Source organism: Pseudonocardia sp. (assembly GCF_025465255.1).
GTDB lineage: Bacteria > Actinomycetota > Actinomycetes > Mycobacteriales > Pseudonocardiaceae > Pseudonocardia.
Map to the genome: position 1 here is coordinate 1 of NZ_JAODNI010000078.1, position 54,912 is coordinate 54,912.

Sequence of the window (54,912 nt, forward strand, 5' to 3'; positions counted from 1 at the left end):
CGCGGGAGCGGGCCGCCGCGGAGGCACGTGCGGCACGGGAGCGTGCCGCGGCGCCCGCACCCGTCGGGCCCGCCCCGGAGCGTCCCGTCGCCGACGACGAGCACGCGGCTCCGCTCCCCGAGCGGGCGGCCCGGCCTCCCCGTGTGCGCTCCCTGCTGCTGGAGATGTGCGCGGACGAGACCCTGCCCGCGTCCTTCTGCCGCCGCGCGGACTGACCGGCTGCGCGTTCGCGTCCGATTTCCGCCAGAGCGGGCCGCGGGGCGGTGGCAGAGTCGTCCCCGTGCCGCTCGATCCCGAACGCTGCTACCGCGCCGTCGCCTCCCGCGACCCGCGGTTCGACGGGCTGTTCATCACCGCCGTGCGTACCACCGGCATCTACTGCCGGCCCTCCTGCCCCGCCACCACGCCCAAGCGCGTCAACGTCGAGTTCTTCGCGACGGCCGGCGCCGCCCAGCAGCACGGCTACCGCGCCTGCCGCCGGTGCCTGCCGGACGCCGTCCCCGGTTCGCCGGAGTGGAACGGCCGCGCGGACCTCGCGGCCCGCGCCGTCCGGCTCATCGCGGACGGGGTCGTCGAACGCCAGGGGGTCGCGGGGCTCGCCGCGGGCCTGGGCTACTCCGAGCGGCACCTGACCCGCGTCGTCACCGCCGAGCTGGGCGCGGGGCCGCTCGCCCTGGCCCGCGCGCACCGCGCCCACACCGCCCGGCTGCTGATCGAGACCACCCCGATGTCGATGGCCGACATCGCGTTCGCCGCCGGGTTCGCCAGCGTCCGGCAGTTCAACGACACGGTCCGCGAGGTGTACGCGGTGCCGCCGACGACGCTGCGCACCGAGGCCGTGCGGCGGCGCGGGCCCTCGCCGGAGAGCGCGGCCGCGGCCGGCGCGATCACCCTGCGCCTGCCCTACCGGCCCCCGCTCGACGCCGACGGGCTCCTGGCCTTCTTCGCCACGCGGGCGTTCGCGGGCGTCGAGTCGGTCGACGGGAGCACCTACCGACGCACGCTGCGCCTTCCGCACGGACCCGCGACCGTCGCCCTCGACCTGCCGCGCGCCGCGAACCACGTGCAGGCGACGGTCCGGCTCACCGATCCGCGGGACCTCGGCCCGGCCGTCGCACGGCTGCGCCGGCTGCTCGACCTCGACGCCGATCCCGTCGCCGTCGACGAGCTGCTGGCCGCCGATCCGGCGCTCGCGCCGACCGTCGCCGCGGTCCCGGGCATCCGGCTGCCGGGGGCCGTCGACGGCACGGAGATCGCGGTCCGGGCCCTGCTCGGCCAGCAGATCTCCGTCGCCGCGGCCCGGACCACCGGCGCGGGCCTGGCGGCGGAGCTGGGCGAGCACCTCCCGGAATCCCTCGCCGCCGGCGGCCCGGACATCCTGTTCCCCACGGCCGAGCAGCTCGCGGAGCACGCCGCGGACGTCCTGACCGGGCCTGAACGCCGCCGGCGCTCAGTGGTCGCCCTGGCCACGGCCGTCGCGGACGGCTCGCTCGTCCTGGACCCCGGCCGGGACCCCGCCGAGCTGCGCGCCGCGCTGACCGCGCTGCCCGGCGTCGGCCCGTGGACCGCCGGCTACGTCGCTATGCGGCTGCTCGGCGACCCCGACGAGCTCCTGCCCACCGATCTCGCCGTCCGCCGCGGCGCGGCCGCGCTCGGACTCCCGTCCGACCAGGCCTCGCTCGCGCGCTACGCCGAGCGGTGGCGCCCCTGGCGGTCCTACGCCGCCACCCACCTCTGGCGGACGTCCGCCCCGGAAAGGACACGACCATGAGCACCTGGTCCACCCAGGACACGCCGATCGGCCCGTTCACCGCCGTCGTCGACGACGACGGCGCCGTCCTCGCCTCCGGCTGGACGTCCACCACGGACGACCTCCTGCCGCTGATCCACCCGACGCTCCGGCCCACGTCGCTCGACCGCGCCGCGAACCTCGGGGACGTCACCGACGCCGTGCGCGCCTACCACCGCGGGGACGTCCACGCGATCGACGACGTGCCGGTCCGGCAGCGGTCCGGCGAGTTCCTGCAGCACGCCTGGGACGTGCTGCGGACCGTCCCGGCGGGCGCGCCCGTGACCTACACCGAGTACGCGGCCAAGGCCGGCCGTCCCGCCGCCGTGCGGGCCGCCGCGACCGCCTGCGCCCGCAACGCCGCGGCCCTGTTCGTGCCGTGCCACCGGGTCCTGCGCCTGGACGGGTCGCTGGGCGGCTTCCGCTGGGGCCTGGCCGTGAAGCGGCAGCTGCTCGAGCTGGAGTCCGTTTCGGACTGAGGCAACCCGGACACCCCGGCCGACCTGGGGATCCCCGAAACTGTCGGGCCCCGGGTGCACGCTGCACGCGTGGATGTCGTGACCGCGCTCAACGTGCTGCTCATCGGGCTGCTCGTCGGCCTGGCCCTCGGGGCCGGGGCGATGTGGATGTTCGCCGTCTCCCGGGCCCGGGTCGCGTCGGCGGAGGCCGAGCGCGCCGCTGCCAACACCTCGGCCACGGCCCGAGCGGATGCCGCCGGGCTGCGCGCGGAGCGCACCGGGCTGCTGGAGCGGATCGAGGAGCTGCACGAGCAGGTGCAGAACACCACGGAGCGGTTGCGCCGGGCCGAGTCGGACGCGGCGGGCACCCTGGCCGCGCTGCGGAGCGAGCGCGAGGCGGGCGCGGAACGCGAGCGGATGCTCGTCAAGCGGGACGCCGAGCTCAAGGAGGCGTTCCGGGCGCTCTCCGCGGACGCGCTGGCGCGCAACAACGAACACTTCGTCACCCTCGCCGAGAGCCGGATCAAGGAGGCCGCCGCGGCCCTGCACGCGAAGGCGGAGGGGGACGAGGCGGCCCGCGCACACGCGATCAACAAGCTGCTGGACCCGATGGCGGCCACGTTGCAGCGCGTCGAGGGCCAGCTGCGCAGCGTGGAGAAGGAGCGCGAGTCCGCCTACGCGGGCCTGCGCGAGCAGGTCGCGGCGATGCACGTCAGCTCGGACCGGCTGCAGACCGAGACGAAGGCGCTGGTCACGGCGTTGCGGGCGCCACAGGTCCGCGGCCGGTGGGGCGAGCTGCAACTCGAGCGGATCGTGCAGCTCGCGGGAATGGTCGAACACTGCGACTTCTCCACCCAGGTGAGCGCGGCCAGCGGCACCGACGACGACAACGGCGTCCGGCCGGACATGATCGTGCGGCTCTCCGGCGGCAAGCAGATCGTCGTGGACGCGAAGGTGCCGTTCGCGGCCTACCTGGAGGCCGTCGAGACGCAGGACCCGGCGCGGCACACCGAGCGGCTCACCGCCCACGCCCGGCAGCTGCGCACCCACGTGGACCAGCTCTCGGCCAAGGCCTACTGGCAGGCGTTCGAACCCACGCCGGAGTTCGTGGTGCTGTTCGTCCCCGGGGACCCGTTCCTCGAGGCGGCGCTGCGCTCGGACCCGGCGCTGCTGGAGCACGCGTTCGCACACAACGTCGTGATCGCGACGCCCACCACGCTGATCGCCCTGCTGCGCACGGTCGCCTACGGCTGGCGGCAGGAGACGCTGGCGCACAACGCGGCGCAGGTGCACCAGCTCGGCCGGGAGCTGCACGGCCGGCTGGCGACGATGGGCACACACGTCGCGAAGCTCGGGCGCAGCCTGGACGGCGCGGTGGAGAGCTACAACCGGACGGTGTCCTCCCTGGAGGCCCGGGTGCTGGTCACCGCGCGGAAGCTCACCGAGCTCAAGGTCGCGGACGGCGAGCTGGAGAGCCCGGGGCAGGTCGAGCGCACGCCCCGCGCCGTCTCCGCCCCCGAGCTCGTCGCCTCCGCGGCGGACTCGCTGATCGCCCTGCACGAGCTGGTGCCCGAACGCCGCCAGGACGCGGGCGACCACGGCGGCGACGCCGAACACGGGGGTGACGGGCCCCGGGCTACGGTGAACGGGTGACGGGTCCCCGGGACACCACCGCTCCGAAGCGGCAGCAGACCAGCCGTCGGCAGCGCACCGCCGCCCAGCAACGCGCCGGCCGGTGGCCGGTGGCCGACCGTTCGATCATCGGCTCCGTGCTGGGCATCCCGCCGGTCGCCGCGATCGGCGTCGCGCTGGTGCTGACGGCCCTCGGGGTGTTCGTCGACATCCTCCGGCTCGGCACCCTCGGGACGATCTTCACGATCGCCTACTTCGTCGGCTGCGTGCTCGCCGTGGGCTGGGTGCGCCGCCGGAGCCTGTTCGGGCCCATGGTGCAGCCGCCGCTGTTGCTGGCCGTCGCGGTGCCGGCCGTCGTGCTGGTCATCGGCACGCCCGGGCCCGGCGCGGGCGCCACCGAGAAGATGCTGATGATCGGGGCACCGCTGGTCAACGGCTTCCCGACGATGGCCGTCACCACCGCCGTCGTGCTCGTCATCGGGGTGATCCGGCTGTTCGGCCAGCGCCTCGGCGCGGACGACGCCGTCGCCCGGCTACGCGGGCTGTTCGGCAGGGACCGCCGGGCCGAGGACGCCGAGCTCGACGAGCTGGAGTCCCTGGACCTGGACGAGAAGCCCAGGAGCCGGGCGCCGGCGGGGACACCGGTCAGCGGGAAGCGCGGCTCGGACGCAGCTCGCGGGGCAGGGCGAACGTCAGGGTCTCCTCGGCGGTCGTGACCTCCTCGACGCTCTCCCAGCCGCGCTCGGCCAGGTAGTCCAGGACGCCGCGCACCAGCACCTCGGGCACCGACGCACCGCTCGTCACCCCGACCGTCCGCACGCCCTCGAGCCACGCCTCGTCGATCTCGCGCGCGTAGTCGATCAGGTGGGAGGCGCCGGCGCCGGCGTTCAGCGCCACCTCCACCAGCCGCACAGAGTTGGACGAGTTCGGCGACCCGACCACGATCACCAGGTCACAGTGCTGGGCCATGGCCTTCACCGCGACCTGCCGGTTCTGGGTGTCGTAGCAGATGTCGTCGCTCGGCGGGTTCTGCAGCGTCGGGAACCGGTCCCGCAGCGCGTGCACGGTCTCCATGGTCTCGTCCACGCTCAGCGTGGTCTGGGACAACCAGACGACCTTCGCCGGATCCCGCACGGTGACCGTCGCGGCGTCCGCGGCGTTCTCCACGAGCTGGATGTTCGCCGGGGCCTCGCCCGAGGTGCCCTCGACCTCCTCGTGACCCTGGTGGCCGACGAGCAGGATGTCGTAGTCCTCGCGGGCGTAGCGCTTCGCCTCCTGGTGCACCTTGGTCACCAGCGGGCACGTCGCGTCGATGGTGCGCAGGGAGCGTTCCTTCGCCTGCTCCTTCACCGCCGGCGACACCCCGTGCGCGGAGAACACGACGAGCGCGCCCTCGGGCACCTCGTCGGTCTCGTCCACGAAGATCGCACCGCGCGCGCTCAACGTCTCGACGACGTGGCGGTTGTGCACGATCTGCTTGCGCACGTACACGGGGGCGCCGTGCTGCTCGAGGGCCTGTTCCACGGCCTCGACCGCACGGTCCACGCCGGCGCAGTACCCCCGCGGTGCGGCGAGGAGAACGCGCTTGCCTTCGGATCCGGCAGTGCCAACCATGAACGCCAGCGTACGGGCGAGCCGGCGAGGTGGCCGCCGGGAGTGAGCGGGGCGACCCGGCCGGGGGTCTTGAGCGGCGTTTCCGGCCGGGCCCGGTGAGCAACAGCACTATCGGGCGATCCCCGGTGTGCCGTTGCGGCGCCGACGAGGGAGGATGACCTCATGAAGCCGCTCCCGATGCCGGTGCGGATCGCCGCCGGCCTTGCCGCGACCGCCGTCGAGCAGGCTCGCGAGCTGCCCCGCCTCGCGATCGAGTTCCCCGTCACCGCCGTCAGCCAGGCCCTGCAGGTGTCGATGCGCCTGCAGCAGCGGGTCACCGAGCTGGCCATCAAGGGCGACCGGGTGCTCGGGTCCCTGAGCCCCGTCGAGGAGTCACCCTCGTGGGCCACCTTCGACGACGAGCTGGACGAGTCCCCCGACCCCGCCCGCAACGGCCGCCGCGTGACCGAGCTCCACCCGACGGCTACCGAACTGGACTCCGAGGAACTCCTGCCGGGGCCGCGGTCCGGACCCGAGCTGGAGTCCGAACCGGAGAAGCCGGACACCGCGGCCGCGACGGCCGCCGCCGTCACCGCGAGCGCCGCCGCCGGGGACCTCGCCGGCACGGACACCGCCGAGACGGGCACCTCCCCCGGGGGCCCGAACGTCATGCCGACCTACCCCTCGATGACGCTGCCCCAGCTCCGCGGCAAGCTCCGCACGCTGAGCCTGGACGACCTCACGTCGCTGCTGGCGTGGGAGACGACGCACGAGGACCGCCCGGCCTACGTCACGATGCTGAGCAACCGGATCACCACGGTCACCGAGGCGTGAGCGCGGGGCCCACGTCGGAGGAGACTCCCTGGCCGGTCCGGACGGTCGCCCGCAAGATCGCCGAGTGGGTCGACAAGCTGGGGGCCGTCTGGATCGAGGGCCAGCTCGCGCAGGTCACGGCCCGCGCCGGCACGGGTACCGCGTTCCTCGTGCTGCGGGACCCCGCGGCCGACGTGTCCGTGCAGCTCACGGTGCCGATGTCGCTCGTGCGGGAGCAGGGCCCGGTGGTCGCCGAGGGCAACCGGGTGATCGTGCACGGCAAGCCGTCGTTCTACCTGGGCCGCGGCACGCTGAGCATCCGGGTGGACGCGATCCGCGCCGTCGGGCTCGGTGAGCTGCTGGCGCGCGTCGAGCGGCTGCGCAAGCTCCTGGCGGCCGAGGGCCTGTTCGATCCGGCACGCAAGCGCCGCCCGCCGTTCCTCCCGCGCCGGATCGGGCTGATCACCGGGCGGTCGTCCGCGGCGGAGCACGACGTCGTCTCGAACGCGCAGGCCCGCTGGCCCGCGGTCCGGTTCCGGATCGAGAACACGGCGACCCAGGGTGGCCTGGCCGTCCCGCAGATCGTCTCCGCGCTCGAGGTGCTGGACCGCGACCCCGAGGTCGAGGTGATCGTGCTGGCCCGCGGCGGCGGAAGCGTCGAGGACCTGCTCCCCTTCTCCGACGAGACGCTCTGCCGCGCCGTCGCCGCGTGCCGGACCCCGGTGGTCTCGGCGATCGGGCACGAGCCGGACACTCCGCTCGTCGACCACGTGGCCGACCTCCGGTGTTCCACCCCCACCGAGGCCGGCCGGCGGCTGGTGCCGGACCTCGCCGAGGAGGTCGCCCGCGTCGGGGCCCTGCGGGACCGGGCGCGGCGGGCGCTGCACGGCTGGGTGGACCGGGAGCAGCGCGTCCTCGCCGCCCTGCGGGCCCGCCCGGTGCTGGCCGAGCCGCTGCGGAGCCTGGACCGGCGGCACGAGGAGCTCGAACGGCTGCGCGGGGGCACGCGGGCGGCCGTCGAGCGAAGGATCGACCGGGGCGAGACGGACATCGCGCACCTGCGCGCCCGGCTGACGGCGTTGGGCCCGTCCGCGACGCTGGCCCGCGGGTACGCGATCGTCCAACGCGTCCCGGCCGGGATCGCGCCCGCCGACGAGGCCGGCGCGGTACTGCCGATCCTGACGGCGGTCGGCGAGACCTCCGCCGGGGAGCGGCTGCGGATCCGGGTCGGGGACGGGGCCGTGCACGCGGTCGTCGCGCCCGAGGAGAATGGAACGCCGCAGAATGGAACGCCGCGGAATCAGGCAACCAGGAAGGCCGTCGAGTGAGCAGCCCGGAACACGCGCCTGTCGAGGAGCTGGACTACGAGCGGGCTCGGGACGAGCTCGCCGAGGTCGTCCGCGCCCTCGAGGTGGGCGGCCTCGGCCTCGACGAGTCCGTGGCCCTCTGGGAGCGGGGCGAGCAGCTGGCGCGGCGCTGCGAGCAGCAGCTCGCCGGCGCCCGGGAGCGGGTCGAGAAGGCCCTGGCAGAGGCGGACGAGGACGCCTGACCCCGGCAGCTAGTTCTGCTCGGCTCCGGGCGCGAGCGGGGTCGACTTCACCGTCGCCTCCGCGAGAGCGCGGAACTCGTCGTCGGTTCCGCTGCCCGTGATCAGCAGCCGCACCGTGGGCGTGCCGGGGAGCGTCGCGATCCGGAAGGGCTCGCGGTCCGGGGCGCTGTACTCCACCCAGGTCAGGCCCGCGGCGTCGATCGTGCCGCGGCCCCCCACCGGCCCGCCGGCCTCCGTGGCCAGCAGGTTCTCCTCGGTGGCGTCGCTCTGCACGAGGCGCAGGTAGCGCCCGTCCGGCGTCACGTACCCGGCCCGGACGGCGGACCCGCCGCCGGTCACGGCGCCGCGGTCCGTCGAGTTGGGCTTCCAGCCCGCCGGGACTGCCGGGACGCGCAGCGGGAACGCCGACGCCTTCGCGAAGTCCGTGAACGCCGCGCCGACATCCGTCACCGGCACGGCATTCGGGTCCACCTCGGGGCCGCCGGGGGCGAAGGAGCACGACCGCAGCCCGCCGACGCCCACCAGCGCGATCACCAGGAGCACGCCGAGCGCGACGAGCATGCCGCGCACGTCGGGTGCCCCGCCGCGGGCGGGCTTCTGCGGGGGCGGCGGCTCGGAGGGGGAACTCACGCCCTCCATCGTCCCCCCACGTGCCGGGTGCGCACCTCCCGGTACCGGCGTCGGGACACGTCGGGCGGGGTGCGCCAATGGCGTGGCTCTCGGAGCACCCCGTTCGGCGCGGCGATCTGGGAGGATCCCGGGGACTCCCCGCCGCAGGCTCACCGCCGTGCCGCGGGACGCCGGAGCACGACCCGGCGCCCCACCGATGCAGAAGGAGACCCGATGACCGGCCCCAGCGAGACCACCGGGACATCCAAGCCGGAACGACGCCGCGAGGCACCGGACCGCAACCTCGCGATGGAGCTGGTCCGGGTCACCGAGGCCGCGGCCATGGCGGCCGGCCGCTGGAACGGCCGCGGGGACAAGAACGGCGGGGACGGCGCGGCGGTCGACGCGATGCGCCAGCTGATCGGCACCGTCTCCATGCGCGGGGTCGTCGTGATCGGCGAGGGCGAGAAGGACGAGGCCCCGATGCTGTTCAACGGCGAGCAGGTAGGCAACGGCGAGGGCCCCTGGTGCGACGTCGCCGTGGACCCGATCGACGGCACCACCCTGATGGCCAAGGGCATGCCCAACGCGCTGGCCGTGCTGGCCGTCGCCGAGCGCGGCGCGATGTTCGACCCGTCGGCCGTCTTCTACATGGAGAAGATCGCGGTCGGGCCGGAGGCCGCGGGCGTCATCGACATCACCGCGCCGATCGCGGAGAACATCCGCAAGGTCGCGGCGGCCAAGGCCCTGGACGTCACCGACGTCACGGTCTGTGTGCTGGACCGGCCGCGGCACGAGTCGATCGTCAAGGAGATCCGGGCGACCGGCGCGCGCATCCGCTTCATCTCCGACGGCGACGTCGCCGGCGCCATCGCGGCGGCCCGCCCCAGCACCGGCGTCGACATGTTGATCGGCATCGGCGGCACGCCCGAGGGCATCATCGCCGCCGCCGCGCTGAAGTGCATGGGCGGCGAGATCCAGGGCCGGCTCTGGCCGAAGGACGACGAGGAGCGCGAGAAGGCGATCGCCGCCGGCCACGACCTGAGCCGTGTCCTCACCACGGAGGAGCTGGTGACCGGGGAGAACGTGTTCTTCTGCGCCACCGGCGTCACCGACGGGGACCTGCTGCGCGGGGTGCACTACCGCGCGGGCGGCTGCACCACGCAGTCGATCGTGATGCGGTCGAAGTCCGGCACGGTCCGGCTGATCGACGGCTACCACCGGTTGACCAAGCTGCGCGAGTACGCGTCGGTGGACTTCGACCCCGCGGTGTTCGTCGAGAACGAGAACACCCCGCCGCTGCCGTAGACCGCACACGCCGACAGGCCCCGCCGGAGTCCGGCGGGGCCTGTGGTGTGTTCGGGTCCTCGTGGAGGGGAGGAGGAGCGTCCGGCGCGGAGCCGTGCCCTGCGCCGCGCCGGACTTGACGCCCTCTCGAGCGCCGCCCCTGTAGCCGCCGCCCCTCCGGCGGCCTGGCCCCATTCTCGCTCCCCGCGGGCGGCCGGTCATCGACAAACCTGATGAACCGGGGGCCGTTTCTCAGGTTGCGCGTCCGCGACCGAGGTCCCCGCGGAGCTGTGTCCGCCCGCGGCGCCGTGGGCATACGCAGAACTGCGCAGTCGACAGGGACGAAACGGGGTTACGCCGCGCCGACCAGGCCCAGCCGCTGCGCGTGCAGCACCGCGGAGAGCCGATCCGTCACCCCGAGCTTCGCATAGCAGCGCTCCAGGTGCTTGTGCACCGTGCGCTCGGCGATGTCCAGCCGGCGGGCGATCGCACCCGCCGTCAGCCCCTGGGACAGCAGGGCGAGCACGGACCGCTCCCGGGGCGTGAGCCGGACCGCGGACGCGACGTCCGCCGTCGCCGCGTCGATGCTCCGCAGCGCCGCCGAGTACGCCCGAACCTGGCGGTCCAGGCCGCTCAGCAGCCGCCAGATCCGCCCGGCCAGTGCCATGTCCTCCCTGGTGAAGACGGCAGGCCGGGCGATGGTGAAGGAGCGGACCGCGCCCCCCGCCCGGAAGGGCATGGCGACCTGCGCCGTCATGCCCGAGACGCGGGCCAGCGCGTTCCCCTCGCCGTACCCGTCGCAATCGAGGAAGTCCTCGGGCACGTCCGCGATCTGCAGCGGGCCGAGGTCCCCGGTGACGATGTAGTAGCGCAGGACGGGGTGGCTGCGCGGGGCGGCCGCCACGCCCCACTCGATGATCTGGTCGCGGAAGCCGTCCATCGAGCCGTCGAGCGGATAGATCTCCCCCGCCAGCGGCCGGCCCGGCATGAACTCCGACGTGGCCACCCCGACCGCGTCGAACGTGTCCTGCAGCATCAGCACGATCCGGTCCTCCGGCAGCTCCGTCAACGGTTCCGCCATCAGCTCCGCGACGAACTCGAGCCATGCCCGGTCGTCGTACCCCGTCCTCATCGCATCCCACTCCGCCCCGTCGTCGGTCAACTCTGCCGACTCGAAGCTCCGAGTTGAGGACAACGGCGTTACCGATTTGCGGGAATCAACCGGGGAAAGCCCCCGAGCGGCCGTGTGTGTTGGTCCGCGGGGCGCCGGTGCGGCGCCCTTAGGACACCGCACCGAAGAGGCCCAGACGCTGGGCGCGGAGCACGGCCGAGAGCCGGTCCGCCACCCCGAGCTTCGAGTAGCAGCGCTCCAGATGTTTGTGCACCGTGCGCTCGGCGATGTCCAGCCGGCGACCGATCGCTCCCGCCGTCAGCCCCTGCGACAACAGTGTGAGGACCGCGGACTCGCGCGGGGTGAGCCGGATCGCGGACGCGACGTCGTGGCCGGCCGCGCCCATCTCCCGGCGCGCCCGGACGAACGCGGACACCTGGCGGTCGAGGCCGGTCAGCACCCGCCAGAGCACGCGGCCCAGGTCCAGCTCGGCGTCGGTGAACGGCTCGCCGCGGCCGAGGACGAACGCCCGGTGCACGCCCGGCTGCAACCGCAGCGGCAACGCCATCTGGTCCTGGCAGTGGCAGGAACGGGCGAGCGCCGTCCACTCACCGCAGACCCGGGGGTCCGAGTACGTGGCCGGCACGTCGTGGGTCCGGATCGGGACCCGCAGGCCGGTCCCGATGTAGAAGCGCAGCAGCGGGTGCTCCTCGGCGGCCCGCTCGATGCTCCATTCCTCGATCTGATCGCGATAACCCGAGAGGTTCTCCCGCAGCGGGTACAGCTCGATCGTCGGTGCCCGGCCCGGTGCGATGTCGTTGAAGGAGCAGCCCAGTCCGTCGAAGGTCTCCCCGAGCCGCAGTGCGATCCGCTGCGCGGGGAACTCGGTCAGCGGCTCCGCCATCAGCGCGGCGACGAACTCCATCCAGTCCCGTTCGTGCCGCGCCATCATGCCCCTCACCCCGAACCGGCGCTCCATGACCAGGTGCTCGCCCCCTGACGAGCCGTTCGTCAACGATCCACGTACATCGGCGCGGTGAAAGCCGCCGGGCGGCCCCGCGGCGATGGCCCGAATGGTCGCATTCGTCCGAAGGGCTACGGGACCCCGCCGCGCAGCGGGCACGAGGCCGAGCCGCTGGGCCCCGGATGACGGCGGAGAGCCGGTCGGCGACGTCGAGCTTCGCGTAGCAGCTCTCGAGGCGCTTGTGCACGGTCCGCTCGGCGTTCTGCAGCCGCCGGCCGATCGTTCCTGCGGTCAGGCCCTCGGCCAGCAGCCCGACGACGGCCAGCTCACGGGGGCAGCCGGACCACCTCCGCGAAGTCCCGTCCCTGGTCGGTCACGCCGCGCAGGACGTCCCGCTCGGTGAACGCGTCGCCGCGGCCGAGGACGAGCGTGACCGGGTGGGCGCCGCGGCCGACGGGGACGGCGAGCTGCTGATCCACCCGGCCCCGGCGGATCAGCGAGGCACCCTCGTCGAATGCCCGCGTGAAGTGGTTCGGCACGTCGGCCGCCGGATCGGAGCGATGTCGCGCGACGTGCGGTAGTAGCGCGCCGGTCGGCCCGCACACCCTCACCCCGACTCCGGTCTCCTGCCGTGATGCTCCCCCGCGTACGTGCGGCGCGTTAACCGGGAGCGCGAGGATCGCCCGGCCGGACGCGACCACTCGGTCGGCGGCTCACGAGGGCCGTCGCACGGACGGTGTAATCCCGCCCATCCGGACCTGCGCCCGGGGTGCCCCCGGGCGGAGGATGAGGCGCATGAGCGAGGGCGCTGCCGGCACCGACGGCAAGGACGACCAGGCGGAGTACCGCGTCGAGCACGACACGATGGGCGAGGTCCGGGTCCCGGCCGACGCCCTGTGGCGGGCCCAGACGCAGCGTGCCGTCGAGAACTTCCCCATCTCCGGACGAGGCCTGGAGCGGGCCCAGATCCGCGCGCTCGGCCTGGTCAAGGGCGCGGCCGCGCGGGTGAACGGCCGCATCGGGGTGCTGGACGAGAAGCTCGCCTCGGCGATCGCCGAGGCCGCGGACGAGGTCGCCGGGGGCCGGCACGACGCGCACTTCCCGGTGGACGTGTTCCAGACGGGCTCCGGGACGTCGTCGAACATGAACGCGAACGAGGTCATCGCGACCCTCGCGACGCGGGCGTCGGGCACGGACGTCCACCCGAACGACCACGTCAACGCCTCGCAGTCGTCGAACGACGTGTTCCCGACGACGATCCACCTGGCCGCCACCGAGGCGCTCGCGACCGACGTCGTCCCGGCGCTGGAGCACCTGTCCGCCTCGCTGCGCCGCCGCGCCGAGGACTGGAAGGACGTCGTCAAGTCCGGCCGCACGCACCTCATGGACGCCGTGCCGATCACCCTCGGCCAGGAGGCGGGCGGCTGGGCGAGCCAGGCGGAGTACGGCATCGAGCGGGTCCGCGACGTGCTCCCCCGCCTCGCGCAGCTGCCGATCGGCGGCACCGCGGTGGGCACGGGGCTCAACGCCCCCGAGGGCTTCGGCTCCGGTGTCGCCGAGGAGCTCCGCGCGGCCACCGGGCTCGACGTGCTGGCCGAGGCGAGCGACCACATCGAGGCCCAGGGCAGCCGAGACGGCCTGGTCGAGGCCTCGGGCGCGCTGCGCACCGTGGCCGTGTCCCTCTACAAGATCGCGAACGACCTGCGCTGGCTGAGCTCCGGACCGCGCACCGGGCTCGCCGAGATCCACCTGCCGGACCTGCAGCCCGGCTCGTCGATCATGCCGGGGAAGGTCAACCCGGTGATCTGCGAGGCGACGATGATGGTCGCGGCGCAGGTCATCGGGAACGACGCCACGGTCGCGTTCTCCGGCACCCAGGGCAACCTGGAGCTCAACGTGATGATGCCGGTCATGGCGCGCAACGTGCTGGAGTCCGCGCGGCTGCTCGCCAACGCGGCGCGGCTGCTGGCGGACAAGGTGGTCGACGGCGCCGAGGCGGACCTGGAGCGCACGCGGGAGTATGCCGAGTCCTCGCCCTCGATCGTCACGCCGCTCAACAAGTACCTCGGCTACGAGGAGGCGGCCTCGATCGCGAAGCAGTCCCTCAAGGAGCGCCGCACGATCCGCGAGGTCGTGCTCGAACGGGGCCATGTGGATTCCGGGAAGCTCACCCTGGAGCAGCTGGACACGGCCCTGGACGTCCTGAGGATGGCCCGTGGAGGCCGTTGAGTGATGCCTTGTGCGCGGTAAGTGATGCCGGAGACACATACGGTGCACGAGCGGGGGAGCGACACGTCACCCTTCGTAGTGTTCGAAGATCGTTCACTGCGCGTTCACGTCCGTTCGATCTAATCATTGCTGTGACAACTGCGGGAACGTTGCGGTGAGTGCCTCCGGGCGGTTCGCATTCGAGCCGCTGCTGAACCTGGTGACGGGCCGGCCGGTCGGGCTCGAGGTCCTGCGTCGGCAGACGCGGGACCGGACCGAGCACGTCGCGCAGACCTCGGTCTGGGGGCCGCGGCAGCTCGCCGAGTTCGACTCCGGGATTGCCGGCGCGGCCGTCCTGCACGGCGCGGACCACGACGCGAGCGTGCCCCTGCACGTCGACGTCCTGGCGGACACCGTCGTCGGGGCCCGGGGCCGGGTCGCGCAGTTCCGCACCACGCTGGAGCGCCGGAACCCGGACCGCCCGGCGCCGCCGCTCGTGCTGGAGATCAACCCGGCACTCGCCGCCGCGCCGCCGGAGGTGTTGCTGGAACGGCTCGCGGAGCTGCGGGCGGACGGCTTCGGGGTGGCCCTGGACCAGGTGGGACGCGGTTTCGGGCTCGAGTTCGTGTCCGCGCTGCGGCCGGATCTGGTCAAGATCGACGCCGAACTGGTCGCCCGGCTGCCCACGGACAGGACCGCGGCCGCCGTCGTCACCGCGATCTCCGAGGTGTGCCGGGTGGTCGGGGTGCGCACCGCGGCGGTCGGCGTCTCGACGCCGGACGAGCTCGCCGCCGTCCGCCACCACGGGATCCCCTGGGCGCAGGGACCGCTGCTCGCCGGGACCCGGCGGCGGGCGTCGACGGCCGGGGTCGGCCTGCCCCTCGAGCTGATGGAGAACGCGGCCGCCCGGCTGCGGCCCTCCCCCGTCCCGCGGTCGGCGAAGATCCCGGGCCGCCCGGGCGTCGCCGAACTGGTGCAGGCGGCCGTCAGCCTGCCGGCGAACGCGACCGCGGAGCAGGCGCGGCAGGCACTCGCGGACCATCCGCAGGCGGGGAGCGTCGTCCTGCTCGATGCGGCGCGCAGGCCGGTCGGCTTCCTGGACCGCAACCGCTTCATGCTGGCGATCTCCGGACCGTTCGGCCGGGCGCTGTGGGCGCAGCGGCCGGCCTCGGGGCTGACCGAGCCGCCCCGGACCCTGCCCGCGGACGTCGACATCCCGGTGGCGCTGAGGCACTGCCTGTCCGGTGACCGGACCCGGCACTACGACGACCTCGTCCTGCTCGACGACGCCGGGGCCTGCGCCGGGATCGTCCGGGTGACGGACCTCCTGCGCGGGGCCGGAGGAGATTCCAGCGCCGCGTGAGTGCTGCCGGTAGTGCTCCTCGGCCCCGTCCTGGTGCTCGCCGTCCACGTGCCGCCCTCCGGAACGTTCGTTCCGTGACCCGTGCGTGACCGAACTTGTCGCACCGCGCGGCTAGATTCCCCGATCAGGGGAGATCGACAGCTCCCGCACCTGCGCTCCCCAGCGCACCGTTCTCGAGGAGAACCGCACATGATCAGATCGCCGCACCGGAGTCGTCGGGTCCTCGTGACCGCCGCGGTCGGGGCAGTCGTGGCGCTGGGCGCCGCGGGCTGCGTGAGCTCCGGAGGCTCGTCCTCCTCGGCCTCGGGCGGCAACGCCTGGGCCACCGCCACGTCGGCCCAGGCCGGCGGCGGGACGGACGCGCTGGTCGCGGCGGCCAAGGCGGAGGGCACGCTGAACGTCATCGCGCTGCCCCCGGACTGGGCCAACTACGGGAACATCATCAAGGGCTTCTCGGACAAGTACGGCATCAAGGTCGACTCGGCGAACCCGGACGGCTCCAGCCAGGACGAGATCAACGCGGTCAAGCAGCTCGGTACCCAGGACCGCGCGCCGGACGTGCTGGACCTCGGCCAGTCCTTCGCCCTCGGCAACGTGGACCTCTACGCCCCCTACAAGGTCGCCACGTTCGACTCGATCCCGGCCGCCAACAAGGACGCGAACGGCGCCTGGGTGAACGACTACGGCGGCTACATCTCGATCGGCTGCAACTCCACGCTGGTCCCGGTCTGCCCGACGAGCTTCGCGGACCTGGCCAAGCCGGAGTACGCGGGCAAGGTCGCGCTCAACGGGGACCCGACCCAGGCCGCGTCGGCGTTCGCCTCGGTGTGGGCGGGTGCGCTGGCCAACGGCGGCTCGCTGGACGACATCACCCCCGGCGTGACCTTCTGGGGCTCCGTCGCGAAGAGCGGCAACCTGCTGAAGGTGGACCCGAACTCCGCCACGATCCAGAGCGGCCAGACGCCGATCGTGCTGGACTGGGACTACCTCAACGTCGCCGAGACCGAGAAGAACAAGGCCTCGTTCGACTGGAAGGTCGCGGTCCCGACGGACGGGCTGTTCGCCCAGTACTACGCGCAGGCGATCAACAAGAACGCTCCGCACCCGGCCGCCGCCCGGCTCTGGCAGGAGTTCCTCTACTCGGACGAGGGCCAGAACCTGTGGCTCGCCGGCAAGGCCCGGCCCATCCGGCTGGAGGCCATGACCGCCGGGGGCACCGCGGACAAGGCGCTGCTCGCGGCGCTTCCGCCCGTCTCCGGTGAGGCACGGTTCCCGACGCAGGCGCAGACGGACGCGGCGAACAAGGTGGTGGCCCAGAACTGGGCGACCGCGACGTCCTGACGCCGTGACCTCGCTCCTCGAGCAGCCGGCCGCACCGAAGGAGACCGTGCGGCCGGCCCGGAACTGGCGGGCCGGGCTGGGACTGTTGCCCTTCGCGGCCTATCTGCTGGTGTTCCTCGGCGGGCCGCTCTACTTCGTGATCACCGGGGCGCTCACGGACTCCGGCGGCCGACCGACGTTCGCGAACGTCCTGGCCTCGATCACCGAGCCGCAGTATCGCCTGGCCTTCGCGTCCAGCCTGCTGCTGTCCGCGGTGACCGCGCTGATCGGCGCCGTCTTCGGGGTCTTCCTCGCCCAGGCGGTGATCACCAGCCGGCCGGGCAGCCCGCTGCGCCGCATCGTGTCGACGGCGTCCGGGGTGCTCGCGTACTTCGGCGGGGTGCCGCTGGCGTTCGCGTTCATCGGCGCCCTCGGCCAGACCGGGCTCGCCACGCTCTTCCTGCGCGGCGTCGGGATCGACCTCTACGCGGCGGGCTTCCGGATCGACTCGCTCACCGGCCTGGGCCTGACCTACGTCTACTTCCAGATCCCGCTCATGGTCATCCTCATCACCCCGGCGCTGGAGGGCCTGCTGCCGCAGTGGCGGGAGGCCGCGGAGAACCTCGGCGCGTCCGCCTGGTCGTACTGGCGGCACATCGCGCTGCCGGTGCTCGCGCCCGCGCTCGGAGGAGCCACGCTGGTGCTCTTCGGCAACGCCTTCGCCGCGTACGCCACGGCGCTCGCCCTGACCAGCGGCTCCATCCCGCTGGTCACCACGTCGATCGCCTCGGCCCTGTCCGGCAACGTGCTGGCCGGCCAGCAGAACGTCGGGCTCGCGCTCGGCCTGGACATGGTCGTGGTGATCGGGATCGTGATGGTCGGGTACCTGCTGCTGCAGCGGCGCGCGGCGAAGTGGACGTCGCGATGACGCGGGGCAGGCGCTGGCGTGTCGTCGTCTTCGTGATCGCGGCGATCTACTTCCTGGTGCCGCTGGTCGCCGCGGGCGAGTTCAGCCTGCGCAAGCCCGGCGGCGGCTACGGGTTCGCCAACTACCTCGCGATCGCCACGGACCCGGTGCTGCTCAACGCGCTGCTGGTGTCCCTGGAGATCGCGGTGGTCACCGCGGTGCTCGTGCTGATCCTGGTGATCCCGACGGCGGTGTGGGTCCGGTTGCGCCTCCCCGCGGTCGCCGGGCTGCTGGAGAGCGCGACGATCCTGCCGATCGTGGTGCCGCCGGTCGTCATGGCGGCGGGCATCGCGTTCGTCCAGGCCAACCTGGACGCGCCGGTGTTCCGGTCGCTGTTCTCGTCGTCGATCACCGCGCTGACGCCGTTCTACGTGGTCCTGGCCCTGCCGTTCGCCTACCGCGCGATCGACAACGGGCTGGCCGCGATCCCGTTGCGCACGCTCGTCGAGGCGGCCCGCAACCTCGGGGCCGGGTGGGCGTCGGCGCTGCTGCGGGTGGTCCTCCCGGCCATCCGGAGCGCCGTGCTGGGCTCGGCGTTCCTCACGCTGGCGCTGGTCCTCGGTGAGATCGTGATCGCCCGGATCCTGCTCTACACGGACACCTTCCCGATCGCGGTCGTGGACGTCGGGCGCAGCGTCGCCGGCGTCTCGGTCGCCCTGACCCTGGCCAGCCTGCTGCTGACCTGGGTGCTGCTGCTGGCGGTCTCGTTCGCCGGCGGCCGCCGCACGAGCCGGACCTCATGACCGACGATCTCTCTCCCGCGGAGGCGGAATCATGACCGACGTGATCGCTGCCGACACCTCCAGCGAGACCGACCGCGGGACCACCGTCGAGTTCCGGGGCGTCCAGCGCGCCTACGGCTCCTCGCTGGCGCTCGACGGGCTGGACCTGACCCTGCACGCCGGGGAGCTGCTCGCGCTGCTCGGCCCGTCCGGCTGCGGGAAGACCACCGCGCTGCGGCTGCTCGCGGGTTTCGACACGCCCACCGCGGGCGAGATCCTGATCGGCGGCAAGGACGTCACCGGCGTCCCGGCGTCGAAGCGGGACGCCGGGATGGTGTTCCAGGCCTACTCGCTCTTCCCCACGATGACCGCCGCGGAGAACGTGGCGTTCGGGATGCGGATGCGGAAGGTCGGCGCGGCGGAGCGGAAGCGGCGTGCGGACGAGCTGCTCGAGCTGGTCGGGCTGGGCAGCCGGGGCGGGTCGTACCCGCACGAGATGTCCGGCGGCCAGCAGCAGCGGGTGGCACTGGCCCGGGCCCTGGCTATCAGGCCGTCGGTGCTGCTGCTGGACGAGCCCCTCTCGGCGCTCGACGCGCGGGTGCGCGTGCAGCTGCGGGACGAGATCCGGCGGCTGCAGCTCGCCGAGGGCATCACCACGCTGTTCGTGACGCACGACCAGTCCGAGGCGCTGGCCGTCGCGGACCGGGTGGCGGTGCTCAACGCCGGGCACATGGAGCAGATCGGTCCGCCGGAGGAGGTCTACTCGCGGCCCGCGACGCCGTTCGTCGCCGAGTTCGTCGGGGTGATGAACGAGGTCCCGGTCGACGGAGGCCGGATCGTGGCCGGCGCGTCGGAGACGAAGCAGGTCCGGCCGGAGGGCCTCGCCGTCGGCGGTTCGGCCGGCCTGCCGGGAACGGTGCTGACCAGCACGTTCCTCGGCCCCGTGACCCGGCTGGTCGTGAGCACGGAGGCCGGCGAGTTCACCGTGGACGTGGTCAGCCGGCCCGGCCTGCCCGGCATCGGGGAGCCCACCACCGTCTCGATCATCCGCGGTTGACGCCGCCCGTGCGCGAAAATCGTCGCCAGGGCGACGATTACCGCGCACGACCTGCGGTCGCGCGGCCGAACCGGTCGCCCCACTCCCGGATCCGGTCCACGAGCTCCGGCGGCGAGCGCACCTCGAACTCCGCGCCCACGCCGCCGAGGGCGAAGACCGGCCAGTCCAGGTCGTCCGCCTGCATCCGCAGCAGGCAACTCCTCTCGTCGACCTCCTCGATCGTGGCCCAGCGCCCGACCTGGGCGCGGACCGCCTCCGCGGGCGCGCGGACGAGCGCCTCGACGTCGTGCGTGGAGGTCACGTTCCGGATCCCGGCCCGGACGAACTCGGCGGCGTCCGAGGTCGGGAGCGTGCGGGGCAGGAAGCGGGCGCCGGTGCGGCGCGGGCCGGTGAGCCGGTCCAGCCGGAAGCTGCGCCAGTCGTGGCGCTGCAGGTCGTAGGCCACGAGGTACCAGCGGCGGCCGAGCGGGACCAGCCGGTGGGGTTCGACGAGGCGCTCCGCGGGGTCGCGGTCCCGGGCGGTGTAGCCGAACTCGAGGCGCTCGTCGTCCCGGCAGGCCTGGGCGACCGTGATCAGCACGTCCGGGTCCACCGCCGGCGCCGGGTTCGTCCCGGCCCAGGTCACGGGCACGGTGACGGCCCGCAGCGCGTCCACCCGGCGGTGCAGCCGCGGCGGCATCACCTGCACGACCTTCGTCAGCGCGCGGACCGCGGACTCCTCGATGCCGGCGATCGCGCCCTGCGTCGCAGCCTGCATCCCGACGGCGAGCGCGACGGCCTCCTCGTCGTCGACGACCAGCGGGGGCAGCGCGGCGCCCGCCGCCAGCTGGTATCCCCCGTCGACCCCGCGGGTGGCCTCGACGGGATAGCCGAGCTCACGGAGCCGGTCGACGTCGCGGCGCAGCGTACGGGTGGAGACCTCGAGCCTTCCCGCCAGCTCGCCACCGGGCCAGTACCGGTGGGTCTGCAGCAGGGACAGCAGCCGCAGCGTCCGGGAGCTCGTGTTCGCCATGTTCTTCATTCTGGCGGCAATTGAGGACAGGAACTGACCGGAGAGACTTCTATCGTTTCCTCATGACGACGACGGAGAACACCCCGACCCTCACCGGCGAGCGCGCGGACATCCTGGAGGCGCTGACCCAGCAGCGCTACTTCCTGCGTCACACCACCCAGGGCCTGACGGACGCGCAGGCCGCGGCGCGGACCACGGTCAGCGAGCTCTGCCTGGGCGGCCTGATCAAGCACGTCGCGCTGGTCGAGCGGGCGTGGGTGGACTTCATCCTCGAGGGGACGTCGGCGATGGAGGCCGACCAGAACTCGTCGACGGAGCACGCCCTCGGCTTCCGGATGTTGCCGGGGGAGACCCTGGCGGGGCTCCTCGCGGAGTACGAAGAGGTCGCGCGGCGCACGGACGAGGTGCTCGCGACCCTCCCCGACCTGGACGTGTCGCACGCGCTGCCCGAGGCCCCCTGGTTCGAGCCGGGCGCGCGGCGCTCCGCCCGCCGGGTGTTCCTCGGCATCCTCGCCGAGACGGCCCAGCACGCCGGGCACTCGGACATCCTGCGGGAGGCGATCGACGGGCAGAAGTCGATGGGCTGATCTCCGCGAGCTCGACGGGAAACTGTCGGGGCTCGCTGTCAGGATGGTTCCCGTGCTGCTCACCAGGGTCGTCGACACCTCCGCCGCGGTCGGCGCCACCCGCTCCCGCAAGGAGAAGACGACGGCGCTGGCCGCCCTGCTGCGGCTCGCCGAGCCGGACGAGGTGGAGCCCACCACCGCGTGGCTCGCGGGCGAACCCCGGCAGGGCCGGATCGGCGCCGGCTGGCGCACCCTCTCCGGCCTGGTCACGGACCCGGCGGACGAGCCGTCGCTGACCGTCGCCGGGGTGGATCAGACCCTCACCGAGCTGGCCGGGACATCCGGTGCGGGCTCCACGCGGCGGCGCAGGGAACTGCTGGGCGAGCTGTTCGGCGCCGCCACCGAGGCGGAGCAGACGTTCCTCGTCCGGCTGCTCACCGGCGAGCTGCGGCAGGGCGCGCTGGAGGGTGTGATGCTCGAGGCGATCGCCGCAGCGGCGGAGGTCCCGGCCGCCAGTGTGCGGCGGGCGTTCATGCTGTCCGGCCGGTTGCCCGGCACCGCGGTCATCGCGCTGAGCGGTGGGGTCGAGGCTCTCGACGCCGCGCGGCTGGAGGTCGGGCGGCCCCTGCGGCCCATGCTCGCCAGCCCCGGGTCGTCGCTCGACGCGTCGCTGGAGTCGCTGGGCACGGACGTCACCGTCGAGTTCAAGCTGGACGGCGCACGCATCCAGGTCCACCGGGACGGCGACGAGGTGCGGGTCTGGACGCGCACTCTGCGGGAGATCACGGACGGCGTACCCGAGCTCGTCGAGCAGGTGCGGAGCCTGCCCTGCCGCTCCGCGGTGCTCGACGGCGAGACCCTCGCGCTCGACGACGACGGCCGCCCGCGCCCCTTCCAGGACACCATGAGCAGGTTCGGCAGCGACGCCACGGAGGAGCAGGCCCTGTTGAGCCCGTTCTTCTTCGATCTCCTGCACCTCGACGGCACGGACCTGCTCGACGAACCGCTGCAGGTGCGCCTGGACGCCCTCGCCGGGCTGCTCGCCGCCCCCGAGCACGCGCCCCTTCGCATGCCGGGCGTCTGCAGGCCCACCTCCGAGCAGGCCGCGACCGTGCTGGACGACGCGCTGTCGGCCGGGCACGAGGGCGTCGTCGTCAAGGCGCTGGACGCCCCGTACGCGGCCGGGCGCCGCGGCAAGGCGTGGCAGAAGGTCAAGCCCGTGCACACCTTGGACCTGGTGGTCCTCGGCGCGGAGTGGGGCTACGGCCGGCGCACGGGCTCGCTGTCCAACATCCACCTCGGTGCCCGGGACCCGGACGGCGGCGAGCCGATCATGGTGGGCAAGACGTTCAAGGGCATGACGGACGAGCTGCTCGCGTGGCAGACCAGGACGTTCCCCGAGTACGCCAGCGAGGAGTCCCCGGGGGCGGTGATGCTGCGCCCCGAGCTCGTCGTCGAGATCGCGTTGGACGGCGCGCAACGCAGCGTCCGCTACCCCGGCGGCGTCGCGCTCCGGTTCGCCCGGGTCCTGCGCTACCGCCCGGACAAGACCCCGGGCGAGGCGGACACGATCGACGCGGTGCGGGCCCTCCTCGCCGAGTGAGCCGCGGGCTGCTGACCTGCGCACACGCCCCTGAGAGCGTCGTGGCGCCGCGAACGGGTGGGCTGCGCCGCGATCAGCGCGTACCCTCCACTCCTCGTGCGCTTCCTCGACGGCCAACGGCCCGCGACCGACCTCACCTACGACGACGTCTTCCTCGTCCCGGGACGGTCGACCGTCGCCTCCCGCTTCGACGTGGACCTCACGACCGCGGACGGCACGGTGCCGGTCGTCGCGGCCAACATGACCGCGGTCGCCGGGCGGCGGATGGCAGAGACCCTCGCCCGCCGTGGCGCCCTGACCGTCCTCCCCCAGGACGTCGCGCCGCAGGCCGTCGCGGAGATCGTCGCGTGGATCAAGTCCCGGCACGCCGTCTGGGACACCCCGCTCGTGCTGCGCACCGGGGACGCCGTCGCGGACGCGCTGAACCTGCTGCCGAAGCGCGCGCACGGCACGGTCGTGGTGGTCGACGACGGCGGGCGCCCGGTCGGCACGGTCGACGAGGCTGTCTGCTCGGGGGTCGACCGCTTCACCCGGCTCTCCGAGGTCCTCGACGGCGCGCCGGTCATGCTGCCGCTGGACACCGCGCCGCGGGACGTCTTCGAGGCGCTCGGCGGCCGCGGCGTCGCGCTCGGCCTCGGCTCCGACGGCCGGCTCGCCGGGCTGCTCACCGCGCTCGGCGCGATCCGCGCCGGGATCTACGCCCCCACCCTCGACGCCCATGGCCGGCTGCGGACCGCCGCGGCGATCGGGATCAACGGCGACGTGCCGACGAAGGCGAAGGCGCTGCTCGCCGCGGGGGTCGACGTGCTCGTCGTCGACACCGCACACGGGCACCAGGACAAGATGCTCGACGCCCTGCGCGCCGTCCGCGCGGTGGTGCGCGACGCCGGTTCCACCGTCCCGATCGCCGCGGGCAACGTCGTCACGGCGGAAGGTGTGCACGACCTGGCCGAGGCGGGCGCGGACGTGATCAAGGTCGGCGTCGGCCCCGGCGCCATGTGCACGACGCGGATGATGACCGGCGTCGGCCGCCCGCAGTTCTCCGCGGTGCTCGAGTGCGCCGCGGCCGGGCGCGAGCACGGCGTGCGCATCTGGGCCGACGGCGGGGTGCGGCATCCGCGGGACGTCGCGTTGGCACTGGCCGCGGGCGCGTCGTCCGTGATGATCGGGTCCTGGCTGGCCGGGACGTACGAGTCCCCGGGCGACCTGCTGCGCGACGAGAACGGCCGCGCCTACAAGGAGTCCTTCGGGATGGCGTCGAAGCGCGCCGTCAGCGCCCGTACCAGAGGCGACGGAGGCTTCGACCAGGCCCGCAAGGGCCTGTTCGAGGAGGGCATCTCCAGCTCGCGGCAGCTGCTGGACCCGGCCCGCCCGGGCGTCGAGGACGTGCTCGACGGCATCTGCGCCGGGGTCCGCTCCGCCGCCACCTACGCCGGCGCCCGCAACCTCGACGAGCTCCACGAGCGCGCGGTGGTGGGGGTGCAGACCATGGCGGGTTTCACCGAGGGCACGCCGCACGGCCTGTAGGGCCCGTTGATCTTCACGAACGGCACTTTCGCTCAGACCTGGCGAGCAAAGGTGCCGTTCGTGCAAGGGGAGGCGCACCCGACTCACAGCCGAGAGAGCGCCGTCCCCGACGGGCGGGGGCGGAGCGCGGCATGAGCGTGGGTCCGGCGCAGCTCTTCGACGACCTGCGCGCCCCTGCGCCGAAGCGTCTGCGGAAGGCCGTGCACCACGACGATCCCGTGCGCGGTCATCCGAGAGTGACGCTCGACCGTCGCCTCGTAGTCGGCCGGTCCCAGATGGAATTCCCGGGAGTCGATCTCCCACGCCATCCCGACGGCGTCGAACCAGGCGTCGGCCTCCGCCACCGAGCGCACGCCCACGGCGAGCTCTCGGAGCACGGACCGGGGTATCGCGGAACCACGGTCGCTGCCGTCCTCGAGCTCTCCCTGGAGCCAACGGTGCAACGTCCGGTCTGGACCACCTCGGCCAGCGCGGCCCGGACCTCGTTCCGGGCCCGGGATCGGCGGACGAAGTCGAGCACCGCGCGCTCGACGGGTGCCAGCCGCCTGCGTCCGGGCCGGTCAGGATTGAATCGGGCCCGGCATAGAGCAATGCCGCGCGACGCCGATCGTCACGGGTGGGCGGGCCGTTCCAGAGGCCGACGATCCCCGGGAGCAGCGATCGCCACGGGCCGCCGGGCCGGCAACGTTCGTGGGTCGTGCGCCGCGGGATGCGAGCACTTCGAGCGTCCGCACGTGCCCGATCGTCGCGCCGCACAGCGCGGCGACCTGGTCCGGAGCGAGAGCGCAGACTCGTCGAGGTATGCCTGGATGCTCCGCCGCCACAACCCCGCGACGGGGAAGGCGCCGCGGGCTGTGGACGGCGAAGCAGCGATGTGGACAACTCGCCGCTGCTGACGCGGCCCACCGCGAGGAAGTCGGCCCCGGTATGCACGAACGGCACTCTCGCTCACTAGGTCTGAGCGAAAGTGCCGATCGCGGGAGATCAACCAGGGACCACTACGCGTTCGGACCCTCCAGCATCTCCGTCACCAGGGCCGCGATCGGGCTGCGCTCGGACCGGGTCAGGGTGACGTGGGCGAAGAGCGGGTGGCCCTTCAGCTTCTCGATCACCGCGGCGATGCCGTCGTGCCGGCCCACCCGCAGGTTGTCCCGCTGCGCGACGTCGTGCGTCAGGACCACACGGCTCGCGGTGCCGAGCCGCGAGAGCACCGTGAGCAGGACGTTGCGCTCCAGGGACTGCGCCTCGTCGACGATCACGAACGTGTCGTGCAGGGAGCGCCCGCGGATGTGGGTCAGCGGGAGCACCTCGAGCATCCCGCGGGAGATGATCTCGTCCAGGATGTTCTGGCTGACCAGGGCGCCGAGGGTGTCGAAGACGGCCTGGGCCCAGGGGCCCATCTTCTCGCTCTCGCTACCCGGCAGGTAGCCGAGCTCCTGCCCGCCGACGGCGTAGAGCGGCCGGAACACCACGATCTTGCGGTGCTGCTGGCGCTCCATGACGGCCTCGAGGCCGGCCAGCAGCGCGAGCGCCGACTTCCCGGTACCGGCCCGGCCACCGAGGGAGACGATGCCGACGTCCGGATCCAGGAGCAGGTCCAGGGCGACCCGCTGCTCCGCGGAGCGGCCGTGCAGACCGAACGCCTCCCGGTCCCCGCGGACCAGCTTGACCTGCTTGTCCGCCGTAACCCGGCCGAGCGCGGCGGACGAGCCGCCGAGCAGCCTGATCCCGGTGTTGCAGGGGAGCTCGCGGGCTTCCTCGTGGTCCAGGACGCCGTCCTGGAAGAGCGTGTCGACGTCGTCGGCGCGCACCTCCAGGTCCACCATCCCGGTCCAGCCCGACGGGACCACGTCCTGGCCGTGGTACTCGTCGGCGGGGAGTCCGACCGCCGCGGCCTTCACCCGCAGCGGCATGTCCTTGGTGACAAGCACGACCTCCCGGGTGGGCCCGTAGTCCGCGCGCAGGTTGAGCGCGCAGGCGAGGATCCGGCTGTCGTTGCTGTCGGTCCGGAAACCGGCCGGCAGCACCATCGGGTCGCTGTGGTTCAGCTCGACGTGGAGCGTTCCGCCGGCGTCCCCGATCGGGACGGGCGCGTCGAGCCTGCCGTGCTTGATGCGCAGCTCGTCGAGCTGACGCAGCGCCGCGCGGGCGAACCACCCGAGTTCCGGGTGGTGCCGCTTGCCCTCGAGCTCAGAGATGACCACGAGCGGAAGGACGACCTGGTGCTCGTCGAACCGGGTCAGCGACCACGGGTCGGACAACAGCACGGAGGTGTCGAGCACGTAGCAGCAGGCGCCCTGGGAAACGGGTGCGGTGCTCTCCTGAACCGGGGCCGTACGACGATCGGTCACGGGTGCTCCCTCGTGAGCGCGGCACCACGCCCACTTCTCCGGTGGGCCGGCGGCCCTGGCGCAGGTGTGCCGACCGCGTCTCGCAACGCTGCCGGCACGCCCGCAAGGGCCGGATGCCGGCCCTCTCGGGTGCTTTGAAACACCACGTCCAGGGCCTCCCCGGGCGATGCGATCGGCACGCACCGCCACGGCGAACGCTACTAGCGGTTACCCGGGTGCGGTCAACTGTTACTTCGGCGCGCCCGACGGGGTGGCGCCGAGAATTAACAGAACGGCCTACCGTTCATCGTGTGATCGACACCGCCTGTCGTCGTCGCGGGGTCGAGGACGACCCGGTCGGCCGCCACCCGTCCGGCGGCGGCGGGTCCGGACGTCCGGAGATCCCGGCGCAGCCCCGAGGGGACGAGCGGCTCGTCGAGCAACCGGGCCAGGCGCGTGGCGGGATCCCCGGGGCCGCAACGGAGCCAGGCGCGGACGAGCGGGAAGCCCTCGACGTAGGTCGCGGTGTACGTGCGCCACTGCGGGTGGGTCAGGAAGGTGAGCATCCGGCGGGCCCGGGACTCGTCGACCAGCATCCACCGGCAGAGGTGCGCGAGGACGTCGTCCGGTCCCGCGCCGCGCTCGTGGATCATCGTGGCGGCGTCCAGCCGGACCCGGTGCAGCGGCACCATCGCCTCGTCGACGCGCCGGGCCAGCTCACCGTCCGTGCGCACCCCGACCCCGGCCAGCACGGACGCCGCCCAGCCGCCCCACTCCTCGCCGACCACCGCGGCGAGACCGGCGTCCGCCGCCCCCTCGACGACGAGCGCGCGCGGGCTGCGGGCGAGGCTCACCGCACGCTCGGGCCGGGCGGTGGCGACCGCGTCGCGCCGGCAGTGCTCCGTGTGGTGTCCCGGATAGATCTCGTGGGCGACCAGCAGGGCGAGCTGCCCGGCCCGCACCCGCACGTCGGCGGCGAAGCGGACCCGGGAACGGGCGTGGCCGAGGTAGCGGGTGAACCCGGTCCAGGGGCGCCCGGTGACCAGCTCGACGTCGGCGGCCTCGCCCTCCGGCAGCCCGATCCGCGCGGCGGTCCGCTCCCGCAACGCCGCCACCAGCGCTGCGACGGCCGGACCGAGCCGCTCCGGCGGCAGCTCGTCACCGTGGCGATAGGCGGCGACCCGGCCGGCCAGCGAACCCGGGCCGCGCAGCAGGCCGTCGAGGTCGCGGTGGGCGTCGCGGTAGACGTCCGGGTCGCCGGCGACGACCGGCACGCCGAACGTCTGCTCGACGGCCTCCCGGAACGAGACAGGCTCCCCGGCCAACGCGCGGGCGGCGTGCTCCAGCGCCCCGAGCTCCGCGGCGATGAACTCCTCCCGGGCGGGGGCGAGATGCACCTCGGGGAGCTCGGCCCGGAGCCTGCGCGCAGTTTCGACCAGCTCGGACGCCGAAGGTGCAGTTTCGACCAGGACGTGCCGTCGGAGCGCCGGGTCCCCGGTGAACGCCTCGACCGTGCCGGGGACCGCGCGATCGAGCCGCAACGCCAGGAGTGCGACGTCACGCAGGATCGGGGACGCGCGCCTCATCAGCGGACGATACCGCCCGAAACCCACGCCCGAAGGGCCGAACGGATACGGCCCCGGACGGGTGTTTTGTGACCACTCTCCGTCGAGGGCCTGCCAGGTTGATCACTCACCCGGATGGGTCAAATGCACTCGATAGGTGACGTATCCTTGCCTCTTGTAAGCGGTTCACACGATGGTGGTACGCGATTTGGTGTAAGCGGGAATAGCGGTCTAGCTTTCTCCTCAGTCAGCGCGGGCTCCCCGGTCGGACGCTGACTCGAAAGGTGCCGGCCCAGCCGGTTCCACATGACTTACAGGAGAGAACTGTGCTGAAGAAGGCTGGAATTGTCGTGGCCGCCGCTGCCGCGTCCCTGCTCGCGGTGAGCCCGCTCGCCTTCGCCGGTGAGAAGGGCCACGACGACAAGGGCCACCACGAGAGCAGCATCTCGGGCTCGGACTTCGCCTCGAAGGACGGCAAGGGCATCGTCAACGTCTCCGGCAACAACGCCAACGTGCCGGTGCAGGTCTGCAACAACAACGTCCCGGTCAACGTCCTGGGCGTCCAGGTGCCGGTCGAGGACGCCACCGCCGGCGTCACCGGTGCGCTGGGCCTGCTCGGCGACGCCAAGAACACCGGCAAGACCGCCACCGACAACTCGGACAACTGCGCCCAGAAGTCCGGCGCGGGCGACACCGTCGGCCAGTGACACCTCGCAGCTGACCCGCTCAGCTGAGTGAAGAAGGCGCCGGACATCATGTCCGGCGCCTTTTTCATGCTCGCGGACCGCACGCGACGCGTTCACAGATCAATTTCGGTAACCGCCGAAAATATCCGATCGGGTGCGTAACCTTTGTTCCGAAATTCTGGTCACACGATAGTGGTCAACGATTTTCGTCGAGGGCTTCGGTCCGATAAATTCAGCACCAGTCAGCGCGGGCTCCCCGCTAACAGCGCTGACCCGAAAGGTGCACCGGCTCGCCGGTCCCACATGACTTACAGGAGATCACTGTGCTGAAGAAGGCTGGAATCGTCTTCGCCGCCGCCGCTGCGACGCTCGTCGCCGTGTCCCCGCTCGCGTTCGCGAGCGAGGGTCACGGACACGGGGACACGAAGATCGAGCACTCCGACTTCGCCTCGAAGGACGGCAAGGGCCTCGTCAACGTCTCCGGCAACAACGCCAACGTGCCGGTTCAGGCCTGCAACAACAACGTCCCGGTCAACGTCCTGGGCGTCCAGGTGCCGGTCGAGGACCTCACCGCCGGCCTCACCGGTGCGCTGGGCCTGCTGGGCAACGCCGAGAACACCGGCAAGACCGTGACCGACAACTCGGACAACTGCGCCCAGGAGACGGGTGCGGGCGACGCGCTCGACCAGTGAGACTAGCTGGTTGGTGAGCTTCACGCTCTGAGGAGACGGCGTCGACCCTGCGGGGTCGGCGCCGTCTTCGTGTCGGAGGGCCGGCAGGGGAGCGCGTCTCCGCCGGGGCCCGTGCTCAGCCGCCGAAGCGGCGGTGGCGGGCCGCGTAGTCCCGCAGCGCTCGCAGGAAATCCACCTTGCGGAACTCGGGCCAGTAGGCCTCGGTGAACCAGAACTCCGAGTGCGCGGACTGCCAGAGCAGGAAGCCGGACAGCCGCTGCTCCCCCGACGTGCGGATCACCAGGTCGGGGTCCGGCTGGCCGGACGTGTAGAGGTGGGCGGCGATGTGGTCCACGTCCAGGACCTCCGCGAGCTCCTCGATCGACGTCCCGGACTCGGCGTGCTGCATCAGCAGCTTGCGCACCGCGTCCGCGATCTCCTGCCGGCCGCCGTAGCCGACCGCCACGTTGACCTGCAGCCCCGTGCGGCCGACCGTGCGCTCGACCGCGGCGGACAGCCGTTCGGCCATCGCCCGCGGGAGCAGTTCCAGCGCCCCGACGACGCGGAGCTGCCACGGCCGCGTCGGCCCGCTCAGCTCGTCGACGACCGTCGTGATGATCTCGAGCAGCGGCTCGAGCTCCTCGGCCGGACGGTCCAGGTTGTCCGTGGAGAGCAGGAACAGGGTCGCGACCTCCACGCCGGCCTCGCCGCACCACTCGAGCATGTCCGAGATCTTCGCGGCGCCGGCCCGGTGACCGTCGTTGACGTCGACGAGCCCGGCGTCGCGCGCCCAGCGGCGGTTCCCGTCGAGGATCAGAGCCACGTGCCGAGGCCGCTCGGCACCGGTCAGCCGACGGCCGAGCCTGCGCTCGTACGCCGCGTACAGCAGGTCACGCACGCCCACGGCGAAGGAGCCTACGCCCGCGCGTCCGGCTCGCCCCCGCGGAGGCGGCTGGTCACCCTGCGGAAGCGTGGCGTTCATCCCCGGACGCCGCCGCCGTCACTGCCGGTGCCGTACTCTCGGCGACGTGACCGCCCGGACTGTCGCGGCGCAGCCACCGGGCGCGCCCCTGAAGCCTCGCATGCGGGGCTGGATCCACTTCTGGTCGCTCGTCGCCTCCGTGGCCGCCTGCGCCGTGCTGATCACGCTGTCCGCCGCGCTGGTCGGCGGCTGGGCGGTGCTTGCGATCAGCATCTACAGCGTGTCGATACTCGGGCTGTTCGGGACGAGCGCGCTCTACCACCGGCGCACCTGGAAGTCCCCGCGCAGCAAGCTCGTCATGCGCCGTCTCGACCATTCGATGATCTTCGTGTTCATCGCCGGGACGTACACCCCGTTCGCCATGCTCGCGATGCCCGCGGCCACCGCACGCTGGGTCCTCGCCGTGGCCTGGGGCGGCGCTTTGGCCGGGGTGGTCCTGAAGGTCGCCTGGCCGCACGCCCCGCCGTGGGTCGGCGTGCCCATCTACATCGCGCTGGGCTGGATCGCGGTGTTCGTCCTGCCGGACCTGCTGCACAACGGCGGGGTGGCCGCGCTGGTCCTGCTGCTGGTCGGCGGGGCGCTCTACACGGTCGGCGCGGTGTTCTACGCCACGCGCTGGCCGAACCCGTGGCCGCGCACGTTCGGCTTCCACGAGTTCTTCCACGCCGCCACCGCGCTGGCCGCGATCTGCCACCAGCTCGCGATCTGGTTCGTCCTCTTCGGCTGAGCCCGTCCCGGACGGGTACGGCGCGGGCGCCCGGTGGCGCCCGCGTGCCTCACTCTCCGGTCGGGCCCTTCGCCCGCAGTTCGTCGACCTTCGCCATCGCCTCGCGCAGGTCCGCGAGCCACTCGTCGGCGTGCTCGCCGACCAGCCTCACCGCCCAGGCCAGCGCGTCCGACCGGGACCGCGCGACCCCCGAGTCCACGAGCGTGTCCAGCACGATCCGCTCCGGCTGCCGCAGGCGCGTCATCACCGGCACCGACGCGGTGGTGAACAGCTCCTCCGTGTCCCCGATCCGCGCGCCCCAGGCGACCTTGCGCTGGTAGCGGTGCTCCGCCTGGTTGGCGATGTCCATCCGCTCCTCACGGGTCTGCTCCCGGAAGCGGGAGATCCGGCCCGCGGCCGCGGCGGCCCGCTCGGCCCGGCCCGCGTCGGAGTCGGCGAACTCGCCCTCGACGGGCGGGAGCTCGCCGACGATCAGGATCTCCTCCCGGTCGACCGTCACGTCCGGCGCCCCGACGAACCAGCCTTCCGGCAGCCTGCCCTGCAGCCACGCCGCAGCGTCGTCCGCGCTGGGCAGGTCGGACTGCTGCCAGCCGCCCCGGCCCTGGCCACGACCGCCTCCACGCCCGCCCGCTCCAGGCCATCCCCTGTGCATCCGCCCCGACATCACGCCTCCTCGTTGCTCGTGATTACGAGATTACGCTGCAACAAGGCGATCGTGCCACGCGTTCGTACAGGGAAGATCCCTAGCGGGCGAGCTGGGCGGCGAGGTCGGTGGGGGTGGTGGCGGGGAGGTCGCAGACGAAGCCCCGGCAGACGTAAGCGGCCGGGCGGCTGCCGATCAGGGGACGACCGGCGAGCAGCGGGACTCCCGCCGCGTCCGGCTCCCCCGGCACGACGACGGCCCCGCCGGGCGCGAGCAGCCGGGCCTGGGCGAGCAGCGCCTCCCGCTCCGGATCCCCCACCGGCCCGACGAGCGCGACCTGCAGCGGTCCGGACACCATCGCCTCGGCGGCGGTCAGCCAGTGCCCCGCGAACCGCGGGTGCTTGCCCGCGATCCCGCCGACGGTCGCCAGCCCCGCCTCCGCCGCCTCCCGGTAGCGCGCACCTGCCTCCGGCTCGGCCAGCACGGACGCCGTGAGGAGTGCGTTGCACAGCGCGGACGCTCCCGACGGGGTGGCGTTGTCGGTGAACTCGCGGGGGCGGTGCAGCAAGGCCTCGGCGTCGTCCGCCGTGTCGAAGAACGTGCCCGGCCGGTCCGCGAACCGGGCGAGCGCGAGGTCCAGGATTCGCGTGGCCGCGGCGAGCCGCTCCGGGTCGCCGGTGGCCTGGTGCAGGGCGAGCAGCGCGTCCGCCAGGTAGGCGTGGTCCTCCAGCACCCCGGCCGCCGTGCCGACCGTGCCGTCCCGCGACGAGCGCCGCACCCGCCCCTCGACGACGTGCAGGTCCAGCAGCAGGTCCGCCGCGGCACCGGCGGCGACGACCCAGTCCAGCCGGCCGAACGCGGCACCGGCCTCCGCCAGAGCCTGGATCGCCATGCCGTTCCAGGCGGTGATCACCTTGTCGTCCCGGCCGGGCTGCGGCCGGGTGGAGCGCGCCGCGAACAGCACCGTGCGGAGGCGCTCCCAGCGCTCCGGGTCGTCCGGGTCCGCCGGCAGCTGCAGGGTCGAGGAGCCGTGCTCGAACGTGCCCTGCGCGGTGACCTCGAACAGCTCGGCCGCCCAGGCCGCGTCCGCCGGGGTCAGGACCTCGGCGAGCTGCGCGGGCGTCCACGCGTAGGTGAGGCCCTCGACGCCGTTCGTGTCCGCGTCGAGCGCGGAGGCGAAGCCGCCCTCGGCGGTGCGCAGGTCCCGGAGCAGGAACTCCGCGGTCTCCTCGGCGACCCGCCTGGCCAGCGGCGACCGGGTGCGCCGCGCGAGATGGGCGTACACCCGCAGCAGCAGGGCGTTGTCGTAGAGCATCTTCTCGAAGTGCGGCACGACCCACTGCACGTCGACGCTGTAACGGGCGAAACCTCCGCCGAGCTGGTCGTAGATGCCGCCGCGGGCCATCCGCTCGCAGGTGAGCTCGACGAGCCGGAGGGCCGGGGCGGACCCGGTGCGCTCGTAGTGGCGGAGCAGGAACTCGAGCACCATCGACGGCGGGAACTTGGGCGCGCCGCCGAAGCCGCCGAACGTCGCGTCGACGTCGCCGGCGAGCGTGGCGACCGCGTCGTCCAGCACCGACTCCCCGACGACCGCGCTCGGCAGCTCCGCCGTCGCCGAGCCCGCCAGGCGGGACGCGATGTCCGCGGCCGCGCCACGCACCCGCTCGCCGTCCTCGGTCCAGGCGCGGGTGACGGCGTCGAGCAGCTGCCGGAAGCCGGGCATGCCGTGCCGCGAGGTGGGCGGGTAGTAGGTGCCGCAGTGGAACGGCTCGCCGATCGGGGTGAGGAAGCAGGTCATCGGCCAGCCGCCCTGGCCGGTCATCGCCTGGGTGGCGGCCATGTAGACGGCGTCGATGTCCGGGCGTTCCTCGCGGTCCACCTTGATCGCGACGAAGTTCGCGTTGACCTCGGCCGCCGTCGCCGGGTCCTCGAACGACTCGTGCGCCATGACGTGACACCAGTGGCAGGCCGCGTAGCCGACCGACAGCATGATCGGCACGTCCCGGCGCTGCGCCTCGGCGAACGCCTCGTCCGACCACTCCCACCAGTCGATGGGGTTGTCGGCGTGCTGGAGCAGGTACGGGCTGGTGGCCAGGGAGAGCCGGTTGGACATGCGGCCCAGCCTCGCAGAGGCCGCGGCCGCCCGCGCCTCAGGACGAGGAGCGTTCCTCGTCCGATCCGGGCTGCTTCTCCCCCGCGGTCCGCTCGAAGGACTCCGGCAGCTTCTTGATCCGCTTGCTCATCGACCGGATCAGGACGGCCGTCGCGATCGCCAGCAGGATGACGACGACGAGCGCGACCGGCGACGCCTTGCCGAAATCCTCGCCCTGCGGCGGCGGAGGGGGATCCTGCGCGGGTACCGCGGCCACCGCCGCAGCGGGATCGACCGCCCCCAGCTGGACCAGCATCTCCGCCACTGCCCGTCACCCCTCGAGAGAACCGCTCGCCCCCGTACGGGACGAGCGCCTTCAAACTACGCGGATGTTCCCGCGCCGGTCATCCGGCCTTGAGCTCCGCCGGCGTCCGCAGACCCGCGAACAGGTCGTCCTCCGGGGTGGGGCTGTCCACCAGCGAGCGGACGAGCTCGTAGTCCTCGGTGGGCCACACCTCGCGCTGCACGTCCAGCGGGGTGAAGAACCAGCGGCTCGTGGGGTCGATCTGGGTGGCGTGCGCCTTGAGCGCCTCGTCCCGGACCTCGAAGTACTCCCCGCACTCCACCTTCGTGGTGACCCGGAGGCCGGGGTCCGGCCGGTCGTCCTTCCAGTTGTCCAGCCACGCCTGGTAGGGCGACTCCAGGCCGCGGGCCTTCAACGCCTCGCTGAACGCGACCAGCCGGGCCTTGGAGAAGCCGTGGGAGTAGTAGAGTTTCAGCGGCTGCCAGGGCTCGCCGGCGTCGGGGAAGCTGTCCGGGTCCGGCGCCGCGTCGAACGCCGCCACCGACACCTCATGGGTGCGGATGTGGTCCGGGTGCGGGTAGCCGCCGTTCTCGTCGTAGGTGACGATCACGTGCGGCCGGAACTCGCGGACCAGCCGGACCAGCGCCTCGGTGGGCTCCTCCAGCGGGACGAGCGCGAAGCAGCCCTCCGGCAGCGGCGGCAGCGGGTCGCCCTCGGGCAGGCCCGAGTCCACGAAGCCCAGCCAGCGGTGCTGCACGCCGAGGATCTCCGCGGCCCGCGCCATCTCCGCCTGGCGGACCGCGGGCATGTTCTGCAGCACGTCCGGACGGTCCATGGCGGGGTTCAGGATGCTGCCGCGCTCGCCACCGGTGCAGGTGACGACCATGACCTCGGCACCCTCGGCGACGTAGCGGGCGCTGCTGGCGGCGCCCTTGCTCGACTCGTCGTCCGGGTGGGCGTGCACCGTCATCAGCCGTAGCGGCTCGCGGCTCGGGTCTGGGGAGGTCATGGGGCGACCGCGGTCCTTCCGTCTTCGTCAGGTGGTGCGGGCCGCGTCCGGCCCGCACGTCGGAGGAATCGTGGCAGAGCGGCCCGACACTCTCGCGCGACCGCCTGCCACACCTCGTCGAAAGGCCCAACGCCGCCGGGCCCCGGGCTCTTCCCGGGGCCGCTCGGTGAGCGGTGCCCACGGCCGGGCGACCGCTGCCGCCTCGCCCGGCGGACGGTCCGGGCCGGCCGGTTCCGCACCTCTTCCGCAGGGCTCCCACCTGCGCCGATGCCCACCTGGGGAACTTCAGCGCGCCTCCGGCCGTTCGTCGAAGGACCGCGACGAGCGGCACGCTCCGTGTTAGGCTGAGGCGCACACGGCCCGCAGGCGGGTCGTGTTTTTCCTTACTCGGGGGCTTGCCGCCCGACGACGGCCCGAACTGTGCGGGCAACCGGATCCGCACTGTGCGGTTCCGGACGTGCTGGAGGAGTGATGAGCGTGACGGAGACTCAGGTGACCTGGCTCACCCAGGATGCCTTCGACCGGCTCAAGACGGAGCTGGACGAGCTGATCGCGAATCGGCCGGTCATCGCCGCGGAGATCAACGCCCGTCGCGAGGAGGGCGACCTCAAGGAGAACGGCGGCTACCACGCCGCGCGTGAGGAGCAGGGCCAGCAGGAGGGCCGGATCCGGCAGCTCCAGGAGCTGCTGCGCACCGCGCACGTCGGCACCTCCCCGACGAGCGCGAACGAGGCCGCCCCCGGCACCGTGCTCACCATCCGGTACGACGACGACGACACCGAGAAGGTGCTGCTCGGCTCCCGCGAGGAGGGCAGCCACGGCGACCTGCAGGTCATCTCGCCGAACTCCCCGCTCGGCGCCGCGCTGCTCGGGGCGAAGGCCGGCGAGGACCGCTCGTACCCGCTCCCGGACGGCGGCAGCATGAAGGTCACGCTGGTCGAGATCCAGCCGTACACCGGCTGACCCGGAGCTGACCGCTACCGGTCCGGGCCGCCGACCGCCGTCACCCGGTGGCCGGCTTCCCGCAGCGCCTCGACGAGGTCGCGGCAGTGCTCGGGCCCGCGCGTCTCCAGGCTGAGCGCGACGTCGACGTCCCCCATCGGGACGGTGCCGCTGATCCGCGAGTGCTCGATGTCGATCACGTTCGCGCCCAGCCTGGCCACCTGTCGCAGCAGCTCGGCCAGCGCACCGGGCCGGTCCCCCACCCGGACCCGCAGCGACAGGTAGCGCGCCGCGGAGGCCATGCCGTGCTGGATCACGTGCAGCAGCACCAGCGGATCGACGTTGCCCCCGGAGAGCACCGCCACGGCCGGGGTCTCCCAGCGCCGCGGCTCGCCGAGCAGCGCCGCGATCGGTGCGGCGCCCGCCGGCTCCACCAGCAGTTTCGCCCGTTCCAGGCAGTGCAGCAGGGCCCGGGACAGCGCGTCCTCGCCGACCGTCACGAACTCGTCGACCAGCGCCGCGACCTGCCGGTAGGTGATCTCCCCGGGCATGCCGACCGCGATGCCGTCGGCGATCGTGCGCATCGAGTCCAGCGGGGTGGGCTCGCCCCTGTCCAGGGACGCCGGCCACGCCGCCGCGCCCGCGGCCTGCACCCCGACCACGCGCACGTCCGGCCGCTCGGCCTTGATCGCGGCCGCCACGCCGCCGAGCAGCCCGCCGCCGCCGGTGGCGATCAACACCGTCCGCACGTCCGGCACCTGCTCCAGGATCTCCAGCCCGACGGTGCCCTGGCCGGCGATGACATCGGGGTGGTCGAACGGGTGGATCAGCACCGCACCGGTGCGCTCCGCGAACTCCCGGGCCGCCGCGAGGCTCTGCTCGATCGTCTCCCCCACCAGCTCGACGGCCGCCCCGTAGCCGCGCGTCGCGTGGACCTTCGGGATCGCGGCACGTTCGGGCATGAAGACCGTCGCGTCGATGCCGAGCAGCCGGGCGGCGAGCGCGACGCCCTGCGCGTGGTTGCCCGCGCTGGCGGCGACGACGCCGGACCGGCACTGCTCCTCCGGCAGCCGGGCCAGCCGGGTGTAGGCGCCGCGGATCTTGAACGAACCGGTGCGCTGCAGGTTCTCGCACTTGAGCCACACCGGGCCGCCGGTCAGGTCGGTCAGCGCGCGCGAGTGGTGCACCGGGGTCTTCCGGATGACACCGCCGAGCAGGGCGGAGGCGGACCGGATGTCGTCGAGTCCCACCGGGAACGCGGTGTCGGTGCGAGGGTCGGCCATGGCACCACTCTCGCACCGACCCCGGTAGCCTCGGACCCGGCGGGTCGGCACAGAGGTCCCCGCCGCCACGGGGAGGTCGGATGACGCGGGTGCGGGCTGTCGCCCAGTTGCTGGCCGCGGCCGTCATGGCGGGCATCGCGGTCGCCACCGTGCAGCAGGCCGGCTGCGACTCGCCGGGCCGCTACGAGTACCGGGACGGCGCCTACCTGCTGGTCGGCGGCTGCGTCCAGCCCGGGGACCTCGCGGTCCCCTCGCCGCCGGACCCGCAGCCGACGACCGTTCCGCCGGTCCCGTCCCGCAGCTGATCCTCGGGCGCGCGCCCGGGGAGCAGCAGATCAGGCCTCGAGCGCCTGACGCAGGTCCTCCAGCAGGTCCTCGACGTCCTCGATCCCCACGGACAGCCGCACCAGCGAGTCCGGCACCTCGAGCGCCGAGCCCGCGACGGACGCGTGCGTCATCTGGTGCGGGTGCTCGATCAGGGACTCGACACCGCCGAGGGACTCCGCGAGCGTGAACAGCTTCGTGGACGCGCAGACCTTCAGTGCCGCCTCCTTGCCGCCCTCGACCAGGAACGACACCATCCCGCCGAAGCGCCGCATCTGCTTCGCCGCGACCTCGTGTCCGGGGTGCTCGGGCAGGCCCGGGTAGAGCACCTTCGCCACGGCCGAGTGCGCGGACAGCATCTCGACGACGCGTTCCGCGTTGTCGCTGTGCCGCTCCATCCGCACGGCGAGGGTCTTCGCGCCGCGCAGCGTCAGCCACGCGTCGAAGGGCCCGGGGACCGAGCCGACGGAGTTCTGCAGGATGCCGATCCGCTCGGCGAGCGCGTCGTCGTCGCAGATCAGGGCACCGCCGACGACGTCCGAGTGGCCACCGACGTACTTGGTGGTGGAGTGCAGGACGACGTCCGCCCCCAGCGCGAGGGGGGACTGCAGGTACGGCGAGGCGAACGTGTTGTCCACGACGAGCGTCGTGTGGTGGGCGTGCGCGGCCTGTGCCAGCGCGGCGATGTCCGCGATCCCCAGCAACGGGTTCGTGGGCGTCTCGCACCAGATCGCCTTGGTCGTCGGCCGGATCACCGAGCGGAGCGCGTCGAGGTCACCGAGGTCGGCGGCGCTGTACTCGACGCCCCACTGGGTGAGGACCTTGTCGACGAGCCGGAACGTGCCCCCGTACGCGTCGTGCGGGATGACGAGGTGGTCACCCGGCTTGAGCAGGACCCGCAGCAGCACGTCCGAGGCGCCCATGCCGGAGCCGAACGCGTACGCGTGCCGGCCGCCCTCCAGCGCGGCGAGACACTCCTGCAGTGCGGTCCGGGTGGGGTTGGCGCTGCGCGAGTACTCGTACCCGCCGCGGAGCCCACCGACCCCGTCCTGGGCGAACGTGGAGCTCGGGTGGATCGGCACGGTGACGGCCCCGGTGGCCGGGTCCGGCTCCTGACCTGCGTGGATGGCGCGCGTGGAGAAACCCTGCATGACTCGACGCTACGCGGGGGAGTTCGCGCAGCTCAGCCGGGGTTGTGCGCGTGGAACCTCGTTAGAACGAGGTTCCACACACACGGTCAGCCGAGGAACGCGAGCACGTCGGAGCGGGTGACGACCCCCGCGGGCTTCCCGTCCTCCAGCACGAGGGCGGCGTCCGCGGTGGCGAAGGCGCTCATCGCGGTGGCGAGCGGCTCGCCGGCGCCGAGCGTCGGCAGCGGCGCGGACATGTGCTTGTCCAGCCGGTCCAGGAGCTGCGCGCGGTTGGTGAACAGCGCGTCGAGGATGTCCCGCTCGACGACCGACCCGACGACCTCCGCGGCCATCACCGGCGGCTCCGCCCGGACGACCGGCATCTGCGACACGTGGAACTCGCGCAGGTAGTGCACGGCGTCCGCGACCGTCTCGTTCGGGTGCGCGTGCACCAGGTCCGGCATGGTGCCGTCCTTGCGCCGCAGCACGTCCCCGACGGTGGCGCCCTCGGTCGGCGGGAGGAAGCCGTAGCTGGCCATCCAGGCGTCGTTGAAGACCTTGCCGAGGTAGCCGCGACCGCCGTCGGGCAGCAGGGTGACGATCACGGAGTCCTTCGGTGCGGTCGCCGCGACCCGCAGCGCCGCGACCACGGCCATCCCGCACGAGCCGCCGACGAGCAGCGCCTCCTCGCGGGCCAGTGTGCGCGTCATGTGGAAGGAGTCCGCGTCGCTGACGGCCAGGATCTCGTCGCACACGTCCTTGTCGTAGGTCGTCGGCCAGAAGTCCTCGCCGACGCCCTCCACCAGGTAGGGCCGCCCGCTACCGCCGCTGTAGACCGAACCCTCGGGGTCCGCGCCGATCACCTGCACGCGGCCGTCCGAGACCTCCTTGAGGTAGCGCCCGATCCCGCTGATGGTGCCGCCGGTGCCGATCCCCGCCACGAAGTGCGTGATCTTCCCGTCGGTCTGCTCCCAGATCTCCGGGCCCGTCGTCGCGTAGTGCGACGCCGGGTTCTCCTTGTTCGCGTACTGGTTCGGCTTCCACGCGCCGTCGATCTCGGAGACGAGCCGGTCCGACGTCCGGTAGTAGGAGTCCGGATGCTCCGGCTCCACCGCCGTCGGGCAGACGACGACCTCGGCGCCGTAGGCCTTGAGCACGTTGCGCTTGTCCTCGCCCACCTTGTCCGGGCAGACGAACACGCACCTGTAGCCCTTGCGCTGGGCGACCATCGCCAGCCCGACGCCGGTGTTCCCGGACGTCGGCTCGACGATCGTGCCGCCGGGCCTCAGCTCCCCCGACGCCTCCGCCGCCTCGATCATGCGCAGCGCGATGCGGTCCTTCACGCTGCCGCCGGGGTTCATGTATTCGACCTTGGCGAGGACGAGCGGCTCGAGCCCCTCGGCCACCCGGCCCAGGCGGACGAGCGGGGTGTTCCCGACGAGGTCGGCGATGTGCTCGGCGTAGCGCATGGGCCCATGCTGCCATCCGCGCCGGGGCGGGCGGGCGGCACGGCAGGCGTCAGCAGGGCGCGCGGTAGGGGCGTCCGGGAGGAACCGCTCCCACTCGGCGGGGTCACCGGTCCCCCCGCCGTGCGGGAGACGACGGGGCGTGTCTGGACGGATGCGTACAGGTTACCCGGAACGGGTGTCATCGACCGGCTTCCGTCGTGAATCCGGTCTAGTCTCCTCGTGTTCGGGGTCGGCGTACTCCGGTCGGGGGGCACACCGACCACTCACCCGATCTCGTCCGTCCTCGCGTCGGCATCCCCGAACGCGCCGCGGGCCCGCTCCCTACCTGCGGGACGGTGACCTCCGGGCGCCGGGACTGCTCGTCGGCTCCCCCGTGCCCGCGCGAGAGGAAGAGGTGGCACCGCGGGTGCTCGGTGAGCATGATCCGGACCCGTCCGACCCGGACCCGCCCGCGGAGGCCCCGGCCGGTCCGGTCCCGGTCGACCCGGCCCCGTCCGAGGCGGCCTCCACCCCGGCCGACCTGCCCGGATCCGACCAGGCGCCGGCCGTCGCCTCCCCCACGGACGCCGAGCTCACCACCCTCGCCCGCGCCGCCGGCGCCGGGGACCGGGCCGCCATCGACCAGCTGCTCCGCCGGTGTTCGCCTCTACTCGTCCGCTACTGCCGGGCCCGGCTGGGCGGCCGGGGGGTCGGGCTGCAGTCCGCCGAGGACGTCGCGCAGGACGTCGCGTTCGCGATCTGCCGGGCCCTGCCGCGGTTCCGGGAGATCGACTCCCCGTTCATGGCGTTCGCGTACGGGATCGCCCGCAACAAGGTCGTCGATGCCTTCCGCTCGGCCGGCCGGGACCGTTCCGACCCGACGGACGAGGTGCCCGAGCGGGTGGACGTCACGGGCGGCCCCGAGCAGCAGGTCCTCGGTTCCTCGGCGTTCGGGGACCTGATGGCGCTCGTGGACCGCCTGCCGGAGCAACAGCGGGAGATCGTCACGCTCCGGGTGATCGGCCAGCTCACCGCCGAGGAGACCGCGCAGGCCGTGGGCTCGACGCCGGGGGCCGTGCGGGTGGCCCAGCACCGCGCGCTGCAGAAGCTGCGGAAGTGGCTGGAGGAGGGGTCCGGGTAGCCGCTCGGCCTACCCGGTGCATCCGTCCGCTACGGCAAGGTTGCAGGGAGCCTCAGGCGCGCTCGATCCGGCGCACTCCCGCGCCTTCGCGCCAGAACTCGACCCGCAACGCCGTGCCCTCCTCGTTCAGCCCGGTCACCACCACCTCGGTGAGGTCCGCGCGGAACCCGTCGCCCCGGATCTCGCCGTCGAGCGGACCGGTCCACTCCGCGAGCCCCGCCACCTTCGCGTCGCCCGTCCACTGCGCCGGGGTGTCCTCGGGCGGGTCGACGGACGCGCAGTGCAACGCGAACCGCGGGTCCCGCCGGAGGTCCGCCCCCTTCCGGGAGCCGCCCATGGAGCCGAACGTGAGCTCGCCGTCCGCGAACTCGCACTCGATGCCGCTGATCCGGGGCGAGCCGTCCGCCCGCAGCGTGGCGATCGTCTTGTGCTTGTGGGCGTCGAGGGTCCGGCGGACGCGGGCGGCGAACTCCGGCTCGTCGGCCTCGATCTGCTTCCAGGAGGTCATGATGACCACCGTCCCGCACTCCCCTGACAGAACTCGTCAGGGTTTCCCGCGGCACCTCAGCGCGTCACCGCGGTGGCCCGCTCCCACCACGAACGCTCGGGATCCGTACGGACCACGGAGATCGAGTAGGGCGGCCGCGTCGACGACCGTCCGGGCGGGCGGGTCGTTCTTCTCCGGGAACCCGCCGTTGGTCTCGCCTCCCTCCGGGTACCGGGTCCCACTGCTCCCCCGAGTAGCTGAACAGCTCGAGGCCCCCGGCGAGCGGGGCGTTCGCGGCGGCCGAGCCGGTCCGCAGCGCGACGGTGACCGTTCGCGCCGGATCCTTGTTGAACAGCAGGACGGAGAGGCGGCCGTCGGGCCGGCGGAGGACGTAGGCGGTGACCATCGGGTGCCCGTCGGCCGAGCGCAGGTCGGTCGTGGCGGCGTGCGCGTCGTGGCGGCCGTCGCCGGTCCGGATCCACGGCCCGGTCACCAGCTGCGAGGCGTGCAGGGTCGCGACGGGCCGGATCTCGAAGTCGTCGTGGTACTGGTACAGCATGAGGTTGCCCCACGTGTCGCACGGCTTGCCCTCGTCCCCCTGGAAGACCCAGTTCGGTTCGAGCCCGTAGAAGTAGCTCGCGTCGCCGCCGAGGGCCAGGAACTGGGCCGCGGTCTCGGCGTTCACGATCGACCCCGGCATCTCGAGCTCCACCTGCCCCGCGAAGGACGAGTAGCCGTACTCGGTGATCACCTTGGGGACCTCGGGCGGCAGCCCCGCCGCCTCCTGGCGGCGCACGATGTCGGCGAGCAGGGTCGGGTGCTGGGCCAGCGGTACCGCGGGGTCGACGACCTTCTGCGCGCGTCCCACCTGCCGGTACAGCTCGGCGTAGTGCTCCGGTTCGGCGAGCTGCCCGTCCGGCTCCTCCCCATCTCGGCTTGCTCGACGGGGAAGCCGCGCCCCCGCAGGTAGCGCAGCAGCGCGGCGTCCTCCGGGATCCCGTAGAGCACCGGGACCGAACCATCATCGGGCGGCCGCCGGTGAGCCCGCTGGCGAAGGTCCGCTCGAAGCTGGCGTGCTCGTAGTTCGGGTCCAGGTCCGACGCGCGGTGCCACGGGTCGGTCGACGACGTGTACATCCTGGTCTGCTGCTGGGACGGCACGTGCTCGACGTGGTCGACGAGGCCGCCGGCCCCGCTGTGACCCGCGGAGATCTCGCGGACGGCGACCCCGAGGCCTTCGCGGACGTCGGTGGAGCCCGGGGCGGCGGTGCCGGAGCCGCTCCGCATGAGGATCCGGATCTGCTGGGCCTCGATCGGCGCCCCGGCCACCCGGAGGGTCTGCGTGCCCGGCGTGCACCCCGCTGGGAAGTCCTTCCAGCCACCGCCTCGGCGGGGTGGATGGCGTCCGCGCCGGTCCAGTACTGGACACGGAAGCTCGTGGCGTACGGGGCCGCCCAGGTGATCCGCACGGTATCGACCGGGAGCGCCGGCGGGAGCGTGATCATGATCCACTGAGCGAGGTCCGAGTCCCCGGGGGCGGGGAAGGGAGCGTTCAGGTCCGGGGGGAACCACAACCGGTCGATCCGGTCATAAGGGCGGATCGTTATCGAAACATCACCCGGCGTCGACGAGATGGCCTCCCCACACTACGAAAGGTCCTCTGCACCCACCGCCCGGACCAGCACGGTGCGACAGTGTGTAGCAGTCCGGCCCGGTGCCCGGTCGGGACGTTCCGTACCGATGGGTAACGTCACGGACGACAACCTTTCGATCCAAGGAGCAGCGATGCCCGAGGCAGTGATCGTCGCAGCGGCCCGGTCCCCGATCGGCCGGGCCCGCAAGGGTTCCCTGGCCGAGATGCGGCCGGACGACCTGACGGCCCAGATGGTGCGCGCCGCCCTGGACCAGGTCCCCCAGCTCGCCCCGTCCGAGATCGACGACCTGATGCTCGGCTGCGGCCTGCCCGGCGGCGAGCAGGGCCACAACCTGGGGCGCATCGTCGCCGTCCTCCTCGGCTACGACACGCTGCCCGGGACCACGATCACCCGGTACTGCTCCTCGTCGGTGCAGACCACCCGGATGGCCCTGCACGCCATCAAGGCCGGCGAGGGCGACGTGTTCATCTCCGCCGGCGTCGAGGCCGTGTCCCGGTTCGTCAAGGGCAACTCCGACTCGCTGCCGGACACGCACAACCCGCTCTTCGCCGACGCCGAGGCCCGCACGGTCGCCACCGCCGAGTCCGGGAGCGACACCTGGACGGACCCGCGCCAGGACGGCCTGCTGCCCGACGCCTACATCGCAATGGGCCAGACGGCGGAGAACCTCGCCCGGGTGAAGGGCGTCACCCGCGAGGACATGGACCGCTTCGGCGTCCGCTCGCAGAACCTGGCCGAGAAGGCGATCGCCGACGGCTTCTTCGCCCGCGAGATCACCCCGGTCACCCTGCCCGACGGCAGCGTCGCGGACACCGACGACGGCCCGCGCGCCGGCGTCACCTACGACGCGGTCTCGCAGCTCAAGCCGGTGTTCCGGCCCGACGGGCTGATCACCGCCGGCAACTGCTGCCCGCTCAACGACGGCGCCGCCGCCCTGGTGATCATGTCCGACGCCAAGGCGAAGGACCTGGGCATCACCCCGCTCGCCCGCGTCATCTCCACCGGCGTCACCGGGCTCTCCCCGGAGATCATGGGCCTCGGCCCCGTCGAGGCGTCGCGTCAGGCGCTGAAGCGGGCCGGCATGACCATCGACGACGTCGACCTCGTCGAGATCAACGAGGCCTTCGCCGCGCAGGTCATCCCGTCCGCCCGGGACCTCGGCATCGACCCGTTCGACGACGACAAGCTCAACGTCCACGGCGGCGCCATCGCCGTCGGGCACCCGTTCGGTATGACCGGCGCCCGGATCACCACGACCCTGCTCAACGGCCTGCGCAGCCGGGACAAGAGCATCGGCCTGGAGACCATGTGCGTCGGCGGCGGCCAGGGCATGGCCCTGGTGGTCGAGCGCCTGAGCTGACCCTGCACACGAAACGGCCCCTCCCGGAGCGGGAGGGGCCGTCGTCGTGCGGGAGTGCCTACTCCTGCCGCAGGTAGCTGAGCAGGCGCAGGATCTCGACGTAGAGCCAGACCAGCGTGGTCATCAGGCCGAAGGCGATGTACCAGGCGAATTTCGCCGGGGCACCCCCCTTGACCGCGCGGTCCGCCATGTCGAAGTCCAGCAGCAGGCTGAATGCTGCGACACCGATGCAGACGATGCTGAACAGGTATGCCAGCGGCGACCCGTCCCGCAGGCCGAGCCCGCCGGTCGTGAAGAAGCTCATGACCAGGTTGGCCAGCATCAGGATCACGACGCCGATGGAGAAGCCCATCAGCCATTTCGTGAACTTGGGCGTCACCCGGACCGCGCCGGTCTTGTAGACCACCAGCATGCCGACGAACACGCCGGCCGTGCCGATGACGGCCTGCAGGCCGATGCCCTCGAAGTTCGTGCCCGAGAACTCGAGCAGGCCGGTGATGCCGCCGAGCGCGATGCCCATCGCGATCGAGTAGGTCATCACCAGGGCGGCGTTGCTGCTCTGCTTGAAGATGACGATCAGCGAGACGACGAAGCCGACGATGAACGCCGGCAGCGCCAGGAAGTACGCGCCGCTGATCGCGGTCAGGACCCCGGCGACGAGGGCGGCACCCGCGGTGATCGCGGTCTTCTGCACGACGTCGTCGATCGTGATCGGGCGCTCACCGGACCCGGCGCGCCCGTATCCGACCTGCGCGGCCCGGGCGTCGGCATAGGCGGCGCCGCCGCCCATGAGACCACCGCCCTGGCGGTCGAACGAGGCGTAGCCGCCACCCTGTCCACCGGACAGGTTGCGGAACGCCGGGTTGCTGCTGGTGCGCACCTGGGTCCTCCTCGAACTACTCGGTGGTGCGAGCTTTCACTGGGAGAACGCGCAGTGGGGCCGCGTCGTTCCCGCTCGGGTAAAGACGACTTTACTCACCTCGGCGGACGAGGCGGACGACGCGCGCGAGCCCCGTCCCCGATCACGCCGCGGCCGGGCCCTCGTACGGCGGGTCGAGGGCGATCCCGGCCTCCTCGATCGCGGCCTCGGTGAGCAACCGGGCGTACGGCCGCTCCCCCGGAGGCGCCTCCGCGAGCGAGGACCCGACGTCGGCCGCCCGGCACACGTCGAGCAGGACGTCGTCGTACGCGGCGAGCAGCGCGACCCGCCGGACCTGCGTGGGCGGTCCGGGGCCCCGGACCTCGGCGCGGAGCCGTCGCAGGTCCGCCACCAGGGATTCGAGCGACGGACCGACGGGCTGCGGGCCGCGGCGACGGCGCAGCGAAGCGGCACCGACGAGAAGGTCGAAGAGCGCAGGTCCCAACCGCACCGCGGCCCAGAGGAAGAGCGTCGGTGCGACGGCGATCCCCAGGTACGTCAGCACGCCGAGCAGGAGGGGACGGTCACCCGCCACCGGGCGAGGGTAGCGCTCGTCACCCGGCGCCGCGCCCTCCGCACGGGACGAGAACCCCTATGGGCGGGTGAGGTGTCCTCCGTCACAGACCCGGCCGGATCATGGCCGCGATCGACCTGCTGAACCGCACGAAGAACCCGACCGACGCCGACATCGACGCGATCGAGAGGGTCTGCCGTTGCGGCAGCTACTTCGGCGTCCGCGAGGCGATCAAGAGCGCCGCCACGAAGACGTGGTCCCCCGCGCACGAGGACGGGCCGGCACCCGAGGGTGCCGGCCCGTCCTGCCGCCGTGCGGGCGGCGGGAGTCACGGGGTGCGGGGGGCCTCCGCGACGGCCGGCAGCACGGCCGTGGGCGTGTACTCCCGCTCCGGGGCGGGCGCCGCCGCGGGCTCGTCCCGCAGGCCCTTCATCTCGCCCTTGAAGATCCGGGCGGACTGCCCGACGGAGCGCGCCATGGTGGGCAGCCGCTTCGCGCCGAACAGCAGGAGCACCACCCCCACGAGGATGACGATCTCCCACCCACCGAGGTTCGGCATGTCAGCTTTCCTCTCGCCCGGGCCGCACCGCCGCGACCCTCGTACCCGGTACAACGAGCGCGCGTCCGCGGAGTGACTCGTTTCGGCCGGTCAGGGCGTGTTCCGGGAGCGCGATCACCGCGACGTCGCTACGCTCGCGGCCGGTCGCCACCCGGCGGCCCGGGCGAGAGGTGACGACGGCGATGTGGGCTTTCCTGTCCAAGCGGTTGCGGATGTGGCTGATCCTGGCGGTCGCGGCGCCGGTGGTCGGCTGGCTGCTCGGCAAGGTCGGTGACCTGATCGAGAAGCGCAGGGGCCCCAACGCCGTCAGCCGGACCCTGCACCAGGGCCGGGGCTGGCTGCAGCGCCGCACCAAGGGCCCGCTCTCCGCGAAGCCGGACTCCGAACGCCCCGCGCGGTAGCGCTCTCGCCTGCCGCGCCGCTGCCGACCCCCCGGCGGGTCCTCCTGAGCGACCTTTGCCCTGCGCACACCGGCGCGCCCCCACCGGCGATCGTCATTCGCGACCCGGCTCCGGCCACGGATGGCCGCAGAGGGGTCGTCGGCGGTGATCACAAGTTCTTGAACGAACTCACGGGTGACGGTGGGCCGCACCGGTGCCGGAGTGGGACGAAACGGACAGGAGACGGCATGGACGCCGACGTCATCGTGGTCGGGGCGGGGCTCACCGGCCTCGTCGCCACCGCTGAGCTCGTCGCCGCGGGCAAGCGCGTGCTCCTCCTCGACCAGGAGCGGGAGGCGAGCCTCGGCGGCCAGGCGTTCTGGTCCTTCGGCGGCCTCTTCCTCGTCGACTCCCCCGAGCAGCGGCGCATGGGCATCAAGGACTCCCCCGAGCTCGCCCTGCAGGACTGGCTGGGCAGCGCGGAGTTCGACCGCGGCGTCGACGACCCGGCAGGCGAGGACTTCTGGGCGCGCCAGTGGGCCACCGCCTACGTCCACTTCGCCGCCGGCGAGAAGCGGAGCTGGCTGCACGGCCTGGGCGTCCGCTGGTTCCCGCTGGTCGGCTGGGCCGAGCGCGGCGGCTACCTCGCCGACGGGCACGGCAACTCCGTCCCCCGTTTCCACGTCACCTGGGGCACCGGCCCCGGCCTCGTCGAACCGTTCGCGAGGAAGGTCCGCGACGGCGAGCGCGCCGGCCTCGTCGATCTCCGGTTCCGCCATCGGGTCGATGCGCTGACCAGCACGAACGGCGTGATCGACGGGGTCACGGGCGCGGTCCTGGAGCCCAGCGCGGCCGCCCGCGGGGAGGCCGGCTCACGCACGGAGACCGGGACGTTCGAGCTGCGCGCACAGGCGGTCGTCGTCACCTCCGGCGGCATCGGCGCGAACCACGACCTCGTCCGCGCGAACTGGCCGGAGCGGCTCGGCGCCCCGCCCGAGCACATGATCACCGGTGTCCCCGCGCACGTCGACGGCCGGATGCTCGGCATCACCGAGGCCGCCGGCGGGCGGGTCGTGAACCGGGACCGGATGTGGCACTACGTCGAGGGCATCCGGAACTGGGACCCCATCTGGGAGCGGCACGGCATCCGGATCCTGCCCGGCCCGTCGTCGATCTGGCTCGACGGCGCCGGGCGCCGGCTGCCCGCCCCGAACTTCCCCGGCTTCGACACCCTCGGGACGCTGAAGACGCTGCGCCACACCGGGTTCGACCACTCCTGGTTCATCCTCACCCAGAGGATCATCGAGAAGGAGTTCGCGCTCTCCGGCTCGGAGCAGAACCCGGACCTGACCGGCAAGGACGTCCGCGCGACGCTCGGCCGGATCCGCCCCGGGGCGCCCGCCCCCGTCGAGGCGTTCAAGGAGCGCGGCGAGGACTTCGTGGTCGCCGGGACGCTCGCCGAGCTCGTCGACGGGATGAACAAGATCTCGCCCGAGGCGCCGCTGGACCTGGCGACGATCGAGCGCCAGATCGTCGCGCGGGACCGCGAGATGGACAACGCGTTCACCAAGGACCTGCAAATCATGTCCATCCACAACGCCCGGCGATACCGGGGGGACAGGCTCGGCCGCACCGCTGCCCCGCACCGGATCCTGGACCCGAAGGCTGGCCCGCTGATCGCGGTGAAACTGCACGTGCTGACCCGGAAGACCCTCGGCGGCCTGCAGACCGACCTCTCCGGCCGGGTGCTCGACGCCACCGGGACGCCGGTCCCCGGGCTGTTCGCCGCCGGAGAGGTCGCCGGGTTCGGGGGCGGAGGCGTGCACGGATACCGCTCGCTCGAGGGCACCTTCCTCGGTGGCTGCCTGTTCTCCGGACGGGCCGCGGGCCGCGGCGCCGCGCTCGCGCTCTGACGCCTGTCCTGCGTGCCGATCCGCGCGGGTCCCGGTCCTTCCGCGCGGCTCCGGCCACGCGCGGAACCGCCCGAACGCGAGCGGTCAGGCCGCCGGAAGCTCGGCCCAGAGCGTCTTCGCGGACTCGTCGCGGTCCAGGCCCCAGCTGGCCAGCGCGGCGACGAGGACGAGGCCGCGGCCGCGGTACGGACCGAGACGCGATCGGCCGACGACCGGGAGCCGGGCGGGGCTGCCGTCGTCGACCTCGATGCGGAGCACCTCCCCGCCGACGCTGACCCGCAGCCGGCGCGGCGCCGCCGCGTGCTCGATCGCGTTCGTGACGAGCTCGGTGCAGACGAGCTCGACGTCCTCGACGAGCTCCGGAGCGACGTCGGACAGGAGCTCCCGCAGTTCGGCCCGCACGAGCGGGAGGCAGCTCTCGTCGCCGATGGCCACGGCGACCCGTGCCACGGGTGCGGTGATGGCCGGATCGTGCACTCGCCCTCCCTCGGTTGGACGGGCCCGCATGCTGCCGACCGTCACCGGGCTGTACCCCGAGTGGCGGTACACGATGCACGGATCATCAATTTCGGTGAGCCGGACCGGCCGCATGATTACAGTGTTGCACTATGACGCCTCCTCCCAGCTTGATCGACTGGGCCGGCGGCCCGGCCGCCTTCCGCCGACTGATCGACGCGTTCTACGACCGGGTCGAGGCCGACGACCTGCTGAGCCCGCTCTTCCCCGGCGGCGTCCACGAGGAGCACCGCGCGCACGTCACGTCGTGGTGGGTCGAGGTGTTCGGCGGCCCGCCCGGGTACAGCGAGAAGCTCGGCGGCTACGAGCGCATGCTCGCCCATCACCGCGGCCTGAACATCACCCCCGAGCAGCGCTTCCGTTTCGCGACGCTGATGAGCCACGCCGCGGACGACGCCGGCCTCCCGGACGATCCCGAGTTCCGCGCCGCGTTCGTCGGCTACGTCGAGTGGGGCACCCGGCTCGCCCTGGCCAACTCCCGGGACGGCGCGGACGTCGTCGAGCAGGCACCCGTACCGCGCTGGGACTGGGGCGTCGCGCCGCCGTACCAGCCCTGAGCCCGACGACCCGACGTGGTGGACGGGGCTCGATCCCCGAAACCACGCCGTCGACCGTCCTGCGTCCGTCCGCCGCCGGGACGGTGCGCGGGGCCGTGAAGCCGGCGTCGGCGAGCAGGTCCAGGAGGTCGAGCTCCCAGGCCAGCGCCTCGGGCGAGCGACGGCTGCGCCGCGCGACCAGCCTGCCGTCGCCCCGGACCTCGACGATCTCGCTCCGGTGCCCGCCGGCCACCGTGCCCACGACGGCCAGGCCCGGCCACCCCCGCAGATCGACCACGTGGCCGATCAGGCCTGGTTGATCCGGATCATGTTGCCGGAGGGGTCGCGGAAGGCGCAGTCCCGCACGCCCCACGGCTGCGCCATCGGCTCCTGCAGCACCTCCGCGCCCGAGGCCCGGACCTTCTCGAAGGTGTCGTCGAGGTCGTCGGTCCGGAAGATCACCCCGTTGAGCGAGCCCTTGGTGAGGAGCCCGAGGAGGGCGTCGCCGTCGGCGGGCGAACGCCCGGCCTGCGGCTCGGCGAGGACGATCTCGATCTCCGGCTGTGACGGCGGCGAGAGCGTCACCCAGCGGAAACCCTCGTTGGCGATGTCGCTGCGCATCTGGAGGCCCAGGGCGTCGCGGTAGAAGCCCAGGGCCTTGTCGGGGTCGTGGACGAGGATGGTGGTGTGCGAGAGGGAGAGGTTCATGCCGGGAACGTTAGGGCGCACGGAGCCGCCGGGCTTCTCCGTTCCTGCTCGGTCTCGTGTGGACCTTGGCGACGCACGCGGGGACGACCGCGCCCGCGCTGTGGTCCCGCGCGCGGTAGGCCGTCGGGCTCTCGCCGACGAGTTCGGTGAACCGTGAGCTGAACGAGCCCAGCGAGGTACAGCCGACCTCCATGCAGACCTCGGTGACCGTGAGGTCGCCGCGCCGGAGCAGGGCCTTCGCCCGCTCGATCCGGCGCGTCATGAGGTAGCTGTACGGGGTCTCGCCGTACGCGGCGCGGAATCTACGGGAGAAGTGCGCGGGCGACATCAACGCGGCCCGGGCGAGGCTCGGGACGTCGAGCGGGCTCGCGTACTCGCGGTCCATGAGGTCCCGGGCACGGCGGAGGTGCGCGAGGTCCGCGAGCTCCTCCGGGGTCATCTCCGCAGCGTAACCCCGGTGCCCCCACCGATCACCCGAATACGGTGGCGGTGAGGACCGTCGACCGGCAAAGGTGACGCCGTGTTCGCCTCCACGCCCGAGCCGCCGTACGTCGCGATGATCTTCACGTCGCTCCGGTCCGACGGGGACCGCGGCTACTCCGCGATGGCCGATGCCATGGCCGCGCTGGCCCAGCAGCAGCCCGGCCACCTCGGGGTCGAGTCGGCGCGGGAGGACGTCGGCATCACGGTGTCGTACTGGCGGGACGAGCTTGCCGCCCGCGCCTGGAAGAGCGTCGCCGCGCACCTCGTGGCCCAGCGCCGCGGACGGGACGTCTGGTACTCGGACTACCGCGTCCGGGTGGCGCAGGTGCTGCGGGAGTACGGGCCGTCGACCTCGGAGCTCGACGGGTGAGCCCGGCCTACTCCTGACCTGCCAGCCGCGCGACCTCGCGGGCAGGACCCTCGCGCGTGCCTCCGGTGTGCGGGCCTTGAGCAGCGGCAGGATCACGGCGTACCGGTCGGATCGGCCCAGACGCTCGAAGGCGGCGTTCGCGAGGCCGTCCCCGGCCAGCGCGGCCGCGAGATCGGCCGGGACCGCCGCCGTGCGCTGCGACTCGTACGCCGCCGCCCACCGCCCGTCCGCCTTCGCGGCCTCGACCTCTGCGAGCCCGCGGGGCTGCATCCGTCCGGCGGCCGTGGGCGCCTCGGCCTTCGCCACGTTGACCTCCTGCGTCCGTGCATAGTCCGCGCGAGCCGTTCTTCCTGCCCACACCGAGTGTTGGTGGTGATCTCCTCGCGACGCGGGTGGAGCCCTGCCTCGGGCGTGCCGTGAGGAGATCACCACCCCGCCGCACTCCCTGATCTCCGAGCGGTGTCGGGTCCGGGCAGAGCCCGGGTTCTCGTGTGGTTCCTCTCGGTGCACGATCAGTCCTGGACCGCCGACGAGTCTGCCTGTGTGGAATGCAGTCGACCGAAGGATCTCGCAGTGACCACACGCATCGTCCGAATTGATGACCGGACCGAGCTGTACGTCGAGTCGATCGGCGACGACAGCGCACACCCGCTCCTGCTGCTCGGGGGCGCAACCTGGTCGAAGGATTGGTGGGATGACGAGCTGTGCGCGAGGTTCGTGTCCAGTGGCTATCGAGTGGTCCGTTTCGACCAACGCGACACCGGAGAGTCCACCGCGTACCCGACTGGTGAACCGGGCTACACCGGTGCGGACCTTGTCACCGACGCAGTCGCTGTCCTGGACCAGCTGGGCATCCAACGGGCGCACCTGGCCGGGCTGTCGATGGGCGGCGGCATCGCGCAGCAACTCGCCGCCCGGTATCGCGAGCGGGTCGCATCACTCACCCTGATCTCCACCAGCCCGACGGACCCTGCCATCGACGGCCTGCCCGGCCCGGCACCGGAGATCAGGCAACTGTTCACCGAGGAGGCCGCCGAACCCGACTGGACGGACCCGGCCGCGGTCATTGGCTACATCGTCGAGGGCGAACGTCCCTTCGCGGGCCCCGGCAACTTCGACGAGGATCGTCTGCACGCGATCGCTGCGCAGGTTGTCGACCGCACCGGGAACCTGCCGAGCATGATGACCAACCACTTCATCCTCGCCGACGGCGACGAAGCCCCCTACGCGCTGAGCGATCTCGCAGGCATTCCGACGCTCGTGGTCCACGGAACGGCCGATCCGATGTTCCCGCTCGACCACGGCAAGGCGCTCGCCGAGGCCATCCCCGGGGCCCGGCTCCTAGAGCTCGTCGACGTCGGCCACCAGCTCCCCCCGCCGCACACCTGGGACCGCTTGATCGCCGCGATGACAAAGCTCCGAGCGTCTGCGTAGTCGCGGGCCGCGGGACTCCTGCCCCTCGCTTGTGATCGGTCGCCACTTCGGTCGTGCCGGGCCGGGTACCCGGCCCGCGCCGCCGGAGGCGGCGCCCTTGACCCCCAGAATGGGTCTACTCGGCAGCTCCGATGACCCGTCGGCAGCGGATTCACAATGGAGCGCCGCCCAGGTCAGCATTGGGCTTCTGACCTGCAGGAACGCCGCCCACCTCGGTCCCCGGTCATGTCGGATTGCCACGCATTTGCCACAACCACCAGCGAGAGGATCTGTCGTGCCCGGTTACCGGGCCGTCTGGATCCAGTCCTGGTAGTGCGTGGGTGCCAGGTGTGCGTCCGGGCCTGCGGTGAGCACGTCGCCGGTGACGGCCGCGAACATGCCTGCATTGTCGTCGGTGATGACCGTCCGGTTGTCCTGCCGTGCCGCCAGGGTGACCCTGCCGAGTTCGTCGAGGGGGAAGACGTCCAGGCCGGCAACGTTGCGGATGCCCTGCAGTGGGGCGCCGGTGGAGACTTCGACGACCGCGTCGACGACGTCCGCGGCGGCGATCGGCTGAAGGCGGGTAGAGGGCAGGCGAACGGTGGTGTCGTCGGAGGTCTCGGACAAAGACCGCGTCCATAAACTCGAAGAACTGGGCGGCGCGCACGATGGAGTACGGCGTGGGCCCCTGGCGGAGCAGATCCTCCTGCAGGGTCTTGGCCCGGTAGTAGTCCAGCTGGGGCACCTGGTCCACGCCGACGATCGAGAGGATCACCTGGTGCAGGACACCGGCACTCTCCCCCGCGGCCAGCAGGTTGTTCACGGAGGTGCGGAAGAAGCCCACGGAGGCCTCGTCGAATGTCGGCGAGTTCGCCAGGTTGACCACGACCTCGGCGCCCTCCAGCGCCTGGTTCAGGCCCTTCCCCGTGATCAGGTCGACGCCGGTGGACAGTGCCGCGGGGACGGCCTCGTGTCCGGCTGCGGTCAGCTTCTGGACCACCTGCGAGCCGATCAGCCCGGTACCGCCGATGACTGCGAGCTTCATGGCTCTCACCTCTCACTGCATGCCACAGCCCCACCAAAAGATCACCCCGATGGGATTCGAGCCCACCGTGACCACTTTAAGGGGGGAATCGCCTTGCCCCGCCGATCACGGCCGTTGACCTGCGGTGATCGTGACGAGCGCCAATGCGCGCGACGAACTTCGGCGCGTATTCGGCGCGCAAGCCTGGCTAGGCCTGGGAGACTGCATCCAACGCGGTCCCACTGTCCGTGACCTGCGTTCACCCCCGGTAGGCCCAGCCGCAGGCTGACATGGAGGACGGCCCGCTGATCTAGTGTCATGCCAGTTCAGCGGGCCTTGGTGCCTCGAACCGCGTGACCGGAGGAGTCGATGCTGGGATGACGGCAGGGCGGCCGGTGCCCACACAGGACGACGTGCTCGGGTACTTCAGCACGCTGTCGAACTGGGGACGGTGGGGCGACGACGACGAGCTCGGCACTCTGAACCACATCACCGACGACGTCCGGCTGGCGGCGGCGCGGGCCGTGCGCCACGGCAGGAGCGTGTCGTGCGCATGGGAGGTTGCCGTACCGGAAGACATGGAGCGGTCGACGACGACGTGCCCGTGCGCCGCCGACATGCCGGGTGCCGAGGACATGCCGGTGCCCGG

General features: G+C 72.8%; 56 protein-coding genes and 4 pseudogenes. 31 read left to right on the forward strand and 29 right to left on the reverse strand.

Annotated elements, in window-relative coordinates; translation table 11 throughout:
• The 5 genes from JWP64_RS08345 to JWP64_RS08365 all read left to right on the forward strand — a co-directional run.
• On the forward strand, positions 1 to 215 hold a 215-nt coding region (locus JWP64_RS08345), incomplete at its 5' end, for a hypothetical protein (RefSeq protein WP_297494169.1).
• Between the two features lie 65 nt (positions 216 to 280).
• The gene (locus tag JWP64_RS08350; protein WP_297494171.1) at positions 281 to 1,771 is read left to right on the forward strand and encodes an AlkA N-terminal domain-containing protein; all 1,491 of its coding nucleotides are present in this window, start codon (positions 281 to 283) and stop codon (positions 1,769 to 1,771) included.
• The gene (locus JWP64_RS08355; RefSeq protein ID WP_297494173.1) at positions 1,768 to 2,268 is read left to right on the forward strand and encodes a methylated-DNA--[protein]-cysteine S-methyltransferase; all 501 of its coding nucleotides are present in this window, start codon (positions 1,768 to 1,770) and stop codon (positions 2,266 to 2,268) included. Before JWP64_RS08350 ends, JWP64_RS08355 begins: the two co-directional genes overlap by 4 nt.
• Positions 2,269 to 2,337: 69 nt before the next feature.
• Positions 2,338 to 3,900 carry a DNA recombination protein RmuC gene (gene rmuC, locus JWP64_RS08360; RefSeq protein ID WP_297494175.1) on the forward strand — a complete coding sequence of 521 codons (1,563 nt, stop codon included), beginning with the start codon at positions 2,338 to 2,340 and terminating at the stop codon, positions 3,898 to 3,900.
• Positions 3,897 to 4,595 carry a DUF6542 domain-containing protein gene (locus JWP64_RS08365; RefSeq protein ID WP_297494177.1) on the forward strand — a complete coding sequence of 233 codons (699 nt, stop codon included), beginning with the start codon at positions 3,897 to 3,899 and terminating at the stop codon, positions 4,593 to 4,595. Before rmuC ends, JWP64_RS08365 begins: the two co-directional genes overlap by 4 nt.
• Here the strand turns inward: JWP64_RS08365 and JWP64_RS08370 are convergent.
• Complete coding sequence (locus JWP64_RS08370; protein ID WP_297494179.1) at positions 4,525 to 5,493, reverse strand: 4-hydroxy-3-methylbut-2-enyl diphosphate reductase; 969 nt, start codon at positions 5,491 to 5,493, stop codon at positions 4,525 to 4,527. The genes JWP64_RS08365 and JWP64_RS08370 overlap by 71 nt on opposite strands.
• A 162-nt stretch (positions 5,494 to 5,655) precedes the next feature.
• On the opposite strand from JWP64_RS08370, the gene JWP64_RS08375 reads away from it, so the two are divergent.
• Genes JWP64_RS08375 through JWP64_RS08385 form a run of 3 tightly spaced genes read left to right on the forward strand, consistent with a single transcriptional unit; the run spans position 5,656 to position 7,834 of the window.
• Positions 5,656 to 6,306 (forward strand): lipid droplet-associated protein, encoded by a 651-nt coding sequence (locus tag JWP64_RS08375; protein WP_297494181.1) that lies wholly within the window; start codon positions 5,656 to 5,658, stop codon positions 6,304 to 6,306.
• Entirely contained in the window at positions 6,303 to 7,613 is a 1,311-nt protein-coding gene (gene xseA / locus JWP64_RS08380) for an exodeoxyribonuclease VII large subunit (RefSeq protein ID WP_297494183.1), read from the forward strand. Before JWP64_RS08375 ends, xseA begins: the two co-directional genes overlap by 4 nt.
• On the forward strand, positions 7,610 to 7,834 hold the full coding sequence (locus JWP64_RS08385) for an exodeoxyribonuclease VII small subunit (protein WP_297494185.1): 225 nt from the start codon (positions 7,610 to 7,612) through the stop codon (positions 7,832 to 7,834). Before xseA ends, JWP64_RS08385 begins: the two co-directional genes overlap by 4 nt.
• Before the next feature lie 9 nt (positions 7,835 to 7,843).
• On the opposite strand, the gene JWP64_RS08390 is transcribed toward JWP64_RS08385, so the two are convergent.
• Complete coding sequence (locus JWP64_RS08390; RefSeq protein ID WP_297494187.1) at positions 7,844 to 8,464, reverse strand: DUF4245 domain-containing protein; 621 nt, start codon at positions 8,462 to 8,464, stop codon at positions 7,844 to 7,846.
• 213 nt (positions 8,465 to 8,677) lie between these two features.
• Here JWP64_RS08390 and glpX point away from each other — a divergent pair, with 213 nt between their 5' ends.
• On the forward strand, positions 8,678 to 9,751 hold the full coding sequence (glpX, locus tag JWP64_RS08395; protein ID WP_297494189.1) for a class II fructose-bisphosphatase: 1,074 nt from the start codon (positions 8,678 to 8,680) through the stop codon (positions 9,749 to 9,751).
• A gap of 331 nt (positions 9,752 to 10,082) precedes the next feature.
• Here glpX and JWP64_RS08400 read toward each other — a convergent pair whose 3' ends face one another.
• From JWP64_RS08400 to JWP64_RS08410, 4 genes and pseudogenes are all read right to left on the reverse strand, one after another.
• Complete coding sequence (locus JWP64_RS08400) at positions 10,083 to 10,862, reverse strand: helix-turn-helix transcriptional regulator (protein ID WP_297494191.1); 780 nt, start codon at positions 10,860 to 10,862, stop codon at positions 10,083 to 10,085.
• 148 nt (positions 10,863 to 11,010) lie between these two features.
• The gene (locus JWP64_RS08405) at positions 11,011 to 11,856 is read right to left on the reverse strand and encodes a LuxR C-terminal-related transcriptional regulator (protein ID WP_297494193.1); all 846 of its coding nucleotides are present in this window, start codon (positions 11,854 to 11,856) and stop codon (positions 11,011 to 11,013) included.
• Between the two features lie 193 nt (positions 11,857 to 12,049).
• Positions 12,050 to 12,130 (reverse strand): annotated as a pseudogene (locus tag JWP64_RS31445) (hypothetical protein); the annotation flags it as partial.
• A gap of 1 nt (position 12,131) precedes the next feature.
• Positions 12,132 to 12,344 carry a hypothetical protein gene (locus tag JWP64_RS08410; RefSeq protein ID WP_297494195.1) on the reverse strand — a complete coding sequence of 71 codons (213 nt, stop codon included), beginning with the start codon at positions 12,342 to 12,344 and terminating at the stop codon, positions 12,132 to 12,134.
• 256 nt (positions 12,345 to 12,600) lie between these two features.
• On the opposite strand from JWP64_RS08410, the gene JWP64_RS08415 reads away from it, so the two are divergent.
• The 6 genes from JWP64_RS08415 to JWP64_RS08440 all read left to right on the forward strand — a co-directional run bounded on the left by JWP64_RS08415 (position 12,601) and on the right by JWP64_RS08440 (position 19,442).
• Complete coding sequence (locus JWP64_RS08415; RefSeq protein ID WP_297494197.1) at positions 12,601 to 14,034, forward strand: class II fumarate hydratase; 1,434 nt, start codon at positions 12,601 to 12,603, stop codon at positions 14,032 to 14,034.
• A 154-nt stretch (positions 14,035 to 14,188) separates the two neighbouring features.
• Positions 14,189 to 15,376, forward strand: coding sequence for an EAL domain-containing protein (locus JWP64_RS08420; RefSeq protein ID WP_297494199.1), 1,188 nt, complete (start codon positions 14,189 to 14,191; stop codon positions 15,374 to 15,376).
• Between the two features lie 189 nt (positions 15,377 to 15,565).
• Positions 15,566 to 16,717 carry an ABC transporter substrate-binding protein gene (locus JWP64_RS08425; protein ID WP_297494201.1) on the forward strand — a complete coding sequence of 384 codons (1,152 nt, stop codon included), beginning with the start codon at positions 15,566 to 15,568 and terminating at the stop codon, positions 16,715 to 16,717.
• Positions 16,718 to 16,721: 4 nt separating this feature from the next.
• Positions 16,722 to 17,624, forward strand: coding sequence for an ABC transporter permease subunit (locus JWP64_RS08430; RefSeq protein ID WP_297494203.1), 903 nt, complete (start codon positions 16,722 to 16,724; stop codon positions 17,622 to 17,624).
• Positions 17,621 to 18,406 carry an ABC transporter permease subunit gene (locus JWP64_RS08435; protein WP_297494205.1) on the forward strand — a complete coding sequence of 262 codons (786 nt, stop codon included), beginning with the start codon at positions 17,621 to 17,623 and terminating at the stop codon, positions 18,404 to 18,406. Before JWP64_RS08430 ends, JWP64_RS08435 begins: the two co-directional genes overlap by 4 nt.
• A gap of 31 nt (positions 18,407 to 18,437) precedes the next feature.
• The gene (locus tag JWP64_RS08440; protein WP_297494207.1) at positions 18,438 to 19,442 is read left to right on the forward strand and encodes an ABC transporter ATP-binding protein; all 1,005 of its coding nucleotides are present in this window, start codon (positions 18,438 to 18,440) and stop codon (positions 19,440 to 19,442) included.
• Between the two features lie 37 nt (positions 19,443 to 19,479).
• Here the strand turns inward: JWP64_RS08440 and JWP64_RS08445 are convergent, their stop codons facing one another.
• Positions 19,480 to 20,454 carry a YafY family protein gene (locus JWP64_RS08445; protein WP_297494209.1) on the reverse strand — a complete coding sequence of 325 codons (975 nt, stop codon included), beginning with the start codon at positions 20,452 to 20,454 and terminating at the stop codon, positions 19,480 to 19,482.
• Between the two features lie 62 nt (positions 20,455 to 20,516).
• Between JWP64_RS08445 and JWP64_RS08450 the strand changes: the two genes are divergently transcribed.
• From JWP64_RS08450 to JWP64_RS08460, 3 genes are all read left to right on the forward strand, one after another.
• A complete protein-coding gene (locus tag JWP64_RS08450; RefSeq protein ID WP_297494211.1) occupies positions 20,517 to 21,041 on the forward strand; it encodes a DinB family protein in 525 nt (174 codons plus the stop codon).
• A 52-nt stretch (positions 21,042 to 21,093) separates the two neighbouring features.
• Positions 21,094 to 22,623, forward strand: coding sequence for an ATP-dependent DNA ligase (locus JWP64_RS08455; protein ID WP_297494213.1), 1,530 nt, complete (start codon positions 21,094 to 21,096; stop codon positions 22,621 to 22,623).
• Positions 22,624 to 22,719: 96 nt separating this feature from the next.
• A complete protein-coding gene (locus tag JWP64_RS08460; RefSeq protein ID WP_297494215.1) occupies positions 22,720 to 24,150 on the forward strand; it encodes a GuaB1 family IMP dehydrogenase-related protein in 1,431 nt (476 codons plus the stop codon).
• Positions 24,151 to 24,233: 83 nt separating this feature from the next.
• On the opposite strand, the gene JWP64_RS08465 is transcribed toward JWP64_RS08460, so the two are convergent.
• The 3 genes from JWP64_RS08465 to JWP64_RS08475 all read right to left on the reverse strand — a co-directional run bounded on the left by JWP64_RS08465 (position 24,234) and on the right by JWP64_RS08475 (position 28,066).
• Complete coding sequence (locus JWP64_RS08465; RefSeq protein ID WP_297494217.1) at positions 24,234 to 24,527, reverse strand: hypothetical protein; 294 nt, start codon at positions 24,525 to 24,527, stop codon at positions 24,234 to 24,236.
• Positions 24,528 to 25,148: 621 nt separating this feature from the next.
• Positions 25,149 to 26,432, reverse strand: a complete 1,284-nt coding sequence (locus tag JWP64_RS08470; protein WP_297494268.1) for a PhoH family protein — start codon at positions 26,430 to 26,432, stop codon at positions 25,149 to 25,151.
• Between the two features lie 332 nt (positions 26,433 to 26,764).
• On the reverse strand, positions 26,765 to 28,066 hold the full coding sequence (locus tag JWP64_RS08475) for a DUF885 domain-containing protein (protein ID WP_297494219.1): 1,302 nt from the start codon (positions 28,064 to 28,066) through the stop codon (positions 26,765 to 26,767).
• A gap of 305 nt (positions 28,067 to 28,371) precedes the next feature.
• Between JWP64_RS08475 and JWP64_RS08480 the strand changes: the two genes are divergently transcribed.
• Both JWP64_RS08480 and JWP64_RS08485 read left to right on the forward strand, forming a co-directional pair.
• Positions 28,372 to 28,752: a hypothetical protein gene (locus tag JWP64_RS08480; RefSeq protein ID WP_297494221.1), complete on the forward strand. Its 381-nt coding sequence runs from the start codon at positions 28,372 to 28,374 to the stop codon at positions 28,750 to 28,752.
• 302 nt (positions 28,753 to 29,054) lie between these two features.
• Positions 29,055 to 29,423 carry a hypothetical protein gene (locus tag JWP64_RS08485; protein ID WP_297494223.1) on the forward strand — a complete coding sequence of 123 codons (369 nt, stop codon included), beginning with the start codon at positions 29,055 to 29,057 and terminating at the stop codon, positions 29,421 to 29,423.
• A gap of 115 nt (positions 29,424 to 29,538) precedes the next feature.
• Here the strand turns inward: JWP64_RS08485 and JWP64_RS08490 are convergent, their stop codons facing one another.
• On the reverse strand, positions 29,539 to 30,300 hold the full coding sequence (locus JWP64_RS08490) for an isoprenyl transferase (RefSeq protein ID WP_297494270.1): 762 nt from the start codon (positions 30,298 to 30,300) through the stop codon (positions 29,539 to 29,541).
• Between the two features lie 184 nt (positions 30,301 to 30,484).
• Here JWP64_RS08490 and JWP64_RS08495 point away from each other — a divergent pair, with 184 nt between their 5' ends.
• The gene (locus tag JWP64_RS08495) at positions 30,485 to 31,111 is read left to right on the forward strand and encodes a hemolysin III family protein (RefSeq protein ID WP_297494272.1); all 627 of its coding nucleotides are present in this window, start codon (positions 30,485 to 30,487) and stop codon (positions 31,109 to 31,111) included.
• A 49-nt stretch (positions 31,112 to 31,160) separates the two neighbouring features.
• Here the strand turns inward: JWP64_RS08495 and JWP64_RS08500 are convergent, their stop codons facing one another.
• The 4 genes from JWP64_RS08500 to mca all read right to left on the reverse strand — a co-directional run bounded on the left by JWP64_RS08500 (position 31,161) and on the right by mca (position 35,159).
• A complete protein-coding gene (locus JWP64_RS08500) occupies positions 31,161 to 31,763 on the reverse strand; it encodes a hypothetical protein (protein ID WP_297494274.1) in 603 nt (200 codons plus the stop codon).
• A 91-nt stretch (positions 31,764 to 31,854) separates the two neighbouring features.
• On the reverse strand, positions 31,855 to 33,867 hold the full coding sequence (locus tag JWP64_RS08505) for a thioredoxin domain-containing protein (RefSeq protein WP_297494225.1): 2,013 nt from the start codon (positions 33,865 to 33,867) through the stop codon (positions 31,855 to 31,857).
• A 37-nt stretch (positions 33,868 to 33,904) separates the two neighbouring features.
• Positions 33,905 to 34,162 (reverse strand): hypothetical protein, encoded by a 258-nt coding sequence (locus tag JWP64_RS08510; protein WP_297494276.1) that lies wholly within the window; start codon positions 34,160 to 34,162, stop codon positions 33,905 to 33,907.
• An 88-nt stretch (positions 34,163 to 34,250) separates the two neighbouring features.
• Positions 34,251 to 35,159, reverse strand: a complete 909-nt coding sequence (gene mca, locus JWP64_RS08515) for a mycothiol conjugate amidase Mca (protein WP_297494227.1) — start codon at positions 35,157 to 35,159, stop codon at positions 34,251 to 34,253.
• Between the two features lie 477 nt (positions 35,160 to 35,636).
• Here mca and greA point away from each other — a divergent pair, with 477 nt between their 5' ends.
• A complete protein-coding gene (greA, locus tag JWP64_RS08520) occupies positions 35,637 to 36,122 on the forward strand; it encodes a transcription elongation factor GreA (protein WP_297494230.1) in 486 nt (161 codons plus the stop codon).
• Between the two features lie 14 nt (positions 36,123 to 36,136).
• On the opposite strand, the gene ilvA is transcribed toward greA, so the two are convergent.
• Positions 36,137 to 37,384: a threonine ammonia-lyase gene (gene ilvA / locus JWP64_RS08525; protein WP_297494233.1), complete on the reverse strand. Its 1,248-nt coding sequence runs from the start codon at positions 37,382 to 37,384 to the stop codon at positions 36,137 to 36,139.
• 80 nt (positions 37,385 to 37,464) lie between these two features.
• On the opposite strand from ilvA, the gene JWP64_RS08530 reads away from it, so the two are divergent.
• Entirely contained in the window at positions 37,465 to 37,689 is a 225-nt protein-coding gene (locus tag JWP64_RS08530; protein WP_297494234.1) for a hypothetical protein, read from the forward strand.
• A 30-nt stretch (positions 37,690 to 37,719) separates the two neighbouring features.
• Here the strand turns inward: JWP64_RS08530 and JWP64_RS08535 are convergent, their stop codons facing one another.
• The gene (locus JWP64_RS08535) at positions 37,720 to 38,859 is read right to left on the reverse strand and encodes a cystathionine gamma-synthase (RefSeq protein WP_297494236.1); all 1,140 of its coding nucleotides are present in this window, start codon (positions 38,857 to 38,859) and stop codon (positions 37,720 to 37,722) included.
• Between the two features lie 86 nt (positions 38,860 to 38,945).
• Entirely contained in the window at positions 38,946 to 40,307 is a 1,362-nt protein-coding gene (locus tag JWP64_RS08540) for a cystathionine beta-synthase (RefSeq protein WP_297494238.1), read from the reverse strand.
• 406 nt (positions 40,308 to 40,713) lie between these two features.
• On the opposite strand from JWP64_RS08540, the gene shbA reads away from it, so the two are divergent.
• A complete protein-coding gene (gene shbA / locus JWP64_RS08545) occupies positions 40,714 to 41,427 on the forward strand; it encodes an RNA polymerase sigma factor ShbA (RefSeq protein WP_297494240.1) in 714 nt (237 codons plus the stop codon).
• A gap of 52 nt (positions 41,428 to 41,479) precedes the next feature.
• Here the strand turns inward: shbA and JWP64_RS08550 are convergent, their stop codons facing one another.
• Entirely contained in the window at positions 41,480 to 41,935 is a 456-nt protein-coding gene (locus tag JWP64_RS08550) for a pyridoxamine 5'-phosphate oxidase family protein (protein WP_297494242.1), read from the reverse strand.
• Positions 41,936 to 41,999: 64 nt separating this feature from the next.
• Positions 42,000 to 42,782 (reverse strand): hypothetical protein, encoded by a 783-nt coding sequence (locus JWP64_RS08555; RefSeq protein WP_297494244.1) that lies wholly within the window; start codon positions 42,780 to 42,782, stop codon positions 42,000 to 42,002.
• A 916-nt stretch (positions 42,783 to 43,698) separates the two neighbouring features.
• Between JWP64_RS08555 and JWP64_RS08560 the strand changes: the two genes are divergently transcribed.
• A complete protein-coding gene (locus JWP64_RS08560) occupies positions 43,699 to 44,928 on the forward strand; it encodes an acetyl-CoA C-acetyltransferase (protein ID WP_297494246.1) in 1,230 nt (409 codons plus the stop codon).
• A 58-nt stretch (positions 44,929 to 44,986) separates the two neighbouring features.
• Here the strand turns inward: JWP64_RS08560 and JWP64_RS08565 are convergent, their stop codons facing one another.
• From JWP64_RS08565 to tatA, 3 genes are all read right to left on the reverse strand, one after another.
• Positions 44,987 to 45,808, reverse strand: coding sequence for a Bax inhibitor-1/YccA family protein (locus JWP64_RS08565; protein WP_297494248.1), 822 nt, complete (start codon positions 45,806 to 45,808; stop codon positions 44,987 to 44,989).
• 142 nt (positions 45,809 to 45,950) lie between these two features.
• Positions 45,951 to 46,382 carry a hypothetical protein gene (locus JWP64_RS08570; RefSeq protein ID WP_297494250.1) on the reverse strand — a complete coding sequence of 144 codons (432 nt, stop codon included), beginning with the start codon at positions 46,380 to 46,382 and terminating at the stop codon, positions 45,951 to 45,953.
• Positions 46,383 to 46,689: 307 nt separating this feature from the next.
• A complete protein-coding gene (gene tatA, locus JWP64_RS08575) occupies positions 46,690 to 46,920 on the reverse strand; it encodes a Sec-independent protein translocase subunit TatA (protein WP_297494252.1) in 231 nt (76 codons plus the stop codon).
• Positions 46,921 to 47,102: 182 nt separating this feature from the next.
• Here tatA and JWP64_RS08580 point away from each other — a divergent pair, with 182 nt between their 5' ends.
• On the forward strand, positions 47,103 to 47,321 hold the full coding sequence (locus tag JWP64_RS08580; RefSeq protein WP_297494254.1) for a hypothetical protein: 219 nt from the start codon (positions 47,103 to 47,105) through the stop codon (positions 47,319 to 47,321).
• Positions 47,322 to 47,548: 227 nt separating this feature from the next.
• On the forward strand, positions 47,549 to 49,213 hold the full coding sequence (locus tag JWP64_RS08585; protein WP_297494256.1) for an FAD-binding dehydrogenase: 1,665 nt from the start codon (positions 47,549 to 47,551) through the stop codon (positions 49,211 to 49,213).
• Between the two features lie 84 nt (positions 49,214 to 49,297).
• Here the strand turns inward: JWP64_RS08585 and JWP64_RS08590 are convergent, their stop codons facing one another.
• Positions 49,298 to 49,690 (reverse strand): ATP-binding protein, encoded by a 393-nt coding sequence (locus JWP64_RS08590; protein WP_297494258.1) that lies wholly within the window; start codon positions 49,688 to 49,690, stop codon positions 49,298 to 49,300.
• A gap of 131 nt (positions 49,691 to 49,821) precedes the next feature.
• Here JWP64_RS08590 and JWP64_RS08595 point away from each other — a divergent pair, with 131 nt between their 5' ends.
• Positions 49,822 to 50,286: a group II truncated hemoglobin gene (locus JWP64_RS08595; RefSeq protein ID WP_297494260.1), complete on the forward strand. Its 465-nt coding sequence runs from the start codon at positions 49,822 to 49,824 to the stop codon at positions 50,284 to 50,286.
• Positions 50,287 to 50,571: 285 nt separating this feature from the next.
• Here JWP64_RS08595 and JWP64_RS08600 read toward each other — a convergent pair whose 3' ends face one another.
• Both JWP64_RS08600 and JWP64_RS08605 read right to left on the reverse strand, forming a co-directional pair.
• On the reverse strand, positions 50,572 to 50,973 hold the full coding sequence (locus JWP64_RS08600; RefSeq protein ID WP_297494262.1) for a VOC family protein: 402 nt from the start codon (positions 50,971 to 50,973) through the stop codon (positions 50,572 to 50,574).
• A 10-nt stretch (positions 50,974 to 50,983) separates the two neighbouring features.
• On the reverse strand, positions 50,984 to 51,412 hold the full coding sequence (locus tag JWP64_RS08605; RefSeq protein ID WP_297494278.1) for a helix-turn-helix transcriptional regulator: 429 nt from the start codon (positions 51,410 to 51,412) through the stop codon (positions 50,984 to 50,986).
• Positions 51,413 to 51,493: 81 nt separating this feature from the next.
• On the opposite strand from JWP64_RS08605, the gene JWP64_RS08610 reads away from it, so the two are divergent.
• Positions 51,494 to 51,826: an antibiotic biosynthesis monooxygenase gene (locus JWP64_RS08610; protein WP_297494264.1), complete on the forward strand. Its 333-nt coding sequence runs from the start codon at positions 51,494 to 51,496 to the stop codon at positions 51,824 to 51,826.
• Between the two features lie 60 nt (positions 51,827 to 51,886).
• Here JWP64_RS08610 and JWP64_RS08615 read toward each other — a convergent pair.
• Positions 51,887 to 52,096, reverse strand: a pseudogene (locus tag JWP64_RS08615) (YdeI/OmpD-associated family protein); the annotation flags it as partial.
• A 303-nt stretch (positions 52,097 to 52,399) separates the two neighbouring features.
• Between JWP64_RS08615 and JWP64_RS08620 the strand changes: the two are divergent.
• On the forward strand, positions 52,400 to 53,260 hold the full coding sequence (locus JWP64_RS08620; RefSeq protein WP_297494266.1) for an alpha/beta hydrolase: 861 nt from the start codon (positions 52,400 to 52,402) through the stop codon (positions 53,258 to 53,260).
• 282 nt (positions 53,261 to 53,542) lie between these two features.
• Here the strand turns inward: JWP64_RS08620 and JWP64_RS08625 are convergent, their stop codons facing one another.
• The gene (locus tag JWP64_RS08625) at positions 53,543 to 53,866 is read right to left on the reverse strand and encodes a hypothetical protein (protein ID WP_297494280.1); all 324 of its coding nucleotides are present in this window, start codon (positions 53,864 to 53,866) and stop codon (positions 53,543 to 53,545) included.
• An 82-nt stretch (positions 53,867 to 53,948) separates the two neighbouring features.
• A pseudogene (locus JWP64_RS08630) lies at positions 53,949 to 54,284 on the reverse strand (SDR family oxidoreductase); the annotation flags it as partial.
• 356 nt (positions 54,285 to 54,640) lie between these two features.
• Here JWP64_RS08630 and JWP64_RS08635 point away from each other — a divergent pair.
• Positions 54,641 to 54,912 (forward strand): annotated as a pseudogene (locus tag JWP64_RS08635) (cyclase family protein); the annotation flags it as partial.

Coding starts and splice junctions, on each gene's coding strand:
- JWP64_RS08450 (WP_297494211.1), top strand. CDS start 20,517: ATGACGACGACGGAGAACACCCCGACCCTCACCGGCGAGCGCGCGGAC.
- JWP64_RS08400 (WP_297494191.1), bottom strand. CDS start 10,862: ATGAGGACGGGGTACGACGACCGGGCATGGCTCGAGTTCGTCGCGGAG.
- JWP64_RS08530 (WP_297494234.1), top strand. CDS start 37,465: ATGACGCGGGTGCGGGCTGTCGCCCAGTTGCTGGCCGCGGCCGTCATG.
- JWP64_RS08445 (WP_297494209.1), bottom strand. CDS start 20,454: ATGGCGAACACGAGCTCCCGGACGCTGCGGCTGCTGTCCCTGCTGCAG.
- ilvA (WP_297494233.1), bottom strand. CDS start 37,384: ATGGCCGACCCTCGCACCGACACCGCGTTCCCGGTGGGACTCGACGAC.
- JWP64_RS08585 (WP_297494256.1), top strand. CDS start 47,549: ATGGACGCCGACGTCATCGTGGTCGGGGCGGGGCTCACCGGCCTCGTC.
- JWP64_RS08440 (WP_297494207.1), top strand. CDS start 18,438: ATGACCGACGTGATCGCTGCCGACACCTCCAGCGAGACCGACCGCGGG.
- JWP64_RS08495 (WP_297494272.1), top strand. CDS start 30,485: ATGCGGGGCTGGATCCACTTCTGGTCGCTCGTCGCCTCCGTGGCCGCC.
- JWP64_RS08510 (WP_297494276.1), bottom strand. CDS start 34,162: ATGCTGGTCCAGCTGGGGGCGGTCGATCCCGCTGCGGCGGTGGCCGCG.
- JWP64_RS08595 (WP_297494260.1), top strand. CDS start 49,822: ATGACGCCTCCTCCCAGCTTGATCGACTGGGCCGGCGGCCCGGCCGCC.
- JWP64_RS08500 (WP_297494274.1), bottom strand. CDS start 31,763: ATGCACAGGGGATGGCCTGGAGCGGGCGGGCGTGGAGGCGGTCGTGGC.
- JWP64_RS08370 (WP_297494179.1), bottom strand. CDS start 5,493: ATGGTTGGCACTGCCGGATCCGAAGGCAAGCGCGTTCTCCTCGCCGCA.
- JWP64_RS08560 (WP_297494246.1), top strand. CDS start 43,699: ATGCCCGAGGCAGTGATCGTCGCAGCGGCCCGGTCCCCGATCGGCCGG.
- JWP64_RS08425 (WP_297494201.1), top strand. CDS start 15,566: ATGATCAGATCGCCGCACCGGAGTCGTCGGGTCCTCGTGACCGCCGCG.
- JWP64_RS08355 (WP_297494173.1), top strand. CDS start 1,768: ATGAGCACCTGGTCCACCCAGGACACGCCGATCGGCCCGTTCACCGCC.
- JWP64_RS08435 (WP_297494205.1), top strand. CDS start 17,621: ATGACGCGGGGCAGGCGCTGGCGTGTCGTCGTCTTCGTGATCGCGGCG.
- JWP64_RS08605 (WP_297494278.1), bottom strand. CDS start 51,412: ATGACCCCGGAGGAGCTCGCGGACCTCGCGCACCTCCGCCGTGCCCGG.
- tatA (WP_297494252.1), bottom strand. CDS start 46,920: ATGCCGAACCTCGGTGGGTGGGAGATCGTCATCCTCGTGGGGGTGGTG.
- JWP64_RS08415 (WP_297494197.1), top strand. CDS start 12,601: ATGAGCGAGGGCGCTGCCGGCACCGACGGCAAGGACGACCAGGCGGAG.
- mca (WP_297494227.1), bottom strand. CDS start 35,159: ATGACCTCCCCAGACCCGAGCCGCGAGCCGCTACGGCTGATGACGGTG.
- JWP64_RS08535 (WP_297494236.1), bottom strand. CDS start 38,859: ATGCAGGGTTTCTCCACGCGCGCCATCCACGCAGGTCAGGAGCCGGAC.
- JWP64_RS08505 (WP_297494225.1), bottom strand. CDS start 33,867: ATGTCCAACCGGCTCTCCCTGGCCACCAGCCCGTACCTGCTCCAGCAC.
- JWP64_RS08375 (WP_297494181.1), top strand. CDS start 5,656: ATGAAGCCGCTCCCGATGCCGGTGCGGATCGCCGCCGGCCTTGCCGCG.
- JWP64_RS08600 (WP_297494262.1), bottom strand. CDS start 50,973: ATGAACCTCTCCCTCTCGCACACCACCATCCTCGTCCACGACCCCGAC.
- JWP64_RS08550 (WP_297494242.1), bottom strand. CDS start 41,935: ATGACCTCCTGGAAGCAGATCGAGGCCGACGAGCCGGAGTTCGCCGCC.
- JWP64_RS08475 (WP_297494219.1), bottom strand. CDS start 28,066: ATGAGGCGCGCGTCCCCGATCCTGCGTGACGTCGCACTCCTGGCGTTG.
- JWP64_RS08540 (WP_297494238.1), bottom strand. CDS start 40,307: ATGCGCTACGCCGAGCACATCGCCGACCTCGTCGGGAACACCCCGCTC.
- glpX (WP_297494189.1), top strand. CDS start 8,678: ATGACCGGCCCCAGCGAGACCACCGGGACATCCAAGCCGGAACGACGC.
- JWP64_RS08580 (WP_297494254.1), top strand. CDS start 47,103: ATGTGGGCTTTCCTGTCCAAGCGGTTGCGGATGTGGCTGATCCTGGCG.